Here is a 56,960-nt window from a genome sequence, read left to right on the forward strand (position 1 = left end):
GTGTGTGAGCGACGGAAGAAAAGGCGAGGGTCCCCTCCCCCCCCCCCCCCCCCCCCCCCCCCCCCCCCTCTTCCCCCCCCCCCCCCCCCCCCCCGCCCCCCCCCCCCCGCGCCCGGTCAGAAGAAGACCCCGCAGCGCAGCAGCACGTTCGCGTACGGGCGGGCCTCGCCGGTGCGGACCACCAGGCGGGCACCCGCCGACAGGTCCTTCAGGCGTTCGTGCGGGACCAGTTCCAGGGCGGGGCAGCGCTCGTCGAGCAGCGCCGCGGTCTTTGGGTTGGCCTCCCGCACCTCCGTCGCCGCCGTCGCGCCCTCGATCACCAGCTCGGCCAGCAGGCCGTCCAGGACCTCGGCGAAGGACGGCACCCCGGCGCGGAAGGCCAGGTCGACCACGCGCGGGCCGTCCGGGACCGGCATGCCCGCGTCGCAGACGAGGACGCCGTCGCCGTGGCCGAGTCCGGCGAGGGCGCCGGCGAGGTGGCGGTTGAGTATCCCGGCCTTCTTCACGACGCGCCCTCCCGTCCGGCTTCCCCGCTCACAGCGCCTCGACCTCCGCCGCCGTCGGGTACGACGCCTGCGCCCCCGCCTTCGTGACCGCCGCCGCGCCCACCCGCGCCGCGTACGCCGCCGCCTCGGCGAGCGAGGCACCCGTGCCGAGCCGCCAGGCCAGCGCCGCCGTGAACGCGTCACCGGCGCCCGTGGTGTCCACCGCGTCCATCTTCACGGACGGGACGCGGGAGACGCCCTCGGCCGCCGAGGCGACCAGCGCGCCCTCGGCGCCCAGGGTCACGACCACCGAACGCGGCCCCTTGGCCAGCAGCAGGCCGGCCCAGTCCTCGGGACGCTCGCTCACACACGCGTCGCCGAGGACCACCCTCGCCTCGTGCTCGTTGACGATCAGCGGGTCGCAGGCCGCCAGCACCTCCTGGGGGAGCGGCCGCGGCGGTGACGGGTTCAGCACGAGGCGGCTGTCCGGCGCCAGGCTCCGGACCACCTCCCCGACCGTCTCCAGCGGGATCTCCAGCTGCACCGACACGACCCGGGAGGCGTGGAAGAGGCTGGCGGCGGCGCGGACGTCCCCCGGGGTCAGGCGGCCGTTCGCGCCCGGCGAGACGACGATGCTGTTGTCCCCGGACGGGTCGACGGTGATCAGCGCGACGCCGGTCGGGGCACCGCCCACCAGCACGCCGACCGTGTCGACACCGGCCGCCCGCTGCGAGTCCAGCAGCAGCCGGCCGTAGGAGTCGTCGCCGACCCGGGCCAGCAGGGCCGTACGGGCACCGAGCCGGGCGGCGGCCACCGCCTGGTTCGCGCCCTTGCCGCCCGGGTGGACGGCCAGGTCGGTGCCGAGCACCGTCTCGCCGGCGCCCGGCCGCCGCTCGACGCCGATCACGAGGTCGGCGTTGGCCGACCCCACGACCAGCAGGTCGTAGTCGTACATGAATCGCTCCCCGATCCGAGTGAATCCGAGTGAATCCGAGTCGGGCGGGCGGTCCTCGTGACCGCCCGCCCGCGCACGGCCGTGCGCCCGTGTCAGCCCTCGAAGCCGGCCACGTTCTCCTTGGTGACGACCTTCACCGGCACCTTCACCATCTTCTCCACCTTCTTGTCCTCGGCGGCCCGCAGCGCGTTGCGCACGGCGATCCTGCCCAGTTCCTTCGGCTGCTGCGCCACGGAGGCGTACAGCGTGCCCGCCTCGACCGCCTTCAGCCCGTCCGGAGTGCCGTCGAAGCCGACGACCTGGACCGACGTGCCGGCCTTGGAGCCGAGCGCCTTGACCGCGCCGAGCGCCATCTCGTCGTTCTCGGCGAAGACACCGTCGATGCCGGGGTGCGCCTGGAGCAGGTTCGTCATCACGTCCAGGCCCTTGGTGCGGTCGAAGTCCGCGGGCTGCTCGGCGACGACCTCGACGCCCGGGTAGGCCTTCAGACCGGCCGCGAAGCCCGCCCCGCGCTCCCGGCTGGCGGAGGTGCCGGCCTGGCCCTGGAGGATGACGATCGTGCCCTTGCCGCCCAGCTTCTCGGCCAGCGCCTTGGCGCCCAGCGCGCCGCCCTCGACGTTGTCGGAGGCCACCAGCGCGGACGTGTCCGCCTTGTTGACGCCGCGGTCCACGGCGACGACGGGGATGCCGGCCTTGTTCGCGCCGCGCACCGCGGGGCCGGCGGCGTCGGAGTCCACCGGGTTGACGATGACCGAGGAGAGGGAGCCGCTGGTGAAGTTCTGGAGCTGGTTGGCCTGCTGCGAGGCGTCGTTCTGCGCGTCGGTGACCGTCAGGTCCACGCCCAGCTTCTTCGCCTCCTCCTGCGCGCCCGCCCGGATCTGCACGAAGAACGGGTTGTTGAGCGTCGACAGCGACAGGCCGATCTTCTGCGTCTTGCCGGCCGACGAGCCGCTGTGCAGCAGCGAGGTGGCGCCGACGACCGCGACGGCCACGACCGCGGCGATCACATAGGTGAGGGCCTGCTTGCTCCTGCCCCCGTCACCGGACGCCCCGGCCGCGGGAGTGGTCGCGCCCGCCTTGCGCCGCAGCGTGTCCAGCAGCACCGCGAGCGCGATGACGACACCGATGACGACCTGCTGCCAGAACGCGGAGACGGACAGCAGGTTGAGGCCGTTGCGCAGCACCGCGAGGATCAGCGCGCCGATCAGCGTGCCCGACGCCTTGCCGGTGCCGCCGGCCAGCGAGGCACCGCCGATGACGACGGCGGCGATGGCGTCCAGCTCGTAGCCCTGCGCGGCCTGCGGCTGCGCGGAGGACAGCCGGGAGGCGAGCACGATGCCCGCGGCCGCGGCGAACAGCCCGGAGAAGGCGTAGACGGCGAGCTTCTGCCGCTTCACGCGCAGGCCGGACAGCCGTGCGGCCTCCTCGTTGCCGCCGATGGCGTACATGGAACGGCCGATGTAGGTCCGGCCGAGGACGAACGCCGTGACCAGCCCCATCACGATCATCACGAGCACCGGCACGGGCAGCCAGCCGCCCAGCGTGTCGCCCAGGTGGGAGACCGAGTCCGGGAAGGCGATCGGCGAGCCCTGCGAGATGACCAGCGACAGACCGCGGCCCACCGACAGCATGGCGAGCGTCGCGATGAACGGCGGCAGCTTCCCGTACGAGATGAGGAAACCGTTCACCAGGCCGCAGGCGATGCCCGTCGCGATGGACAGCACCACCGCGAGCACGACCGGCATCCCGGCCTCGGTGGCGCTCCACGCCAGCACGGTGGCCGACAGCGCGGCGACCGAGCCGACCGACAGGTCGATGCCCGCCGAGACGATGACGAAGGTGACGCCGAAGGCGAGGATCGCGGTCACGGCGGCCTGGACGCCGACGTTGAGGAGGTTGTCGGCGGTCAGGAAGTCGCCCGACAACGCCGACATGGCGACGACGAGGACGATCAGCGCGGTCAGCGCGCCGTTGTCGAGCAGCAGGCGGCGCAGACCGCCCGTGGCGCCCTGCGCGCCCGGCTTGCTCTTGAGCGTGTCAGTGGCCACCGGAGGCCTCCGTTCCGTTGCTGTGCGGGGAATCGCTGTGCGGGGAATCGCTGTGCGGGGAGTCGCCGTGGGGGGTGCTGACGGCGAGCGCCATCACGGCGTCCTGCGTGGCCCGTTCGGCGGGGAGCTCGCCCGCGACCCGGCCCTGCGCCATGACCACGACCCGGTCGCTCATGCCGAGCACCTCCGGCAGGTCGCTGGAGATCATGAGCACGGCGGCACCGGCGGCCGTCAGTTCGTTGATGAGCTGGTAGATCTCGACCTTGGCGCCGACGTCGATGCCGCGGGTCGGCTCGTCGAGGATCAGCACCCTGGTGTCCGCCAGCAGCCACTTGCCGATGACGACCTTCTGCTGGTTGCCGCCGGACAGGGTCCGCACGTGCTGGCCGAGACCGGCCATCCGCACGCCGAGCTGCCCGGCGATCCGCCCGGCCGCCTCGCGCTGGCCCTTGAGGTCGACGAGCCCGGCGCGGGAGGCGGACCTCAGCGTCACCAGGCCGAGGTTCTCCTCGACGGAGGCGTCGAGGACGAGACCCTGCCCCTTGCGGTCCTCGGGGACGAGCCCGATCCCGGCCGCCATCGCGGCGTTCACGTCGTGGCGGCGCAGCGGCGCGCCCGCGACGTGCACGGTCCCGGCGTCGTAGGGATCGGCGCCGAACACGGCGCGCACGACCTCGGTCCGCCCGGCCCCGACGAGGCCCGCGATGCCGACGACCTCGCCGGCCCGCACCTCGAAGCCGACGTCGTGGAAGACGCCGTCCCGGGTCAGTCCCTCGACCTTGAGCAAGGCCTCGCCGGCGGCGCCGCGTTCGCGCGGGTACTGCTGCTCGATCGACCGCCCGACCATGAGGCGCACGAGCTCGTCCTCGGGCGTGGAGGCGGGCACCTGGCCGACGCTCCGCCCGTCCCGGATGACGGTGACCCGGTCGCCGAGGGCGGCGATCTCCTCCAGGTGGTGGGTGATGAACACGATCCCGACGCCGTCCTCGCGCAGCCGCCGCACGATGGCGAACAGCTTCTCGACCTCCTCGGAGGTGAGCACGGCGGTCGGCTCGTCCATGATGAGCACGCGCGCGTCCAGGCTGAGCGCCTTGGCGATCTCCACCATCTGGAGCCGGGCGATGCCCAGTTCGCGCACCCGCGCCCGCGGCGACACGTTCACGCCGACCCGCTCCAGCAGGACGGCGGCATCGGCGTCCATCCTCTTCCGGTCGATCATCCCGAACCGGCGCGGCTGGCGCCCCAGGAAGATGTTCTCGGCGACCGTCAGGTCGGGGACGAGGTTGAACTCCTGGTAGATGGTGGCGATGCCGAGCCGCTCGGCGTCCTGCGCGCCGTTGACGCGCACCTCCTCGCCGCCGGCCAGGATGCGCCCGGCGTCGGGCGTGTAGGCGCCGGAGAGCATCTTGATGAGGGTGCTCTTCCCGGCGCCGTTCTCGCCGAGGAGCACATGCACCTCGCCCCGGCGCAGGTCGAAGTCGACGCTGTCGAGCGCGACGACACCGGGGAAGGTCTTGCGGATGCCCTCGATGCGCAGCAACTCGCCGGGATCACGGCTGCTCACGGCGTACTCCTTCGTACGGGGACGGGGACGGGTCGTGCGGGGAGACGGCCTCGCCGCAGGAACGGCGGACGACGAGCCGCGCCGGCAGGGTGACGGACTCGCCGGCCCCTCCCTCGATGCGGTCGACCAGCGCGCGCACGGCGGCCCGCCCGAGGTCGCCCGTGGGCTGGGCGATCGCGGTGATCGGCGGATCGGTGTGCACGAACCAGCGGATGTCGTCGAACGCGGCGAGCGCGATGTCGTCGGGGACGCGCATGCCCCGCGCGCGTACGGCGTCCAGGGCGCCGAGCGCCATCAGGTTGTCGGCCGCGAAGACGACCTCGGGCGGTTCGGGCAGGTCGAGGAAGCCCTCGGTGACCCGGCGGCCGCTGCCGGCCTGGAAGTCGCCCTGGCCGATGTAGGCGTCGGGCAGGGGGAGCCCGTACGCGCCGAGCGCCTCGCGGAAGGCGTCCACCCGCTCGCGGCCGGTCGTGGTGGCGGCGGGCCCGGCGATGATGGCGAGCCGCCGGTGCCCGAGCCCGTGCAGGTGCGCGACCAGGTCCCGTACCGCCGCCCGCCCGTCCGACCGGACGACGGGCACGTCCACGCCGGGGATCCAGCGGTCGACGAACACCATGGGCGTCCCGGCGCGCGCGGCGTCCAGCATGCGCGGGGAGCCGCCGTCGGTGGGGGAGACGAGGAGCCCGTCGATACGGCGGTCCAGCAGCGTCGTGACGTGGTGGTCCTGGAGGTCGGGCCGCTCGTCGGCGTTGCCGATGATGACGCTGTAGCCGAGCGCGCGGGCCTCCTCCTCGACGGAGCGGGCCAGTTCGGTGAAGTACGGGTTCAGCACGTCGCTGATGACCAGGCCGAGGGTGCGGGTCTGCGCGGTGCGCAGGGACCGGGCGACGGCGTTCGGACGGTAGCCCAGTGCCTCGACGGCGGCCAGCACGCGGGTGCGGGCGTCCGGGCTGACGGACGGGTGGCCGTTGAGGACGCGCGAGACCGTCGCGACGGACACGCCCGCCTCGGCGGCGACGTCCTTGATGCTCGCCATCGCCGTTCCACCTCCTTGTGGAATCGATTACACGGAGGATTGGAATCGATTACACGGGTGGATGGCAAGGGGCGGAGGGGCGGCTGAGACCCAATCGTGACCGAGGTCCGGCGGCGCGGCCGGGTGCGCGGAGGCCGGCCCGGACGCGCGGCGGCCCGGCCCGGGACCGCAGGATCCCGGGCCGGGCCGGACCGGAGGCGTGCGCCGCGGGGCGGTCAGCCCATCGCGGCGGCGAACATGCCGGCCTCGTAGGAGCCGCCCTTCTGACGCGTGATCACGGCCATCCGGTTGGCCGCGTTGATCAGGGCGACCAGGCAGACCAGCGCGGCGGTCTGGTCGTCGTCGTAGTGCTTGCGCACCAGGGCCCAGGTCCCGTCGGACACGCCCTCGTGGGCGTCGGCGAGCCGGGTGCCCTCCTCGGTGAACGCGAGTGCGGCCCGCTCGGCCTCGGTGAAGACCGTGGACTCGCGCCAGGCGGCGACCAGGTGGAGCCGGACCTGGCTCTCCCCGGCGGCCGCGGCCTCCTTGACGTGCATGTCGATGCAGTGACCGCAGCCGTTGATCTGGCTGGCCCGCAGTGACACCAGCTCCTGCATGGAGCGCGGCAGCGCCGATTGGTGGACCAGCATGCCCGCGCCGGCGAACCGCTTGGCGAACCGGGTGCCGAACTCGTTCTCGAAGAGGTTGAACCGGGTGTCCATGGTCTCGTCCTCACTGTGATGCGTACGGAACGCACACAGGACGCCGACGCCCCGCTCCGCGTGACAGCACCGCCGTGTGACCCATGTCACCGCGTGCGGGCGTCACGGGCCGGCGGTGACCGGCGTCCTGTGCGCAGGACACCGTCGGAGGCGAACGAACGGGAGCGGTTGGTCATGAGCGAGGACAACGGCCGGGACGGACAGGGCGGGGACGCGGCGGCCGAGCGGCTCGGCGGCGTGCGCGCGGACGCCGCCACCGAGGCTTTCGTCACCCACCGCAACCTCCTGTTCACCGTCGCCTACGAGATGCTCGGCTCGGCCGCCGACGCCGAGGACGTCCTCCAGGAGACCTGGCTGCGGTGGGCGGGGGTCGACCTCACCGAGGTGCGCGACCCGCGTGCGTACCTGGTCCGGATCACCACCCGGCAGGCGCTGACCCGGCTGCGCGCGCTCGGCCGCCGCAAGGAGTCCTACGTCGGCTCCTGGCTGCCCGAGCCGCTGCTCACCACGCCCGACGTGGCCGAGGACGTCGAGCTGGCCGACAGCGTCTCGATGGCGATGATGCTGGTCCTGGAGACGCTGACGCCGACCGAGCGGGCGGTGTTCGTGCTCCGCGAGGTCTTCGACCTGGACTACGACGAGATCGCCGATGCCGTCGGCAAGAGCCCGGCCGCCGTCCGCCAGACCGCGCACCGGGCCCGCGCGCACGTCGCGGCACGCCGGCCGCGCGGGGCCGTGTCGCCGACGGAGGGCCGGGACGCGCTCGACGCGTTCCGGCGGGCGGTCGAGACGGGCGACCTCCAGGGGCTGCTCGACATCCTCGCCCCGGACGTCGTCCTGCTGGGCGACGGCGGCGGCATCAAGCAGGCCGTCCTGCGGCCGGTCACGGGGGCCGACAAGGTGGCCCGTCTGATGATCGGCGGACTGATGAAGCAGGGCGCCGCCGTCTCCCTGGGACCGGCCCAGGTCAACGGCCACCCGGCCCTGATCCTCCGGCTCGACGGCGAACTCGACACCGTGATGGCGGTGCGCTTCGACGACGGCCGCATCACCGGGCTCTACGCCGTCCGCAACCCCGAGAAGCTGATGGGCATGCGGCGGGAGACCGCGCTGCACCGCTGAGCGCGTGCCGGTGCAGGACGGCACCGGCGGCACCGGCGGCACCGGTGCGCTCAGCCGGTGTCGCCGGAGCCGCCCCGCCGCCCCTTCGGAGCCCGCGCCGCCAGCGCCTCCAGCATCAGCTCCACCGCCTCCTCGAAGGAGCTCTCCGCCAGCGCGGGCAGCCCGTCCCGCGCCGCCGTCAGCGCCGGGTACGACCGGGGGTCGAGGTCCGCGTAGACGTTGCGCCATGCCGCTCGGTCGGCCTCGCGCTGCTGCCCGGGGAGCGCCTGGAAGGCCGCCTCCGTGGCCGCGTGACTGAGCACGGTGTCGATGAACGCCAGATACAGCCGGGCCGCCGGGACGGGCCCGAAGCCCGCGGACAGCAGCAGGCCGATCCCCGTGTCGACGGCCCGGATCTCGTGCGGGCGCCGGGTGATCCGGTACGACGCCATGGCCGCCGCGCGCGGGTGGGCGAGGTACCCGGCGCGGACCCGCAGGGCCATCTCCCGCAGCGAGGCCAGCCAGTCGTCGCCGGGCGCGAATCCGGCCATCGCGTCGCCGATGATCCGGTCGGCGATGGCGAGCACCAGGTCGTCGGTGTCGTGGAAGTACCGGTAGAGGGCGCTCGGGTCGCAGCCCAGGGCGGCGCCGAGCCGGCGCACGCTGAGCGCGTCGGGACCGTGCTGGCCGATCAGCCGCAGCGCGGTCTCGACGATCAGGTCCTCCGACAGCAGGACTCCGGAACGCGTGGGCCGGCGGCGGCGCTCCCGCGGGACACGGGACGTCACTGCGGGCTCCCTCCCGTCACGGCCGTGCGCGCACCACCACCGGCCGGCCACCGCTCCTCCGCCCGCAGTGAACGACCGCTCCGGCCTTATGTCAACGGGATTGACGCAACAGCGCGCCGGTTGTTCCATCACCTTGCCGCATGGCCCTTCCCGCCCTCCGCCCCCTCCCCTCCCACGGAGTCCACGCCCCATGTCACAGACCCGGCCCACCGCCTCCCCCTCCTCCGGCACCGGACCCGCCGACCTCGTCCTCACCGGGGGACCGGTCCACACCGTCGACCCCGCCCGCAGCCGCGCCACCTCCGTGGCCGTGCGCGACGGGCGGATCGCGGCCGTCGGCCACGACGAGGTGCGCGAGCTGATCGGGCCGCGCACCGAGGTCGTCGACCTGGCGGGCAGGCTGCTGCTGCCCGGCTTCCAGGACGCCCACGTCCACCCCCAGGGCGCCGGTCTCGAACTCGGCCGCTGCCACCTCGGCGACACCACCGACCCGGACGAGTACCTGCGCAGGATCAGGGCGTACGCGGACGAGCACCCGGACGCCGAGTGGATCACCGGCGGCGGCTGGTCCATGGAGGCGTTCCCCGGCGGCACTCCCACCGCCGCCGCGCTCGACGCGGTCGTCCCGGACCGGCCCGTGTTCCTGCCCAACCGCGACCACCACGGCGCCTGGGTCAACAGCCGGGCGCTGGAGCGCGCGGGCGTCGACGGCCGCACCCCCGACCCCGCCGACGGCAGGATCGAACGCGACGCCGCGGGAAACCCCACCGGGATGCTCCAGGAGGGCGCGGCCGACCTGGTGGGCAGGCTGGTCCCGGACCCCACGCCGGACGAACAGCTCGCCGCCCTCCTGCGCGCCCAGTCCGTCCTGCACTCCCACGGCGTCACCGCCTGGCAGGACGCCATCGTCGGCGCCTACACCAACATGACCGACCCGGCCCCCGCCTACCGGGCGGCCCTGGACCGGGGCCTGCTCACGGCCCGCGTCGTCGGCGCCCTGTGGTGGGACCGCGAGCGCGGCGCGGAGCAGATCCCCGAACTCGTGGCCCGCCGCGAGGAGCTGACCCGCGACCGCTTCCGGGCGACCACCGTGAAGGTCATGCAGGACGGCATCGCGGAGAACCACACGGCGGCCATGCTCGATCCGTACCTCACGGGCTGCGGCTGCGCCTCGGACAACAGCGGCATCAGCTTCGTCCCACCGGCGGAGCTCAGGAAGTACGTCACGGAACTCGACGCGGCCGGCTTCCAGGTCCACTTCCACGCCCTCGGAGACCGGGCGGTGCGCGAGGCGCTCGACGCCGTGCAGGCCGCCCGGGAGACCAACGGGTGGCGGGACACCCGGCACCACCTGGCCCACCTCCAGGTCGTCCACCCCGCCGACGTCCCCCGGTTCCGCGCCCTGGGCGCCACCGCCAACCTCCAGATGCTGTGGGCCGCCCACGAACCGCAGATGGACGAGCTGACCCTGCCCTTCCTCGGCGCCGAACGCGGCACCCGGCAGTACCCGTTCGGCGACCTGCTGCGGGCCGGCGCGACACTGGCCGCGGGCAGCGACTGGCCGGTCAGCAGCCCCGACCCGCTCGAGGCCGTCCACGTCGCCGTGAACCGCGTCGTCCCCGAGGCGCCCGAGGGCACCCCGGTCTTCCTCCCCGGGCAGCGCATCGACCTGGGCGCCGCCGTCGCCGCGTACACGGCGGGCAGCGCCCACGCCAACCACCTCGACGACATCACCGGCAGCATCACGGCCGGCAAGGCGGCCGACCTGGTCGTCCTCGACCGCGACCCGTTCGCCGGGCCGCCCGAGGAGATCGCCGCCACCCGCGTCCTGGAGACCTTCGTGGCGGGCCGGCGCGTGTACGCGGCCCCGGACGCGTAGGCGCTCCGCGGGAAAATCCCTACCGCGGCGGCCGCGCAGGACGCAGACTCGGGTCCATGGCGGACATGGGGTCGTTCCGGGACGCGGTCACCGCGTGGGCGGCCGGGGCCCCCGGCGGGCCCGCGCGCGAGCTGGCCGGGCGGCTGTCCGTGCGGACGGCCGTCCTGCTCGAAGGCCTGAGCGACGCGGCGGCGGTCGACGCGCTGGCCGAGCGCCGGGGACGGGACCTGGCGGCGGAGGGGGTCTGCGTCCTGCCGATGGGCGGCGCGATGAACGTCGGCCGCTTCGCCCGCCTCCTCGGCCCGGCCGGCCTGGACCTCCGCCTCACGGGCCTGTGCGACGAACGGGAGCGCGGCTACTACGAGCGCGCCCTGGACCGTGCGAACGCCGCCCCGCACGACCTCTTCGTCTGCGCGGCCGACCTGGAGGACGAGCTCATCCGCGCGCTCGGCGTGTCACGGGTGACGGAACTCGTCGAGGCGGAGGGCGACCTGCGCGCCCTCCGGACCTTCCTCCGCCAGCCCGCGCAGCGCAGCCGCACCGCCGAGCAGCAGGTGCGCCGCTTCCTCGGCACGAAGAAGGGCCGCAAGATCCACTACGGCCGCGTCCTCACCGAGGCCCTCGACCCCGGCCGCGTCCCCGCCCCGCTGGCCGGTCTGCTCGCCGGTCTCTGACCGCCCGCCCGCCGGTCTGCGACCACCTGCCCGACGGTCCGGCCGCGGGTCCCCTCCCGTTGTCAGTGGCGGCAGGCAGTATGACGATCATGAGCCGGATCATCTCGTACAGCACGGCCGACAAGGCCGACGTCCTCGCCTTCCTGGGAGCCGCCGACGGCCTGACGGCGGACCGGCGACGTCGTCTCGGCGCCATGCGGGAGAAGGCGCAGGAGCACCAACGCGGCCTGGAGGACCAGGGCATCGACCTGGGCCTGTCCGTACCCGACGCGCTCGACCACCTGGTGGCCGGCCACGCGAGCTCGGAAGCCGAGCACGCGGCGAGCGCCTACCACCGCGCTCTCCAGCACATCATCGACCACAACGCGTCCGACCCCGCCGAGCTGGGCGTGTACTCCAGGCCCTCCACCTTCTTCGGCCTGCTCGACGAGGAACTGCGCCGTCTGGGCGTGAGCGCCGACCTCCTGCTGCACGACCACCTCTTCTCCGGGCCGCCGGAGGAGATCCCCTTCTCCGTCCCCCACCCCGTGGACGGGCCGCACATCGGCATGTTCCCGCTGGCCAGGGCGAAACCGGCCGCCGACGCCTACCGCGCGGTCCTGGACCGCGTGGACGAGGGCTTCCGGTACGACGTCGAGGTGGTGATCGAGATGCTGGAGACCGAGCACGGGGAATGGGAGTACGCGACGGAGAACACCGGCTGGTACACCCAGGACACGATCTTCTTCTCCACGACGGGCTGATCGGCGGCGGCCGCACGCCGGCCGCTCACGCCGCCGTCCGCGGCAACGGCTTCCCCGAGGTGTTCAGGGAGCCGCCGGGGCGTCCGGGTCCGGCCACGTCGCCACGAGGTCCTGCCGGTCCGGGAACCGGGGGCCGCCGATCCTCTCCCGCGCCGCCTCCCCGTTGAGCCAGCACACCTCCTCGGGACCCCCGTCGCCGAAGTCGAACAGGCAGCACACACCGCCGGCCGCGGCGGTGAGGCCGGTGAACGTCTCCCTGATGCTCGCCGACCGCGCGAACAGGCGGCTCATCCCCGACGTCGGCGCCCAGAACTCCAGTGCCGTGTAACGGGGGTGAAGGAAGGACGCGAACCGGACCGTCAGGTAGACGTACCCGATCCGGACCCGTCCGTTCTCCTCGGCCGGCAGGCCGTACGACTCCCCGTAGGCGCGCACCGCGTCGTCCACGCCGAACATGAGGGACGTGTCCAGGTCGAGCGTGTCGCTCGTGGAGCAGTCGACCGGCTCGCCGCGGCCGCCGGAGGTGAACGGGAGGACGATCCGGTCGCCGCCGGGCAGCGTGACGTCCAGCGGCGGCACGTCACGGGACGGGGGCGCCAGCCCGGCCAGGGCGGCCAGCGCCCTCGCGACGTTCCGGGGGCGCAGGTAGATGTCGTAGCCGTAGGACAGTCCCATGCTTCCCCCTCCGCCGGGCCGGACCGAACCGCAGGTGCGCATGATCCTGCCGGACCGGCCGCCCCCCTGTCACACCCCACGGGTACCGTCGGACCATGCCCAACCAGCCCGCAGCCGCCGCCCCCGGCGAACGAAGGCTCGCCGTTCTCGAAGGCGTCCTGGAACGCATCACGTACGCCAACGAGGAGAACGGCTACACGGTCGCCCGCGTCGACACCGGCCGGGGCGCCGGCGACCTGCTGACCGTCGTCGGCGCGCTGCTCGGGGCGCAGGTGGGGGAGTCCCTGCGGATGGAGGGCCGCTGGGGGTCCCACCCCCAGTACGGCAAGCAGTTCCACGTCGAGAACTACACGACCGTCCTGCCCGCCACCGTGCAGGGCATCCGGCGCTACCTCGGCTCCGGCCTCGTCAAGGGCATCGGCCCGGTCTTCGCCGACCGCATCACCCAGCACTTCGGGCTCGACACCCTCACCGTCATCGAGGAGGAGCCCAAGCGGCTCATCGAGGTCCCCGGCCTCGGCCCCAAGCGGACGAAGAAGATCGCCGACGCCTGGGAGGAGCAGAAGGCGATCAAGGAGGTCATGCTCTTCCTCCAGACCGTCGAGGTGTCGACGTCCATCGCCGTGCGCATCTACAAGAAGTACGGCGACGCCTCCATCTCCGTCGTGAGGAACCAGCCCTACCGCCTCGCCGCCGACGTCTGGGGCATCGGCTTCCTCACCGCCGACAAGATCGCCCGGTCCGTCGGCATCCCGCACGACAGTCCGGACCGGGTGAAGGCCGGCCTCCAGTACGCGCTGTCGCAGGCCACCGACCAGGGGCACTGCTACCTCCCCGAGGAGAAGCTGATCGCCGACGCGGTCAAGCTGCTCCAGGTGGACACCGGCCTGGTCATCGAGTGCCTCGGCGAGCTGGCCGCCGAGCCTGAGGCGGACGGCGAGGACCCCGGCGTCGTCCGGGAGAAGGTCCCCGGCCCGGAGGGCGGCGACCCCGTCACCGCCGTCTACCTGGTCCCCTTCCACCGTGCCGAGCTGTCCCTCGCCTCCCAGCTGCGGCGCCTGCTGCGCACCGACGAGGACCGGATGCCCGCCTTCCGGGACGTCGCCTGGGACAAGGCGCTCGGCTGGCTGGGGGGCCGTACCGGCGCCGACCTCGCCCCCGAGCAGGAGGCCGCCGTCAAGCTGGCGCTGACCGAGAAGGTCGCCGTCCTCACCGGCGGTCCCGGCTGCGGCAAGTCCTTCACGGTCCGGTCGATCGTGGAGCTGGCCCGCGCCAAGAAGGCCAAGGTCGTCCTCGCCGCCCCGACCGGCCGCGCCGCCAAGCGCCTCGCCGAGCTGACCGGCGCCGAGGCGTCGACCGTGCACCGCCTGCTGGAGCTCAAGCCGGGCGGTGACGCCGCCTACGACCGGGACCGCCCCCTCGACGCCGACCTCGTCGTGGTCGACGAGGCGTCCATGCTGGACCTCCTCCTCGCCAACAAGCTGGTGAAGGCCGTGCCGCCGGGCGCCCACCTGCTCTTCGTCGGGGACGTCGACCAGCTGCCCAGCGTCGGCGCGGGGGAAGTGCTCCGCGACCTGCTGGCCGACGGCAGCCCCGTCCCGTCCGTCCGCCTCACCCGGGTCTTCCGCCAGGCCCAGCAGTCCGGTGTGGTGACGAACGCGCACCGGATCAACGCCGGGCAGCACCCCGTCACCGACGGCATGAAGGACTTCTTCCTCTTCGTCGAGGACGACACCGAGGAGGCCGGCCGGCTCACGGTCGACGTGGCCGCCCGCCGCATCCCGGCCAGGTTCGGGCTCGACCCCCGCCGGGACGTCCAGGTCCTCGCCCCCATGCACCGCGGCCCCGCGGGCGCCGGCACGCTGAACGGGCTGCTCCAACAGGCCGTCACCCCGGGCCGCCCCGACGTGCCCGAGAAGCGGTTCGGCGGCCGGGTGTTCCGCGTCGGCGACAAGGTCACCCAGATCCGTAACAATTACGACAAGGGCGAGAACGGCGTCTTCAACGGCACCGTGGGCGTGGTCACCTCGCTCGACCCGGTGGACCAGCGCCTCACCGTGCTGACGGACGAGGACGAGGAGGTCGCGTACGACTTCGACGAGCTGGACGAACTGGCCCACGCCTACGCGGTGACCATCCACCGCTCCCAGGGCAGCGAGTACCCGGCGGTGGTGATCCCCGTGACCACCGGCGCCTGGATGATGCTCCAGCGGAACCTGCTGTACACGGCGGTCACCCGGGCCAAGAAGCTGGTCGTCCTCGTCGGCTCGCGCAGGGCGATCGGGCAGGCGGTGCGCACGGTTTCCGCCGGGAGGCGCTGCACGGCGCTCGACTTCCGGCTCGCGGGCTCCTGACCGGGAAGGTCCACGCCCCGCCCGTCCGCCGCCGGGAAAAAAATGATCGATCAAATGAGTCGCAAAGGTCACAGAGCCCTTCCGGAAGGGAAGGAGAGGGGGCAGGATGGGCAAGTTGGCGGCACTCAGTGCCGCCGATAGGCCCGATGGTCGACCCCGAGTGCACTCTCCTGAGCCAAGTGGGGGATGGTAGAGACAGTCAGGGCACCTCGAAGATGAGGCACTACGTCGGTGAGGGAAGACGTGAGCGAGCACACCAACAACTCGGTAGTACTGCGGTACGGCGACGGCGAGTACACCTACCCGGTGATCGACAGCACCGTCGGTGACAAGGGCTTCGACATCGGGAAGCTCCGCGCCCAGACCGGTCTGGTGACGCTGGACAGCGGTTACGGCAACACCGCCGCCTACAAATCCGCCATTACGTACCTGGACGGCGAGGCGGGCATCCTCCGGTACCGCGGCTACCCGATCGAGCAGCTGGCGGAGCGTTCCTCCTTCGTGGAGGTCGCCTACCTGCTGATCAACGGTGAGCTGCCCACCGTCGACCAGCTGGCCGCGTTCAAGGGCGAGATCACGCAGCACACCCTGCTGCACGAGGACGTCAAGAACTTCTACAAGGGCTTCCCGCGCGACGCCCACCCGATGGCCATGCTGTCCTCGGTCGTCTCCGCGCTGTCCACGTTCTACCAGGACAGCCACAACCCCTTCGACGAGCGCCAGCGCAACCTCTCCACGATCCGGCTGCTCGCCAAGCTCCCGACGATCGCGGCCTACGCGTACAAGAAGTCGATCGGCCACCCGTTCGTCTACCCGCGCAACGACCTCGGCTACGTCGAGAACTTCCTGCGCATGACCTTCTCCGTCCCGGCGCAGGAGTACGAGCTCGACCCGACGGTCGTCGCCGCCCTGGACAAGCTGCTGATCCTGCACGCGGACCACGAGCAGAACTGCTCGACCTCCACGGTCCGCCTGGTCGGCTCCTCGCAGGCGAACATGTTCGCCTCGATCTCCGCCGGCATCAACGCCCTGTGGGGCCCGCTGCACGGCGGCGCCAACCAGTCGGTGCTGGAGATGCTGGAGGGCATCCGCGACTCCGGCGGCGACGTCGACTCCTTCATCCGCAAGGTGAAGAACAAGGAGGACGGCGTCCGTCTGATGGGCTTCGGCCACCGGGTCTACAAGAACTTCGACCCGCGCGCCAAGATCATCAAGGCCGCCGCGCACGACGTGCTCTCCGCCCTCGGCAAGTCCGACGAGCTGCTCGACATCGCCCTGAAGCTCGAGGAGCACGCGCTCTCCGACGACTACTTCGTCTCGCGCAGCCTCTACCCGAACGTCGACTTCTACACCGGCCTGATCTACCGGGCCATGGGCTTCCCGACCGAGATGTTCACGGTCCTGTTCGCCCTCGGCCGCCTGCCGGGCTGGATCGCCCAGTGGCACGAGATGATCAAGGAGCCGGGTTCCCGCATCGGCCGCCCGCGCCAGATCTACACGGGCGTCGTCGAGCGCGACTTCGTCCCGGTCGAGGAGCGCTGAGCGCCCTCTTCGAGGTCCGTGGGCCCCGTACTCGACTCCTCGTCGGGCGCGGGGCCTTCGTGTTCACCGGCCGCGCGCAGCAGAAGGCGCCCCGGCGCCGGTCCCCCCACGGGCCGGCGACCAGGGCGCCTTCCCATGTCCCGGTGCGGATTCCCCCCACGGGATCCGGCCGGGCGTCTGTGAGGACAGCGCCTGAATCGCTGTGTACGTGCTGCAAACGTGCTGCGGTCTGCCGGGACAGCGCACGCCCGGGAGGGCCGCTCAAAGCTTCCCGGTGTACGTGTCCCGGCAACGCATCTCTGGGAAGGTCCCCCAAGACATCCCCAGACGTCAGGTGGCGCCCCCCAAGACGCTGCCTGACATCGCCAACTTAGACCCTCGAACCCCTTCGATGGTTACGTTCGCGTCACTGTGATCTGCGTCTCTTGCATATGTCCGTTAACTACGCAAGAGCCCGTCACGTCGACGGGACCCAGCGTAAGGAAGATGCGTGAGCCTTGTGAAGAGCTTATGTGAGGTGGGAGCCGGACTCCAGAGGCACTTCGCCGCAGTTCGCCCGCGACCTCAGCGAAACGTGCGCAGCCTGAGACTGTTGGTGACGACGAACACCGACGAGAACGCCATCGCCGCGCCCGCGATCATCGGGTTCAGCAGCCCCGCGGCGGCCAGCGGCAGCGCGGCCACGTTGTAGCCGAAGGCCCACACGAGATTGCCCTTGATCGTCGCCAGGGTCCGCCGGGACAGCCGGATCGCGTCCGCCGCCGCCCGCAGGTCCCCGCGCACCAGCGTCAGGTCGCCCGCCTCGATCGCCGCGTCCGTCCCCGTGCCCATCGCCAGGCCCAGATCGGCGGTGGCGAGCGCGGCGGCGTCGTTGACGCCGTCCCCGACCATGGCGACCGTACGGCCCTCGGCCTGCAACCGCCGGACCACGTCGACCTTCTCCTCGGGCAGGACCTCCGCGATCACCTCGTCGACGCCGACGGCCCGGGCGACCGACTCGGCGACCCGCCGGTCGTCCCCGGTCAGCAGCACGGGCGCGAGGCCCAGCCGGCGCAGCTCGGCGACCGCCTCGGCACTGGTCCCCTTCACGGCGTCCGCGACGGCGACGACACCCCGTGCCTCTCCGTCCCAGCCGACCACGACGGCCGTACGGCCCTCCCGCTCGGCCTCCTCCTTGGCGCGGGCCACCTCGTCGGGCAGGTCGTCGTGGAGGCGCCCCACGGCCACCTCGTGGCCCTCCACGCGCCCGCGCACGCCGCGCCCGGGGACGTTCACGAAGTCCGTCACGTCCGGCAGCGCGCCGGCCCGCTCCTCGGCGCCGGCCGCGACCGCGCGGGCCACGGGGTGCTCGGAGGCGTGCTCGACCGCGCCCGCCAGCCGCAGCAGCTGCTTCTCGTCGGTGCCCTCGGCGGCGTACACCTCGTGCAGGGTCATGCGGCCGGTGGTGACGGTGCCGGTCTTGTCCAGGACGACCGTGTCGACGCGCCGGGTGGACTCCAGCACCTCCGGGCCCTTGATCAGGATGCCGAGCTGGGCGCCGCGGCCCGTGCCGACCAGCAGCGCGGTCGGCGTGGCGAGGCCGAGCGCGCACGGGCACGCGATGATCAGCACGGCGACGGCCGCGGTGAACGCGGCGACCGTGTCCCCGGTGGCGCCCAGCCATCCCCCGAAGGTGCCGGCCGCGATCAGCAGCACGACGGGCACGAAGACACCGGAGATCCGGTCGGCGAGCCGCTGCACCTCGGCCTTGCCGCTCTGCGCGTCCTCCACCAGCCTCGCCATCCGCGCGAGCTGCGTGTCGGCGCCGACCCGGGTGGCCTCGACCACCAGCCGGCCCCCGGCGTTGACGGTGGCGCCGGTGACGGTGTCGCCGACGGTCACGTCCACCGGCACCGACTCGCCGGTCAGCAGGGAGGCGTCCACGGCGCCGGAGCCCTCGGTCACGGTGCCGTCGGTGGCGATCTTCTCGCCGGGCCGGACGACGAACCGTTCGCCGACCGCCAGCCGGGACACGGGCACGCGCACCTCCCGGCCGTCGCGCAGCACGGCCACGTCCTTGGCGCCCAGCTCCATCAGGGCCCGCAGCGCGGCGCCGGCGCGGCGCTTGGAGCGGGCCTCCAGCCAGCGGCCGAGGAGCAGGAAGGCGGTGACTCCGGCGGCGGCCTCCAGGTAGATGGCGGAGGCGCCGTCGGCGCGGGAGACGGTGAGGTCGAAGCCGTGCCGCATGCCCGGCATGCCCGCGTCCCCGAAGAACAGCGCCCACAGCGACCAGCCGAACGCGGCCAGCGTGCCGAGCGAGACCAGCGTGTCCATGGTGGCCGCGCCGTGCCGGAGGTTGGTCCAGGCGGCGCGGTGGAAGGGCAGCCCGCCCCAGACGACGACGGGGGCGGCCAGGGTGAGCGAGAGCCACTGCCAGTTGTCGAACTGGAGCGCCGGGACCATCGCGAGCAGGACGACGGGGGCGGCGAGGACGGCCGAGACGACGAGGCGCCGGCGCAGGGCCGACAGTTCGGGGTCGTCGTCCTCCCCGCCTCGCCGCGGCTCGTCCTCGGCGGCGGGTTCCGGTGGCGGCGCGGGCTCCTCGGCGGTGTAGCCGGTCCTGACGACGGTGGCGACGAGGTCGGCGACGGGGGTGGTCGCCGGGTAGGTGATCCGGGCCTTCTCCGTCGCGTAGTTCACCGTGGCGCTCACGCCGTCCATGCGGTTGAGCTTCTTCTCGACGCGGGCCGCGCAGGAGGCGCAGGTCATCCCGCCGATGAGCAGCTCGACCTCGGCGAGGTCCGGTTCGGCGGCCGTGGGTGTGTCCGCGGTGGTGGTCATGTCCGGGCTCCAGGGGGCCGACCGGGCCGGGTGCGGGCGGCCCGTGAGCCGGTGCGGGCGGCCCGGTCGGCGGGGCTGTGGGTGCTGCTGGGGTCGAGGTGAGTGGTGGTGCTCAGGCCCTGCCGACGAGCTCGAAGCCCGCCTCGTCCACGGCGGCGCGCACCGCCTCGTCGTCGAGCGGGGCCTCGGAGACGACCGTGACCTCGCCGGTCGCGGCGACGGCCTGCACCGAGCCGACGCCGGGGATCTCGGAGATCTCGCCGGAGACGGCTCCCTCGCAGTGTCCGCAGCTCATGCCGCTCACCTTGTAGACGGTGGTGACGGAACCCTGGGTGTCGGTCTGGGCGGTCATGTCGTACTCCTCGTCGGGCCGTGCGGGGTCGGGTACCCGTGAGTGGGCGGGTACCCGCGAGTACCGTGGTCCGGCGGCGGACCACGTAATCCCCACTGTACCCCTAGGGGGTATGGAAACCGCTCAGGCTCCCGTCGGGCGGCGGGACCGCCGCGGACGCGGGCCACGGCGGGCACGGGAGCCGTGGCGGCACGCACGGGAGACGGAAGCGGGGACAGCGGATGCGCGCGGTCGTGTTCGAGAGGTTCGGGGAACCGGCCGGGGTGCGGGAGGTGGACGATCCGCAGCCCGCGCCGCACGGGGTGGTGGTCCGCGTCGGGGCCACCGGGCTGTGCCGCAGCGACTGGCACGGCTGGCAGGGCCACGACCCGGACATCACGCTGCCGCACGTGCCCGGCCACGAACTCGCCGGTGTCGTCGAGGCGGCCGGCGACCGGGTGACGGGATGGCGGCCCGGCGACCGGGTCACCGTGCCCTTCGTCTGCGCCTGCGGAAGCTGCGCCGCCTGCGCGGCGGGCGACCGGCAGGTGTGCGAACGCCAGACCCAGCCCGGCTTCACCCACTGGGGGTCCTTCGCCGAGTACGTGGCGCTCGACCACGCCGACGTCAACCTCGTCGCCGTCCCCGAGGACATGCCGTACGCGACGGCCGCCTCCCTCGGCTGCCGGTTCGCCACCGCGTTCCGGGCCGTGGTGCAGCAGGGCCGGGTCGCGGCGGGGGAGTGGGTCGCCGTGCACGGCTGCGGCGGGGCGGGCCTGTCGGCGGTGATGATCGCCGCCGCCTCGGGCGCGCGGGTCGTCGCCGTCGACGTGGCGCCCCGGGCGCTGGAGCTGGCGCGGACGTTCGGCGCGGCCGAGTGCGTGGACGCCGGCCGGACCGGGGACCCGGCGGCGGCCGTCCGCGACCTCACCGGCGGCGGCGCCCACCTCTCCCTCGACGCCCTCGGCTCGCCCGTCACCTGCGCCGCGTCCGTGAACGGCCTGCGCCGCCGCGGCCGGCACGTCCAGGTCGGACTGCTGCCCTCGCCGGACGGCACCACCCCGGTCCCGATGGCCCGCGCCGTCGCCCTCGAACTGGAACTGCTCGGCAGCCACGGCATGGCCGCGCACGCCTACCCGCCGATGCTGGAACTGGTCCGCACGGGCGTGCTCCGCCCCGACCTGCTGGTGACCTCCACCATCGGGCTGGACGCCGTACCGGCCGCCCTGGAGGCGATGGGGACGGCGCCCGGCGCGGGAGTGACGGTCATCGAGCCCTGACGCCCGCCGCCTCCGGCCGGCCGCGGTGGACGGCCCACTCGTGGTCGAGGACGGCCATGAGCACCTCGTCCACCCAGGCGCCGTCCCGCCACGCCGCCTCCCGGCGCACGCCCTCCACCACGAAACCGGCCTTCTCGTAGACGCGCCGGGCCCGCGGGTTGTCCCCGTAGACCTCCAGCTGGATCCGGTGCAGCCCGAGCCGTTCGAAGCCGTGCCCGACGATCAGCCGGGTCGCCTCGGTGCCGACGCCCCGGCCGCGCCCCCGCGGTCCGATCAGGGTGCGGAAGGTGCAGGAGCGGTTCGCCGGGTCCCACTCGTACAGCACGACCTCGCCGAGGAGTTCGCCGTCGGCGGGGTCGGTGACGGCGAGGTCGAGGCGGTCGGGCTGCGCACCGCGCGAGCCGTACCAGCCGCGGAGCCGCTCCGGGGTGAGCTCGCTGTCCGGTGGAAACGTGAAGCGCACGACCTCGGGGTCGTTGACGATCTCCCACATGCGCTCGGCGTCGGCCTCGGTGAACGGCCGCAGGACCGTCCTCTCGCCGGTGAGCACGGGTTTCACGGAGAAGTCCATGGACGGCACTGTGCCCCACGCGGCCGTGGGGCACGGAACGGTTTTCCGCCCTACCGCCCCCGGTTGCGGGGCCGGGACGCCACCCAGGCCCGGACCGTGTCGGCGTACCAGTAGGGCTTTCCGCCCTCCACGTGGTCGGGCGGGGGCAGCAGACCGTGCTTGCGGTACGAGCGCACGGTGTCCGGCTGGACCCGGATGTGGGCCGCGATGTCCTTGTAGGACCAGAGCCTTCGGTCGGTCACGGAACGCACCTCCCCGCGCGCACCGCGGCGGCGGCCGGGGACGGCCGCCGGGGGGAGCCGGGTGCTGCGCTGGCGATCACCAAGCCTGTTCCGGGTGAACGACGTCCGGTGACGGGTGGTCAGGCCCCGTTCCCGGGTGTGACCGAAGGACCGCACGCTCGTGACACCTGTGACACGGGGGTGGTGTTCGTGACACGAATGCCGCAAAGGCCTGCCCCGGGCCCCGGGCGAGCGGGGCCGGCCCCGGGGCGGCGGACCGCCGCATGCGCGCGGACGGCCCGCCACCCGGAGTACGTCGTCCGAATGTCCGGACAAAACATTGACACGCTCCGTGCGCGGGGCTAGAAACCGGGGAGGACCCACGGCCGGGTACGGAGGGAACGCGATGGCGCACGACCCGATCACCGGGGGCGGCAGCCCGTTCCCGCTGTCGCCGCCACCCCCACGAAACGCCTCCGGCGCGGGAAGGCCGCTTCGCCCTGGCAGGAGCGAAGGGCGCGCGACGACTCCCCGCCCGCCTCGGCCCCGCGCCGGAGGTTCCGCCGCACTGCCCCACGTGTCCACTCGGACACCCGAACCGCATACACAGTGTCGGGCGCGCGAGCGGCCGCCCGGCTGCTGGGATGGACCCATGGCCGTGAGTGCGACCCGACCGTCGCCGGCAACGGCCCGTGAGCTGGACGAACGGCACGCTACGACCCGTCGCCGCCAACTGTGAAGGAGTTCTCGGTCATGACGAACGTCGTCAACCACTGGATCGGCGGCAAGACCGCCGAAGGCGCCTCGGGCACGTACGGGCCGGTGACGAACCCGGCGACCGGTGAGGTCACCACCAAGGTGGCCTTCGCCTCGGTGGACGAGGTGGACGCCGCGGTCGCCGCCGCCAAGGAGGCGTACCTGACCTGGGGCCAGTCCTCGCTGGCGCAGCGCACCTCGATCCTCTTCAGGTTCCGGGCGCTGCTGGACGCCCACCGCGACGAGATCGCCGCGCTGATCACCGCCGAGCACGGCAAGGTGCACTCCGACGCCCTCGGCGAGGTCGCGCGCGGCCTGGAGATCGTCGACCTGGCGTGCGGCATCACCGTGCAGCTCAAGGGCGAGCTGTCGACGCAGGTCGCCACCCGCGTCGACGTGTCCTCGATCCGGCAGCCGCTCGGCGTCGTCGCGGGCATCACGCCGTTCAACTTCCCGGCGATGGTGCCGATGTGGATGTTCCCCGTCGCCATCGCGTGCGGCAACACCTTCGTGCTCAAGCCGAGCGAGAAGGACCCGTCGGCCGCCGTGAGGATCGCCGAGCTGCTCTCCGAGGCCGGTCTGCCGGACGGCGTCTTCAACGTCGTGCACGGGGACAAGGTGGCCGTGGACCGCCTGCTGGAGCACCCGGACGTCCAGGCGGTCTCCTTCGTCGGCTCCACCCCGATCGCCCGCTACATCCACACCACCGCCTCCGCCAACGGCAAGCGCGTCCAGGCCCTGGGCGGCGCCAAGAACCACATGCTGGTGCTGCCCGACGCCGACCTCGACGCGGCGGCCGACGCGGCCGTCTCCGCGGCCTACGGCTCGGCCGGCGAGCGCTGCATGGCGATCTCCGCGGTCGTCGCGGTCGGCGCGATCGGCGACGAACTGGTCGAGAAGATCCGCGAGCGCGCCGAGAAGATCAAGATCGGCCCCGGCGACGACCCGGCGTCCGAGATGGGCCCGCTGATCACCAGGGCGCACCGCGACAAGGTGGCCTCCTACGTCCGGGGCGCGGCGGCCGAGGGCTGCGAGGTCGTCCTCGACGGCACCGGCCACACCGTCGACGGCTACGAGGACGGCCACTGGATCAGCCTGTCCCTGCTGGACCGGGTGCCGACCACGGCCAAGGCCTACCGGGACGAGATCTTCGGCCCCGTCCTGTGCGTGCTGCGCGCCGAGACGTACGAGGAGGGCCTGGCCCTCATCAACGCCTCGCCGTTCGGCAACGGCACCGCGATCTTCACCCGGGACGGCGGCGCGGCCCGCCGCTTCCAGCTGGAGGTCGAGGCCGGCATGGTCGGCGTGAACGTCCCGATCCCGGTCCCCGTCGGCTACCACTCCTTCGGCGGCTGGAAGGACTCGCTCTTCGGCGACCACCACGTCTACGGCAACGACGGCACGCACTTCTACACCCGCGGCAAGGTCGTCACCACCCGCTGGCCGGACCCGGCCGACGCCCCGGCGGGCGTGGACCTGGGCTTCCCCCGCAACCACTGAGGCGAAGCCCCGGAGAGACACGGCGGTGCCCCGTCCCACCCGTGCGGGACGGGGCACCGCCGTGTCCGTGCGCGTACCGGCCCGGCCCGGGCCGGTACGCGCACGGGCTCCATGGACCCCACCCGTTGTCGTGATCCTGTGATCCGTCTGCGCGCGGGACTCCACCGGACTCCACCGGGCGCCACCGGTGGCGTCCGGATACCGGAAGGCCACCGTCTTTTTTGCCGCCCCGGCTACGGTTCCCGTACGCCTCAACTTCCCTCGAACGACGGCCTGTGATGCGTTTTCCCGTAGTCATGCCGGCTGTGATCGACGGATTCCGTAGGTAAACGACCATTGACGTGCTGGTTTTCGTCGGGGTTCTATCGTGCGCCGGGAGCGGACGAGAACCACGTACGACCAAGCCGCCGGAGGCGATAGCGCTCCCGCCCGAACCCCACAGCACGAGTCGATCGGAACCGCTCCATGACCGACACGCTCCGCCCCGCCCAGACCGCCGCAGCAGCGCCCCCGGACCAGCCGGACCACCCGGAGTCCCGGACGCTCAAACGGTCCATCGGGGTCGTCGGCGGCACTCTCCTGACGCTCTCGTGCGTGACCCCCGCCTCCACGCTGTTCGTGGTCGTGCCCGACCTGTTCGGCTCGCTCGGCACCGCCACCGCCCTGACGATCGCCATCGGCTCCCTCCTCTGCATCGCCGTGGCGTTCTGCTACTCGGAGCTGGGCACCATGATCCCCAGCGCGGGCGGCGAGTACGCCATGGTGTCGACCATGGCCGGGCGGCTGGCGGGCTGGCTGGTCTTCGTGCTGTCCCTGCTGGTCGTCATGATCGTCCCGCCGGTGATCGCGATGGGCACGGCCGACTACCTCGAACCGATCGTGCACCTCGACCCGTCGGTGGCCGGTGCCGGCGTCATGGTGCTCGCCACCCTGGCCGGCCTGCTCGACCTGCGCGCCAACGCCTGGATCACCGGCGTCTTCCTGGTCCTCGAGGTCATCGCCGCGGCCGTCGTCGCGGTGCTGGGCTTCGCCCACGGCGAGCGCGGCCCCGGCAGCCTCGCCTCGATGGAGGTGGCCGGCGCCGACGGCCGCACGGACGCGGTGACGGCGATGCTGGTCGTCTCCGGGCTCGCCATCGCCCTGTTCATCACGCAGGGCTTCTCCACCGCCGTCTACCTCTCCGAGGAACTGGAGAACCCGCGCCGCAACGTCGCCCGCACGGTGCTCGCCACCCTCGCCATCTCCACGGTGATCATCCTGGTCCCGGTCGTCGCCATCACCCTGGGCGCCTCCGGCCTCACCGAACTGACCGGCGGCGACATCGGCTCCATGGTCACCGCCTGGTCCAACTCGGCCGTCGGCACGTTCGTCAGCCTCTGCGTGGCCCTCGCCATCATCAACGCCGGCATCGTGATGGTCATCCAGAACTCGCGCGTGCTGTTCGCCTCCGCCCGCGACAAGGCGTGGCCCGCGCCGGTGAACGACCTCTTCGCCAAGCTCGGCCGGTTCGGCTCCCCCTGGGTCTCCACCCTCGCGGTCGGCGTGCCCGGTGCGGTGCTCTGCTTCGTCAACCTCGACACCCTGTACGGCGTCACCGGCGTCTCGGTGACCGGCATGTACCTGCTGGTCGCGATCGCCGCCCTGCTGTGCCGGCGCGGCGACCACCGGCACACGCAGGCGTGGCGCATGCCCCTGTGGCCCGCCGTGCCCGTCCTGCTGATCGTCGTCCTCGCCTACATCCTGACCCAGCAGGAGACGGGCTACCTGCTGTGGACCGGCGGCATCACCGCCGTCGCCACCCTGTACTGGGCCCTGTACCTGCGCCCGCGCCGCGACACCCGCTGGCTGGTGACCCTCCCGGAGGACGCCCGGGAGCCCGCCGAGGCGTGATCCCGGCCGGCCCGCCGCCCGTACCGCGTCCGCGGTAGGCGGCGGGACCGTGTACGCCCGCGGGAGGGGCGGCGGTTCAGTCCCTGGAGGGCCGCCGATGCCGGTGGCGGCCCGTACCGTTGGCGCATGGATCTTCGACTGCCCCGCATGCGGGGGCTGCTGCGGCGGCCGCGGCGGATGCTCTCCGCCGCGGCCGCCGTCGTCGTGCTCGCCGGCGCGGGGACGTGGACGGCGGTCGCCTCCGACGACCCGCCGCCGGTGCACCGCACCGACCGGACCGTGCCCGTGGGGGACGGGGTGCGTCTGGACACCTCCTACTTCACGGCCGGTTCCGGCGGCCGCCGCCCCGCCGTCCTGCTCGCGCACGGCTTCGGCGGCAGCAAGGCCGACCTGCGGCAGCAGGCGGAGAGCCTCGCCCGGGACGGGTACGCGGTCCTGACCTGGTCGGCGCGCGGCTTCGGCCGGTCCACGGGGAGGATCGGGCTCAACGACCCGGACGGCGAGGTCGCCGACGTCTCCCGGCTGATCGACTGGCTGGCGCGGCAGCCCCAGGTGCGGCTCGACGCGGCCGGGGACCCGCGCGTGGGCGTGGCCGGCGCCTCCTACGGCGGCGCGGTCGCGCTGCTCGCCGCCGGTCACGACGACCGCGTGGACGCCATCGCCCCCGCCCTCACCTACTGGGACCTCGCGGACGCGCTGTTCCCGAACGGCGTCTTCAAGAAGCTGTGGGCGGGCGTCTTCGTCAACACCGGCGGCGGCTGCGACCGCTTCGAGGACACGCTGTGCCGGATGTACCAGCGGGTCGCCGAGTCCGGGGTGCCGGATCCCGGGGCCGTCGAGCTGCTCCGGGAACGCAGCCCGCAGGCCGTGGGCGACCGCATCGGGGTCCCCACCCTGCTGACGCAGGGACAGACCGACTCCCTCTTCCCGCTCGGCCAGGCCGACGCCGCGGCCCGCGCGATCCGTGCGAACGGCGCACCGGTCGACGTCGACTGGATCGCGGGCGGGCACGACGGCGGCGACATGGAGACGGACCGCGTCCAAGCACGCGTGCACTCCTGGTTCGACCGCTACCTGAAGGACGACGAGGGCGCCGCCACCGGCCCCGCCTTCCGGGTCACCCGCACCGGCGGAGTGGACTCCACCGACGGACGGGCCCGGTTGCGGGGCGCGAGCGCGGACCGGTACCCGGGCCTGGGCGGCGGGCCCGCCTCCGTCCCCCTGAGCGGACGCGAGCAGCGCTTCGCCAACCCGGCCGGCGCCGCCCCGCCCGCCGTCTCCGCGCTCCCCGGCATCGGCGGCGCGGGCGGGCTCGCCCGGCTGTCCTCCCTCGGCGTGGGCGTCTCCCTGGACGTCCCCGGCCAGCACGCCGCCTTCCAGTCGGCCTCGCTGACCGAGGACCTGCGCATCACCGGCTCCCCGACGGCGACCGTCCACGTCCGCTCCACCTCCGACGACGCCGTCCTCTTCGGCAAGGTGTACGACGTCGGCCCCGGCGGCGCCGCCCCGGTGCTCCCCGCCCAGCTCGTCACGCCCGTCCGCGTCGGGGGAGCGAAGGCCGGCAAGGACGTCACGATCACCCTCCCGGCCATCGACCACGAGGTCGAGAAGGGCCACCGGCTGCGCCTGGTCCTCGCCTCCACCGACCTCGGCCACGCCTCCCCGGCCGCCCCGGCGACGTACACGGTCTCCCTCGCGGGCGGCCTGACGGTGCCGACCGCTCCCGGCGTCACCACGGCCGCCGCCCCGCTGCCCGCCTGGGTGTGGTGGTTGCCGCTCGCCGGTCTCGCCGTCGCCCTGGCCCTGCTGCTGACCGGCCGCCGCCGCACCGCCGCGCCCGCCCCGGACCCCGCGCTCGCCGAGGTGCCGCTCCGGATCACCGGCCTGACCAAGCGCTACGCCGGCGCGGCCGACCGGTACGCGGTGCGGGAGCTGTCCTTCAGCGTCGAGAAGGGCCAGGTCCTCGGCCTGCTCGGCCCCAACGGCGCCGGCAAGACGACCACCCTGCGCATGCTGATGGGCCTGATCACCCCGGACGAGGGCGAGATCCGGGTCTTCGGCCACGCCGTCCGGCCCGGCGCCCCCGTGCTCTCCCGGGTCGGCGCCTTCGTCGAGGGGGCCGGTTTCCTGCCGCACCTGTCCGGCCGGGAGAACCTGGAGCTGTACTGGCGGGCCACCGGCCGTCCGCCCGAGAACGCCCACCTGGACGAGGCCCTTCGGATCGCCGGCCTCGGCGACGCGCTGGCCCGCGCGGTGCGCACCTACTCGCAGGGCATGCGCCAGCGCCTCGCCCTCGCCCAGGCCATGCTGGGCCTGCCCGACCTGCTCATCCTGGACGAGCCGGCCAACGGCCTCGACCCGCCCCAGATCCGCGAGATGCGCGAGGTGATGATCCGGTACGCGGCGGCCGGGCGCACCGTCATCGTCTCCAGCCACCTGCTCGCCGAGGTCGAACAGTCCTGCACCCACCTGGTGGTCATGGACCGCGGGCGCCTGGTCCAGGCCGGCCCGGTCGCCGAGATCACCGGCTCCGGGGACACCCTCCTGGTGGGCACCGACACGCCCGTGGACGAACCGGCCGTGGAGAAGGTCGCCGCGCTGCCGGGCGTGGCCTCGGTCGTGCGCACCGACGACGGGCTCCTGATCCGGCTCGGCGCCGACGGCACGGCGCCCCGCCTGGTCGCCGAACTGGTCCGGCTGGAGGTGCCGGTGGCCTCGGTCGGCCCGCACCGACGCCTGGAGGACGCCTTCCTCACCCTGATCGGAGGTTCCGCATGAGCACCCTCACCGGGCGGACCCGGCGGTCCGCCGGACCGGCCGAGTCCGCCCACGACTACCGGCCGGGCCGCACCCTGCCCTTGCGGGTGGAGCTGGTGCGCCAGCTGAAGCGGCGCCGCACCCTGGTCATGGGCGCGATCCTCGCCGTCCTGCCGTTCGTCCTGGTCGTCGCCTTCGCGGTCGGCGGCGAGCCGGACGGCCCCGGCGACCGCGTCACCCTGATGGACACGGCCACCTCCTCCGGCGTCAACTTCGCCGCGGTCAACCTCTTCGTCTCGGCGGGCTTCCTGCTGGTCGTCCCCGTCGCCCTGTTCTGCGGGGACACCGTGGCCTCCGAGGCGAGCTGGTCCTCCCTGCGGTACCTGCTCGCCGCCCCGGTGCCGCGCGCCCGGCTGCTCGCCTCCAAGCTCGCCGTCGGACTGGGGCTCAGCCTGGCCGCGATGGTGCTGCTGCCGCTGGTCGCCCTCGCCGTGGGCACGGTCGCCTACGGCTGGGGTCCGCTGGAGATCCCGACGGGCGGCTCGCTCGCCCCGGGGACGGCCGCGCTGCGGCTCGTGGTGGTCGTGGCGTACGTCTTCGTTTCCCAACTGGTCACGGCCGGACTGGCGTTCTGGCTGTCCACCAGGACCGACGCCCCGCTCGGCGCGGTCGGCGGCGCGGTGGGCCTCACCATCGTCGGCAACGTCCTGGACGCCGTCACCGCCCTCGGCCACTGGCGCGACTTCCTGCCCGCGCACTGGCAGTTCGCCTGGGCGGACGCCGTCCAGCCGCACCCCGAGTGGTCCGGCATGCTCCAGGGCGCCGCGATCTCCGTGACGTACGCGCTCGTCCTGTTCGCACTGGCTTTCCGGGGCTTCGCCCGCAAGGACGTGGTGTCCTGAGCGGCCGTGAGCCGCCCGTTCCTTTCCGGGTCTTTCCGCACGCCGTGCGGGCCAACCGGGTGAACCTGCGCAACCGATTCCCTCGTGTCGGGTTTATGAAGCGTAGGCATGCGACGCCACGAGAAAGGAACGCGCAGTGCCCGAGAAGGCAATGGGCACCGACGCCGTCGCCTGCTCCATCCGCGGTACACGGGCCTTTCCCGCAGGAATTCGCGCAGTACTTCAAGCAGGAAGATCACGACATTGCGACAGACCCTGAGCAGGGGAGTGTTCGCGGCGGCCGCCGCCACGGGCATTCTGTCCCTGTCCGGCACCCCGGCACTCGCCGACAGCACCGCGGTGGGAGTCACCGACGATGCTTCCGGTCTGCTGTCCGGGAACAACGTTCAGGCGCCCATCGACGTGCCGGTGAACGTGTGCGGCAACACCATCGGTGTCCTCGCGGCGTTCAACAACGCGTACGGCAACGCGTGCGGCAACGTCTCGCACACGGGCAAGTCCGGCTCCGCCGCCGGTGCCGAGGCCGTGGGGCAGACCGAGAACGCCTCCGGGATCGCGTCCGGGAACAACGTCCAGGCACCGGTCCACGTGCCGGTGAACGCGTGCGGCAACACCGTCGACGTGCTCGCGGCGTTCAACGACACGTACGGCAACACGTGCGGCAACGTCTCGCACGCGGGCGGGTCGTCCACGTCCTCGTCCGACGACTCCGCCTACGGCGCGCGCGCCGTGGGGCACACCGAGGACTCCTACGGTCTGCTGTCCGGGAACAACGTCCAGGCGCCGGTCCACGTGCCGGTGAACGTGTGCGGCAACACCGTCGACGTGCTCGCGGCGTTCAACGGCACGTACGGCAACACGTGCGGCAACACCGCGTACGGGTCCGAGCCCGGCTACGGCACCGAGGAAGAGACGCCTCCGACCACCACCACTCCCACCACTCCCACCACTCCCACCACTCCCGCGACTCCTCCCACGCGCACGGTGGAAGAGCCGCCGTCGGTCGGCGTCGAGGAGCCCGGCACGACGCCCCAGCTGGCCGAGACCGGCAGCGCGGGCATGCTGACGGCCTCGCTCGCGGGTGCCGCGCTGCTCGGGGGCGGGGCGATGCTGTACCGCCGCGGACGCGTCGCCGCCCGCCGCTAGCCGCTTCCGGGTGCCGGACGCGCCCCGTCCGGCACCCGCTCCCCTCCCTGGCGACACGCCCCCGGACCGACCCGTCCCACCCCACCGGGTGGCCGGGCGGACCGGGGGCGTGTCGCTGTGCCGTCCCGTGGCCGTCCGCCCCCGTCGGCGGCGCACGGGCGGGCCGCCGATCCGCCTCGCGGCAGCGGCCCGCAGTCGGCCGGCGCTCCCCGTCAGTGGCCCACCGGCGACGGCGCCGCGCTCCGGCCGGGCACCCCCGGGACGGGGACCGTCCCCCGGACCGGGGTCGACCCGAGCCGGCGGCGCACCCCCCGGACGAGGGTCCGCGCCGTGAACGTGGCGCCGTGGACGAACCGCATGGCCGGGCCGAAACCGGAGGCCGTCACCAGGCCGGCGAGGAACAGGCCCGGGTGGGACGACTCGAACTCCCGGCCGGTGGCCGGGGAGCCGTCGGGCAGCACCGCCAGCGTGCCGCACAGCTCGGGGGCGAGCATCCCCATCCGGTCGCAGCGCGGCTTGAACCCGGTGGCGGCGATGACGTGCTCGGTCTCCAGGGTGTGCACGGCGCCCCCGCGGCTCACCGTGTCCAGCCGCACGCCGTCCGGCACCGCGCAGGCCGCGGTGACCTCGTGGCCCGGCATCAGCTCCACCGCGCGCTCCACCCGGTCCCGCACCCACCACGCGCCCGCCGGGCCCAGTGCCGTGGCCGCGATCCGGGTCCGGGTCGACTCCGGCAGCCGCCGGAAGACACCGGGGCGCTCGGAGTAGAACCAGTTCCGCCAGCCGGGACCGAGGCCGCTGTGCGGCGAACGGACCGTCTGCGTCCAGGGGCGCTCCCAGGGCGGCGGCACGTCGTTCCACCGCACGCGCTCCGCCCGCGCCAGCACGCGCACCCGGGTGCCCTGTTCGGCGAGCAGCGCCGCGGTCTCCAGCGCCGCCTGGCCGCCGCCGATCACCGTCACGTCCTTGCCGCGGAACGGGGCGAGGTCGCTGTGGTGGCTGCTGTGCGTCACCAGCGCCGGGTGCAGACCGCGCAGCGCGGGCGGCACCTCGATGAACGGCATCACCCCCACCGCCATCGCCACCGTCCGCGCGTGCAGCACCTCTCCGTCCTCGGTGACCGCCGTGAAGCCGCCGGGGCCCGCCGCCACCCGCGCCACCATGCGCTCGTCCACCTCCGGCACGGCGTGACGCGCGAACCACAGGCCGTACGACGCGAACTCCTCCACCGGGATCGGCTGCGCGTGACGTGCCGTCAGGCCCTTCTCCGCGCAGTACGCGTCCAGGCGCCAGCGTCCCTGCGGGTCGGAGAGGTTGGACGCCCAGGGCTCCGACTTCAGGAACATGCCGCCGGGCATGTGGTCCCGCCAGGACGCCATGGGCCGGCCGAACACGCGCAGGTTCAGCCCGGCGGCCGCGGCGTGCGACGCGATCGACAGGCCGTACGGACCCGCGCCCACCACCAGGAGGTCGTACATCATCACTTGCTCGCTTTCTCGTTGTCGGTCAGGGAGGACGAGGCCGCCCTGGGGATCAGGGGTGATGCCGGTGACGTCCGTGCCGGCGTCCTCCCGCCCAGCCGCTCCCGCATCCGCTCCCGCAGCCGGCCGGAGACGTGACGGCCCCACAGGGACCACATCGCCCGTCCGGGGCCGGGGTCGTCCGGGGCGTACCAGGCGAGTTCGCGGCCCTCCGGAGCCGGACGCAGCGCGGCCAGCGGGGCGTAGTTCTCCACCACGAAGGCCCGCCCGGCCAGCGGGGCCCCGACCGGCAGCGGACGGCACGTCAGGTCGAGGTGCAGGGCGCGCACCACGTCCAGTCCCGCGCTGTCCGCGAAGAGCCGGAACTGGGCGCCGGGACGCGGGTTGAAGTCGAGCAGGTGGTAGCGGCCCGTCGTGCCGCAGCGGCGGAAGTCGAGGTCGAGGACGCCCCGGTAGCCCAGCTCGCGGACGAGCCGTTCGGCCTGCTCTCGCACCTCGGGGTTGGGTGTCCAGCGGCCCACCGCGGTCAGTCCCGCCCCCCGCGGCCAGGCCAGTTGCTTGCGGCCCGCACCGCCCGCGCGCACGGTGCCCGAGCCGTCGGCGTAGCCGTGGAAGAACCAGTCCCGGTCGGTCCCCGGCGGCAGGTAGGCCTGGAGCAGCAGCGGGCTGCCCGCCCGCGCGGTGCGCAGGTACAGCTCCCGCGCCTGCGTCGCGGACCGCACCAGCAGCGTGCTGCGCAGCCCGCTGTCCGCCGGCAGCAGCCAGGGGCGGCTCCACTTCGCCACCACCGGGGCTCCGAGCCGTCGCACGGCGTCGGCGGCCTCCGCAGGGCTGTCCGGGACCAGCGTCACCGGGTGCGGAACGTCCGCGGCGGCGCACACGGCGGCCAGTTCGCCCTTGTCGGCGACGCGTTCGGCCAGCGCTCCCGGCATCGCGGGCAGCAGGTAGGAGGGGGAGAGGGCGTTGCGCATGCGGGCCACGGCGATCGCGCTCGCGTCGTCCATCGGAACCAGGACGGCGGGGGACGCGAGGTCCCCGGCCACCCGGCGCAGCACGGCGAGGATGTCGTCCGCGGACGCCCCCGGAGGCGGCGGGGAGTGCATCCGCCGTACGTACCGCGACTTCGGGACGGGACTTCCGGCCGAGTCGGCGACGACGTGCACCTCCACTCCCGCCCTGCCGAGCGAACGCACGGCGCCCAGCGTTCCGTGGTGGAACGGATTCGGGTCGATCCGCAGCAGTACCGCGGGGACACGGGTGTCGAGCAGCGACACGAAATCTCTCTTTCTTTTGCATCTGTTCACCCGCACGGGCGAGTGCGGCACTCGAAAGCCCCGAGGCGGTGGCGCCCCGGAATGTCCTGTGCCTGAATTCATATGACTGCCCGTCAACACCGGGAACGGCGGAGACGGACAGCGGCAGAGGTCGGTCGAGAGCGAAGAAAGGAGCAGGCATGGCTCCACAGCACAAGCGGATCCGGTTCGGCAGGCTGGCCGTGGGCGCGGTGACGGTGGCCGCGTCGGCCGCCCTGGCGTCCGGACCCGCGGCGGGGGTGGCAGTGGTGCGGAGCACCGCCCCACCCGCTCCGTCGCCGGCCCCGACCGTGCCCGCCGGCCCGCGTCCGGCCGTTCCCGAGCCGTCGGCGACACCACCGGCGGCCACCCCGGCGCCGGGCCCGGAGGTTCCGGCCTTCGGCGCCTTCCTCGCCTCCGACGCCCGCGGTGTGGCCCGCATGGCGCAGCTCAGCCACTGGCTCGGCGGCGCGGAGCTCCGCGTCGGCCACACCTACCTGCCCGGCAACCGCTGGAGGGAGATCGAGGGGGACGTCGGGTTCCTCGAGCCGTGGGCGCGCTGGCGCAACGCGAAGGACGACCGGATGCTCGTCCTGAACGTGCCCCTCCAGGAGCGCAACGAGGAGGACGTCTCCGACGACGAGGTCCGCCGCCTCCTGCGGCGCGGCGCGGCCGGGGAGTTCGACCACCACTTCCGCGCCCTGGCCGAGCGGCTGGTCCGGCTGGGGGTGCCGGACACGGTCCTGGTGCTCGGCTGGGAGATGAACGGCACGACGTACACCCACCGCTGCGGGCCGGACCCCGAGTCCTGGAAGAAGTACTGGAACCGGATCGTCACCACCATGCGCGCGGTGCCGGGCCAGAAGTTCCGGTTCGACTTCACCCCGAGCCGCGGCCGGGACGCCGTCGCGTGGACCGAGTGCTACCCGGGCGACGACACGGTCGACGTCATCGGCATGGACTCCTACGACCAGCCGTCCGGGATGTCCTTCGACCAGCAGGTGAAGGAGCCCTACGGGCTTCAGGCGCACGTGGACTTCGCGAAGGCGCACGGCAAGCCCGTCTCCTACCCCGAGTGGGGGCTCTTCCGCAACGGCGACAATCCCGAGTACATGCGGCGCATGCTCGGATGGATCGCCGAGCACGGGCCGCTGTACAACACGCTGACCGACTACTGCCCGCACGGTGTGTGGCAGTGCGGGGCCAACCCGGACGCGTCCCGCGTCTACCGGTCCGTCGTCTCCCGCCTCGCCGACGGGACGACGCCCACCGCTCCTCCCGCTCCCACACCCACCACGCCCGTCCCCACGCCGCCCGCGCCCACCGTGCCGCAGCCCCCGCAGGGATGCTCGCCGCTGGACCTGGGCAGTTGGGCGGAGTACTGGCTCGGGGGCAAGCTCTGCCTCCGCTTCGAGTGGTGGTCGCCCGGCGACTAGCGCCGCCACCGTCCCGGCCGGTGGCGGCCGGCCCGTCCCGGGGTCCGCCGCCACCGCCGGGCACCGCACCGCCGTCACCGCTGTCCGTGCACGTCGGCGGCCGTGGCCGGTCCGGGCACCGAGGGGACGGGGGCGGGGTCGTCGTCCCGGCGGGGGCGCCTCGGCCGGGCCAGCAGGGCCAGGCCGCCCAGCAGCCCGCCCGCGCTCGCGCCCACCGCCGTGGTCACCGCCGTCGACGCGGACGTCGGGCCGCTCGGCTTCACCGCACGGGAGAACTGCACGAGCCGGACCTGGGTGCTGTCCTTGGTGTGCTCCGCGTGCTGCGTCAGAGCGCGGGAGACCGCGTTGGCCATGTCGACGGCGAGACCGGGCCGCGAGGAGGTGGCCGAGACGGCGACCATCGGCGCGTCGGGCGAGGTCGCCGCGCGCACCTTCTCCTGCAGCGTGCGCGCCGGTACGCCCGCCCACACCTGGGCGTCCCCGAGCACCGCGAGCTGGGTGGCCACACGGCCGTACGCCTGCGCGAAACCGCGGGCGGCCTCCGGGGTGGACTTCGCCGTCGGTACGGCGACGACGTAGCTGGTGGCCGTGTAGGTGTCCGGCGTGAGGAGGCCGTAGGCACCGCCGAGCAGGCCGCCGGCGAGGGTGCCCGCCGCGAGCACGGACCAGGACGGCAGCTTCTTGGCACGAGCCGCGGACGGAAGACGCCGGTGGGCCGGGGTGTCGGTCATGACGGGCTTGCTCCGAGGGGTGAGAGGGACGACGACGAACGGGAGACCGCTGCCGCGTACACGTCGACGAGACGGGTTGTGCTGCGGGTGATGGAGTAGCGGTGCGCGGCCTCCGGGACCGTGCGGGGCCCGGTGCCCGCCGCGCGCACCTCGGCGATCGCGCGGGCGTACGCGTCGGGGCCGCCGCGCACGCGCCGGGCGCCGACGGCGGCCGACGGCGGCAGGTCCTCGATCGCCGGGCAGGAGGCGTAGAGCACGGGCAGGCCCGACGCCAGCGCCTCCACCGCCGCCAGGCCGAAGGCCTCCTCCGAAGAAGGGGACGCGAACAGGTCCATCGCGCAGGTGAGCGAGGGCAGGTCGGGGCCCGCGGAGCCGTCGGGCAGGTAGGGGCGTTCGCCGGTGAACAGCACACGCCCGGACACGCCGGCCTCGTGGGCCGTGCGGCGCAGGACGTGCTCGTCGGGACCGCCGCCCACCAGCAGCAGCCAGTGGTCCTCCGGCAGCCGGGTGAGCGCGTGGACGAGGACGTCGAACCGCTTGCCCCGCGTGAGCCGGCCGACACCGCCGACGACGAACGCCTCCTCGGGCAGGCCCAGACGCCGACGGGTGTGCGCCCGCCGCTCGGGGTCGAAACGGAAGCGGTCCAGTTCGATGCCGTTCGGGACGACCTCGATGCGGGGAGCCGGCACGCCCCAGTGCTTCAGCCGGCCGGCCACCGCCGAGGAGACGGCGACCGTCGTCGAGCCGAGCCGCTCGCTGGCGAGGTACAGCGCGCGCACCCCGGCGGTGAGCCTGCGGCCCTCCATCTGCGAGTCGCCCAGGGAGTGCTCGGTGGCGACGACGGCGCGGACCCCGGCCACGCGCGCGGCGAGCCGGCCGTAGACGCAGGCCCGGTACAGGTGGGTGTGGACCAGGTCGTAGCCGCCGGCGCGGATCAGCCGGACCAGCCGGGGAAGCGCGGTCAGGTCCCGGTTGCCTGCCATGCCCAGATGCACGACGCGGACACCGTCGGCGGTCAGGCCTTCGGCGACCGGGCCGGGGTTGGTGAGCGTGACGACGTCGCACTCGAGGGGCAGGTGGCGCAGCAGCAGGCGCAGCTGCTGCTCGGCCCCGCCGACGCCGAGGCCGGTGATGATGTGCAGGGCCCTCATCTCACAGGCCTTCCACGGGACGCCGGCGCAGCCGGTGCAGCCGGTGCTTGAGGTACAGCCGCCAGGCCGTGTCGTTCTGGCCGACGTGGACGCGGGGCAGGGCGTGCGGGCCGGTCAGCGGTCCGGGGTCGATGGCGCAGGCGTACGCGTATCCGGCGTCGCGCACGGCCTCGACGGCGCGGGCGTCGACGGTGCCGTACGGGTAGCAGAAGCCCTCGGGCCGGACGCCGGTCACCTCCGCCAGCCGCTCGCGGCTCTCGACGACCTCGGTCTTGAGCTCCAGCTCGTCCGCCCGGGTGAGGTCGACGTGGGTCAGTCCGTGCGAGCCGATCTCCACGCCCTCCGCGGCCGCCTGCCGGATGCCGTCGGCGGTCAGCAGCGGCTTGCGCGGGCCCAGCGGGTCCCAGGCGTTGTCGCCGCCGAGCCGTCCGGGCAGCACGAAGAGGGTGGCGCCGCAGTTCCACCGGCGCAGCACCGGCAGGGCGGCGGTGACGAAGTCGGCGTACCCGTCGTCGAAGGTGAGCCCGACCAGGCCCCGTCCCCCGCCCCGGGCGCGGGCGGCGAGCAGGTCGGCGACGGACACGCCCCGCAGCCCCCGGCGGCGCAGCCAGGCCAGCTGCCCGCCGAGCCGCTCGGGAGTGACCGTGATGCGGTACGGGTCGTCCGAGCAGTCGCCCACCGAGTGGTACATCGCCACCCAGGGCAGCGGGCCCGGGCGCGGGGCGGCGGATCCGGCGGACCGGACGGAATCAACGGAAGCGGCCATGGGTGAGCCTTCGTGTGACGGTGCGCACGGAACGCACGGCGGATGTGGAACCCCAGGCCCCCGAGGCCCAGGCGAGCGGGACGAAGACGGCGGTCACGGTCAGGCAGCCGGCCGCGAGGCCCCCCGCCGGTGACGCGAACCGGCTCGCGGCGAACGCCCCGGCGGCGGTGGCGGCGCCCGCCGCGAGCACGGGTCCGCCCAGCTGGGCCAGGACCTGCCGGACGCGGACCGTGACACCGGGCGGGCCGCCGGACCGGTCCGCGCGCAGTCCGGCGAGCAGCAGGGCGGCCGTGACGGTGATGCCGACGGCGTTGGCGGCGGCGATCCCCGCCACGCCCCAGGCACGCACCGCCACGGCGCCGATCAGGGACGTCACGCCGATGCCCGCGGCCATCACGCCGACGGGGTACCAGCGGGGCCGGCCCGCCGAGAAGTAGGAGCGGATCAGGGCGCCCACCAGGGTCTGGCCCAGCAGTCCGAGGGCGTACACGCGCATCACGTCCGCCGTCGCCACCGTGTCGCCCCCGGTGAAGGCGCCCCGCTGGAAGAGCAGTCCGATCATCTGCGGGGCGCAGGCCATCACCGCGCTCATGCCCATCAGCACCACGCAGGAGGCCAGTACGAGGTCCCGCTGCACCCGGCTGCGGGCCCGCTCGGTGTCGCCGTCCGCGAGGGCCCGCGCCACCACGGGGAAGGTGACCGTGACCACCATCAGCGACAGCGTCATCGGGATCTGGGCCACCTTCTGCGCGTAGTTCAGGTGCGAGATGGCCCCGGCCGGCAGGGAGGAGGCGAGGAAGCGTTCGACGAGTACCTGCGACTGGCGGCACAGGGCGAACAGGAGCACGGCGGCGACCAGGGCGAAACGCATCGGCCGCTCCCCGGCCTCCGCCCCGGCCTCGGCCGCGCGGGACGCCGGTGTGCGCGCCGTCAGCTGCCGCCACAGCGACGGCAGTTGCACCGCCACCATCAGGCAGCCGCCCGCCGCGACGCCGGCCGCGGCGGAACGCACGCCCCACCGGCCGCCGAACAGGAACATCGCGGCGATGATGCCGGTGTTGTAGGCGACGTAGATCGCCGCGGGCGCGAAGAAGCGCCGGTGTGCCCGCAGCGCGGCGCTGCAGTACCCGGCGAGCCCGAAGGCCAGCAGGCTGATCGCCGTGAGCCGGGTGCAGTCGACGGCGAGGCGGGGGTCGGGCAGGCCGGGCGCCAGGGCCTGGACCAGGAGGGGGGCCGCGGCGGCGACCAGCGCGGCCACCGCGGCCAGGGCCAGGCACAGCCGGGGCAGGGTGGCGGCGACCAGGTCCCGCACCGGGTCCCCCGCGGCGCCCCGGGCGCGGCGGGCCAGCGCCAGGCTGAACGCCGGGACCAGCACCAGTGCCAGCCCGTCCTCGATCAGCAGCGTGGCGGCCAGTTCCGGCACGGTCCACGCGACGAGGAAGGCGTCCGTGTCGCTCCCGGCGCCGAACAGCCGGGCCAGCGACTGGTCGCGCACCAGACCGAGCAGCGAGCCGGCGATGGACAGCGAGGCCGTGACGAGCGTCGCCCGGGCGAGGAACTTCCGGGAGGCCTGGGCCTGCTCGGACCCGGCCGGTGCCGGGGTGGCCGCACGCGCCGCGGGCACGGACGCCGCTTCGTCGGCGTCGGACCCGGGGATCTTCGAAGGCACCACCGTCATCGGGCCACCGCCTCCTCGACGCGGTCCCGTGCCCCACCGTGCGGCAGGGCGTCCCGCCGCTCGCCGTCGGCCAGCGCCCACCACGCCGCGAGCCCCAGGGCCAGGGCGGTCACCAGGGTCGAGGGGCCGCCGATGTCCCCGTACAGGAAGTCGGTCAGCATCCAGACCAGCAGCCCGCAGGCCACCAGCGCGCAGTCGAGCCCCGGCCCCCGGCGGCGCACGCGCAGCAGCCTGCGCACCCCGCACACCAGCAGCGCCAGCCAGCTCCCGGCGAGGGCGAGCAGCCCGATCAGCCCCTGCTCGCTCAGCACCAGCAGGTACATGTTGTGCGGCGACAGCAGCGCCTGCCGGTGGTACTCCGCTCCGGCGCCCTCGACGTCGCTGCCCGACGACAGGGCCAGCGTGGCGTGTCCGTCGCGGTACTCGGGGAAGTTCTTCAGGCCCACGCCGGTCAGCGGGTGGTCGCGCCACATGCCGGCCGCCGACGTCCACAGGGCGTACCGGTCGACGACGGACTGGTCGGGGGCGTCGGTGACCTGCGCGATGCTGTCCATCCGTTCCTGCAGCTGTGCGGTGCCGACGCCGAACCCGCCCACCAGGACCACCCCCGCGGCGGCCAGGGCGGCGGCCACCCCCAGGGTCCGGCGCAGACCGGTCAGCGCCAGTTGCAGGGCGCACGTGAGGACGGTCGCGATCCAGGCGCCCCGGCTGAAGGACAGCGCGAGCGGGGCGAGCAGCGCCAGCGCGCATCCCGTGGCGGTGGCCCGCTGCCACACCGGTGCCCGGCCCAGCGCGATCCCGGCGGCGCACACCAGGCCGAGGGAGACCACGGACGCCATGCCCATCACGTCCTGGGCGCCGAAGGTGCCGACCGCCCGGATGTCCTCGCCCTGGTAGGAGGCGCCGGTCCGGGTGACGTACTGGTGGACGCCGACGGCGCCCTCGCACAGGGCGAGGCCCACGAACGACCAGGCCAGCAACCGGAAGTCGGAGCGGCCCCGGAGCAGCGACAGCACCGCCGCCGGGACCAGCACGAAGACCTGCAGGTAGCGGCCCATGCCGGCCAGCCCCGCCTCGGGCGAGGACGCCCCCAGCGCGGCGAGCGCGATCCCCGCCACCGGCAGGCCCAGCACCAGGGCCGCGGCGGGCGACAGCGGGCGCCGTCCCTCCCGCAGCAGACGGATCACGCAGTACCCCACCACCAGCCCCGAGGCCACGTCGGCGGGTCCCGCGCCGTGCCCGGCCGGAGGCAGCGCCAGCAGGGCGAGCACCGCCACCAGGGGCAGGACCGGTGCGAGCGCGGCGGCCCGGCGCGGCAGAGGTGCGAGAGCGTGGCTCACGTCGGTCAGCTCCCCGTCGGGCGGACCAGCGTGGCCGCGGTGCGCAGCAGGATGCAGACGTCCCGCCACAGCGACCAGTCGTCGATGTAGGCGTTGTCGAACCGGCAGCGGTCCTCGATCGAGGTGTCGCCGCGCAGCCCGTGGATCTGGGCGAGACCGGTGATGCCGGTCCGCATGCGGTGGCGGGCCGCGTAGCCGGGGTAGGCCCCGCTGAACTGCGCGACGAAGTAGGCGCGTTCGGGACGCGGCCCGACCAGGCTCATGTCGCCGCGCAGCACGTTCCACAGCTGGAGCAGCTCGTCGAGCGAGGTGCGCCGCAGCAGCCGGCAGAAGCGGCTCATCTCGATCTCGCCGGCCACGCTCCACCGGGTCGCCGACTCGTGCTCGTTCACCGGACGGTGGGTGCGGAACTTCAGCAGCGTGAACGGCTTGCCGTCCCTGCCGATCCGCTCCTGCCGGAACACCACGCCCGGCCCGTCGCTCAGGCGCAGGACCGTCGCGCACACCAGCAGCAGCGGGCTGACCAGCAGCAGCAGCGCGCCCGACACGAGGATGTCGAGCATCCGCTTGCCCGCGCCGTCGCGGCGCACCGGGGACGGGTCCAGGCGCCGGCAGGCGAACCCGGCCAGCCGTTCCCCCGTGGTGTACGACGGGGAGTCGGCGTCGAGCTCCCAGATCGCGCAGCCCGCCCCGGCCAGTGCGCGCAGCAGCGGCGCCTGTTCGGCGCGGACCGAGGGATGGACGGTCAGCACCGCGCGCACCCCGTTCTGGATGACCGCCCGCTCGACCTCCTCGCCGGTCCGCAGCACCGGGATCCCCTCGGCGCCCTCCGGCCGCTCGGCGACGACACCCACCGGCCGCACCCCGCACCGCGGGTGGCGCAGCAGGGCCGCGGCCACGCGTTGCGCGGTCGCCGGCGGGCCCACGACGAGCGCGGTGTGCGGATGGCGCAGCAGCGCGGCGCGCCGCCGCCCGTGCACGGCCGCGCGCAGCGCGCAGCACGCCCCCGCCTGAAGGACGACGCCCGTCAGCACGGTGCCGGCGGACAACGCGTGCTCCGGCCGGTACGCCGCCCACAGCGCCGCGGTCCCCAGCCAGGCCACGGCGGTGCGGCCGCACACGGCGGGCAGCTCCTCCAGCAGGGCCGGCACCGGCGGCCGGCTGCCGCGGGCGCGCAGCAGCAGGGACGCGACGATCAGCAGGGTGATCAGCAACGGCTGGCGCTGGGCGCCGGCGAGCGCCAGCGTGCCCAGCACGGCGGCGCCTCCGTCCGCGAGCAGCAGCGGCAGCGGTGAGGCCGAAGGCGCCGGGGACCGGGGGGCGGAGATCCGCACACCGGTCGCGGTGCCGGGCGGCGGCATGACGGAGACGGGTGAGGGGCCGTGGTCCCGCGGCGTGACACCGGGGGAGGACACGGTACGTTCGGCGGTCACGAGTGGAGGGACTCCCTGTGCTCGGTGGACTCGGCGTCCTGGGTGGTCCGGTCCGCCTCGGAGCCCCGGCCCGGGCCGAGCGGTCGGCCCCGCCCGGCGCCGCGGGCCGTGGCGCGCTCGTTCGCTCCGAACGGGTGCTCACCGTGTGAGGCGGGCCATGGGCCGAGGAGGTCGCGGTAGACGTCCGCGACCGCCTCGGTGGTGTGTCGTACGTCGTGGAGGGACAGCACGTGCCGGCGGCCCCGGGCGCCGAGGGACTCGCGCAGCGGCGCGTCGAGCAGCAGTCCGGTGACGGCCGCGGCCAGCGCCCCCGGGTTCTCCGGCGGGACCACGCACCGGGCGGTGAGGGAGGGCGGCAGGCTCTCGCGGGCACCGTCGACATCCGTGACCAGCACCGGCACACCGCAGGCCATCGCCTCCAGCGGGGCCAGCGCCATGCCCTCCCAGCGGGACGGCAGGACGACGAGGTCGGCGGCCTGGTACCAGACGGAGGTGTCGGTGACGGCACCGGCGAACAGCACGGACCGGGGGGCTTCCCGGCGCAGCCGGTCGCGGTCCGGTCCGTCGCCGACCAGGACGAGGCGGGCGTCGGGCACCCCGCGCACGACGGCCTCCCACGCGCGCAGCAGGACGTCCTGCCCCTTCTGCGGGCACAGCCGGCCCACGCAGACCGCGAGCGGTGTCCCCGGGCGCAGGCCGGCGAGCGGTGCGAGACAGGACCGCACGGCGCCGGCCGCGGCCGGGCGGTAGCGCGCGGGATCGATGCCGTTGGGGACGACCGTCCACCTGCCGGTGATCCCGGCCCGGACGCCGGTCGCGCGTTCCGCCTCGCTCACGCACAGCGTCCGCGTGGCCCAGCGCGCCCCCCACCGCTCCCACCGGAGCGCGAGGGCCGCGGTGCTCCCGCCGACCGCCTCGAACGACCAGGCGTGCGGCTGGAAGACCGTCGGGATCCGCCCGCGCACCGCGAGCCGGCCGGCGAGCCCGGCCTTCGCGCTGTGCGCGTGCACCAGGTCGGGGCGTACGTCGTCGATCACCCGCGCGAGGTCTCGTACCTCCCGCAGGAGCGAGGGGCCCGGTGACCGCGTCGCCCGCCAGCGCCGGACGCGCGCGCCCGCCGCCCGCAGCCGGTCGGCGAGCACGCTGTCGGGGCAGGCCGCCGCGACGTCCAGGCCGTCGGCCAGCTGGGCCCGGACGAGGTCCGTCACGACGCGCGCGACCCCGCCGTCCACCGGCTGGGTGAGGTGCAGGACCCGCGGCGGACGGCCGCGGGGCGACGGGGCCACGGACACGGTTTCCTCACTCACGAAGGTGCTCGGGACGGGTGGCGGTGTGCTCACCGCCGGGCGTCGACGGCGGCGAAGAGCACGCCGGCCCACGCGGCGTCGCGCTCGGAGGCGAGCCGGACGGTCGCCTGGTCGCCGGCGCGCGGCATGCCGCCCGGGACGTCGAAGACGTCCGAGTCGTAACCGAGGGTGTTGCCGTACGCCGGCACCCGGGCCGGGGAGGCCCCGGCGGGCCCGCTGATGGTGGAGTTCAGGACGTCGCCGCGCGGGTCGGCGGGCCCGCCGAGCGGCGTGGCGACGGATCCGGTGGCCAGGGTGAGCGAGTCGCCGGTGGTGCCGCGGTCGCCGTTGTACGCGACCATGCCCACCCGGCCTCCGGCCCCGGCGGCGAAGTCCAGGCCGCTCAGCCGGAGTTCGGCCGCGCGGGACCGCAGCGGGGCGAAGCCGTCCCAGAGCGAGAGGTACCGCAGCGGTTCCGCCGGGTCCTCGTACGCCACCACCAGCGTCCAGCCGCCCCACGCGCCGGCCGCGGAACCGCCGGCGGCCACGTTGACCTGCGCCACGGTGTACAGGCCCGGCGCGCTGTCCCGCACCAGGCCCGTCACGTCCGCCGAGGCCTGGAAGGCGTCCGCGCTGTCGGTCACGCGGTGTCCGACGACCGTGTCCGCGAGGACCTCCTTGTACTCCCCGCCGGGCTCGGCGATCAGCACGCGTCCGTTGTCCGCCGACGGCTTCTGCTCGCCCACGCGCAGGTTGCCGCCCCAGTACAGGCGCGCGTACGTCACGCGGGCGCCCGCGGGCAGGCGGACCTCGGCGCGGGAGGAGTTGTAGGTGTTGGGGTCGCGGTCGACGTCGACGTAGTACATGTCGAAGTCCCCGTTCACCCCTGATCCGCCCGTCTGCGCGCTGGGGCACGCGGGTGCCTGGGCGCGGCAGGTGACGGAGGTGTTGGCGGCGCGCACGATGCCGCCGTGCTGGAGCGCGGTGTACCGCTGGGCGAACGCGACGCTGTCCGCCTCGGGCGCGGGCGGCGCGGCCGAGGCGTAACCGCCGGAGGCCCACATCGAGGCGAGGGCGAGCACGCCCACCGTCGCATGGCGAAGCAGCTGGCCCGGGGAATGGCGCATGACCGTCGGTGCCCTTTCGGAACGGGGGAGGAGCAGACGGCGGCACGAGGTGCGGTACGTCCGCCTGGAGGGGTGCGTCAGCGTTTCGCAACTCTAGTCATCAAGCGGACGAATTCACCGAAATTCGGGGCATAGTGCGACCTGTGTTGGAAACGTGAAGGAGTTGCCGACCGGATGAAGCGGACCAGGAGCCGGTCCGCGTCCGCCGCGGACGGCCGCCCGCGGACCGCCGGACGGGGACGGCGGCGCGGCGGCCCGGCACAGTGCCCCATCAGGGACGCCTCGGCAGCAGGGTGAACGGCGGGACCCCGGCGGCGTACCACCGGTTGCGGGCCGTCAAGGGCGCACCGACGGTGGGCTTCAAGCTCCGATCTCCGTCGAAAGGACCCCCATGCGTGCCCTGTCCGCACGGCCCATCGCACTCGGCGCCCTGTGCGCCGCCCTCCTGGCCGGCATCACCGGCCCCGTCGCCACGGCGGCCGGTCACGCACCCGGGCACAACCGCGCGGTGTCGCACGACACGCCGCTCCCCGCCGCGGAGACGCTCCTCGGAGAGGTCAACAGCCTCAACGCCCGTGGCGCCGGGCTCGCCCCCGTGGCCGACCTGCTGACGGCCGCGGTCGAGTCGGACAAGCGCGCCCTCCCCCCGGCCGAGGCCAAGGAGCTCGGCGAGGCGGCCAAGGACGCACTGGAGGACGCGGCCGCGAAGGCCGCGGCGACCAAGGCCGCCACGCAGGCCCCGGCGGCGAGCCTGCTGGTGCCCGCCACCGGCGCCGACCTCGTCGGCGACGCGCTGGACGCCGTGCGGAAGGCCGTCGACGACCTCCTGGACTCGATCTTCGCCCAGGACACCGCGGGCACCGCGGACGCCACCGGCCTGACGGCGCCCTCGCTCGACCAGCTGCTGGCCGAGGTGAGCAAGCTCGTCGACGCGCTCACCGTCAGCGACCCGACGGCGTCGACCCTGCCCGCCCCGGCGACGCCGTCCAGCACGTCGCCGTCGACGGTGGTGCTGCCCTCGCTGCCGCCCGTCACGCTCCCCGCGCTCACGCCTCCGGCACCGGTGCTGCTGCCGGCCTCCTGAGTCCTCGGAACGCCCCCGTCCCGGTAACCGGTCTTCCGGAGTTCTCATATGAGGACTTGCCGATCTCCGGCATCCCCGGTTCCGCTCCGCCCCGGACTCGTTGGACACGGCGACAGCAACCCCACTCCGGCGACCCGCGTTGCCGAAGAAAGGAACACGATGAAGTCCCTGAAGGCCGCCGCCGTCGTCGTCGGGTCCCTGATCGCCTCCGGCGCCGCCGCCCCCGCGTTCGCCGCCGAGCCGATGCCCCACAGCATCACCGACAGCCCGGCCAAGCCGTTCGGGAGCGTGCGCCTCCTCGACACGCCGGTGGACGACCCGGCGGCCCTGCTCGACGCCGAGAACGCGGACTCGCCGCTCCGCAAGATGCAGAACGCCGGCAACGTGCTGGCGAACCCCGGGTCGCTGCACCGCGGTCTGCCGATGCAGGGCTGAGACCACGCCCCGGGAAAGGGCGGCCCCCGATTTCACCGGGGGTCGCCCTTTTCCGTACGGCTTCACCGTTCCAGCCCCGCGGCGGTGACCGCGCGGAACGTCCGACGGTTACGGCTGCAGACAACCGAACGGACGAGGAGTGGACCATGGCCATCAGCACCGGCGGCGTACCTGCGAACACCGAGGACGGAGCGCCCGGACCGGCGGGCAGAACACGGAGGGACCTGGCGCGCGGTGTGCGCGGGGCCGTGCTCGCCGCGGCCCTGACCTCGATGGTCGCCGCGGCATCGCCGCCACGCTCCCGGACCGGGCCCGTCGGCCTCCCGGACGGCACCGGCTTCGCCCAGACCTACTGCGGCCGCCACATCCGCGGCGTGTGGAGGCCCGTGCGGGGCTCGGCCGGAGACGGCCGGTGGCACGTCACCGTGGACGGCCGCCCCCTCCCTCTGATGCGGCGCGCCGACGGCACCTGGCTGAGCATGGTCGACCACTACTGCTCGTACCCGACACCCCTCGAGGCGGCCCGCGCCGCGATCGACGAACTCGGCCCCGGCGAACGGCTGCGCGCCGCGACCGGGCCGGACGAGGGACACCCGCACGGGGGAGGCCGCCATGGTGTACGTGCGTAAGGACGCCGGCACCCTCACGCGGGCGGAGAAGAGCCGGTTCGTCAAGGCCCTGCTCGCACTCAAGCGGCGGGGCGAGTACGACGAGTTCGTGCGCATGCACCTCGCGTACTTCTCCCCCGACGGCGAGAGCGGACTGCGCGCCGCGCACATGGCGCCGTCCTTCCTGCCCTGGCACCGCCGCCTCCTGCTCGATCTGGAGGGCGCTCTGCGACGGGTGGACTCCTCGGTGACCATCCCCTACTGGGACTGGACACGCGATCGCACGGCCACCTCCGCACCGTGGACGGCCGACCTCCTCGGCGGCAACGGACGCCCCTCCGACCGGCAGGTGACCACAGGCCCGTTCGCCCACCGGGCGGGGAACTGGCCCCTCAGGGAGGGTGTGACCGACACGGAGTTCCTCACCCGGGACCTCGGCCGCAGCCGCGGCCCGATCGACCTGCCCACGAAGAACGAGCTGGAGTGGGCGCTGAAGGACGCCGTGTACGACGTGTCCCCCTGGGACTCGACGGTTACGCGGGGCTTCCGCAACAAGCTGGAGGGCTGGGGCACCGGCCGGGGCAGCGCCTCCTGGCGCAACCACAACAGGGTGCACCGCTGGGTCGGCGGCACCATGCTCGGCGCCGCCTCCGTCAACGACCCCGTCTTCTGGCTGCACCACGCCTTCGTCGACCTGCAGTGGTACCGCTGGCAGCGCCGGCACGGCGGGGCCCGCTACCTCCCGGCGACACCGCCGGGCTCCGGCGAGGCGCAGCACGGCCGGGTCGTCGCCCGCCACCAGAAGCTGCCGCCCTGGGACGTGACACCGGACGAGCTCGAGGACGTCGCCCGGATCTACCGGTACGCGTGATGGCGGCGATGCAGGAGGGATCCCACGGGCTCGAGCAACCGCTGCGACACGCCGGGTGCTCTGCCCGACTCCTGCGTAACAGCACCACAGAGCGGGCTTTCACGAGAAATTTACGACGATGGGCGCTTCATTCGCCAAAAGTCTGGAACGTCCTCTAAAGTAAGCACTAACAGTGACCGGTCAAACACGGACCGTGTTGCTCATCAGAGAAACGGAGAGGTAATGCGCAAGATCCAGAAGGCTGCTGTCGTCGTCGCGATGCTCGGCACGGTCGGCGCCATCGGCGCCGGCACCGCGGTGGCCGGCGAGGGCGCGAGCTTCGATGTCAAGGGTGGCGGCTGCAACGTCTCCTCTGACAACAACCAGCTCATCGGCAACGTCAACGTCATCAACGACGTCGTTGGCGGCCTCCTGACCTTCGGTAACGAGGGTGACCACGGCAACCAGAGCAACGACCCGGGCTCGCGCGTCGACTGCTCGGTCAAGGGCTTCACGGGCTGACGCCTGTAGACGACTGCGGACAGGTCCCGGGACGCGAGTCCCGGGACCTCTCCCTGACATTTTTTCACTATCCCGAGCGTTGATCTCGTGACATATCTTCAAGGGCACACGGGCAGTGGCCGCATGGTTCGAGAAGCACAGCGCCTGGGGGGACTACCGCAAAGGACGAGGCGGATGCAGAAGTTCAAGAAGATCGCAGTGGTGGCGGGAGTCCTGGGGGGCTCCGTACTGATGGGGCTCGGTACCGCCCAGGCCCACGGAGTCAACGTCCCCGTCTGCGACGAGAAGGCCAGCGACGGCCACTGCGGGCAGAAGCGCGAGTACCAGTACACGACCGACGACGGTCAGGCGCACATCGTGATCACGCGCGAAGACTGCGCGGTCAAGGGCAACGGCGTCGTGGACTGCTCCATCAAGCACCCCTGATCCGACTGAGGCACTTGCGCCCACTCGACGCAGCCGTCCTTCCGCTGATCTGCACCTGGCTCCCGCCGCAGCGTCAGGGGCGTCGGCTGCCCCGCATGCCAGATGGCCGGACCCGTTCACCCGGGGTCGGCCATCTGGCGTTCTGTCGTGGGCTCGCGGAGGAGGAACTGCTCCTGCCCGTTCCGGCTATCCGGACGAACGCGAGGGCCGGGGCAGGCGCCTTCGGCGGTGGTGGGGGCGCAGCATCAGGGGGGCGATCCGGCATCGCCGGCCGCCCCCAGGGGTCGACGCCAGGTCACTCCACGGGGGTGCAGTACGGCAGTCCGTCGATGGGCCGGTCGGTGCAGAACCGGCCGATCAGATCCGCCGACTCCTCCCTGCGCTCGACGGTGACCAGGTGGTCGGCTTCCTTGATGGTGGTGAAGCGCGCTCCGGGCATGATCGCGGCGAGCTCGCGGCCCATCTGCGGGGTGCACAGGGTGTCGTGCTCTCCGGTGAACACCAGGGACGGCACGTCGGGGACCGGCAGGGGCCGGTAGCAGCCGTGCGTCACCAACCTCGTGTTGTGCTCGACGGCCTTCTTGACCTCGTCCGGCGTCTGGCTGATGAACTGCCGCTGGAGAAGACGCGCGACGGCCGCGTGCTTGCGCACCTGCCCGGCGCCGGGATTCGACATGAACAGCTGTACCAGCCCTTCGGCGGCCTTCTCGATCTCTCCGCGTTCGAGTGCGTCCGACAGGCGCGGGACGGCCTCGGTGTAGAGGTCGGGAAGGCGCTTGGCCGCACCGCAGAAGACGATGCGACGGACGAACCCGGGGTGGAGCTGGGCGAAGCGGAGCCCGACGACCTCCCCGAAGCAGCCGCCGAAGAGGTTGACCTCCGGCATGTCGATCTCCACCAGCATGTGCTTGACCGCGGCGGCGAGGAAGTCGATGCCGTACTCGGCGGGCAGGAAGTCGGAAGTGCCGTAACCGGGAAGGTCCACGGTGACCAACGTGCACAGCGGCGCCAGCCACTTCTCGTGGCCCTGCCACGAGTACCTGTTCTGCGAGGACCCCCCGAGCAGCACCAACGGGACCGTCTGCGGCGCGCTTTGGCGGACGATGCGGCAGTGGTACGCGAAACCGTCGAGAACGAGGCTCCGTTCCTCCACCTGCCCCGGTGCAGCAGCAACGGGACCGGACCACCCTGTCGTGGGTTCCTGGGCGTTGGTGACGGCAGTGCGCATGGACGGCTCCGGTGAGGACGGAAGAGTGGCGAACCGTCCCATCATTACCAGCGCCTCATCAATGCCGAGGTAATCACTCAATTGTGGGCGATCCCGACCGGGTGTTGCACGCCAGGTCACCCTACGGTGACGGATCGTGCCGGACACTCTGCCGACGGGACCGCCGGGGCGCGGACACCCGGCGTACTTGCTGGGCGCCCCCGGCAGGACTCGAACCTGCGGCCAAGCGCTTAGAAGGCGCCTGCTCTATCCACTGAGCTACGGGGGCCTGGTGTGGTGACCTCGGTCGTGGGGGCCGGGTGGGCCGATCCGCGACGTTGCCGGGGACAAGGATAGGGCTCCCGGTTCCGTGTCCCTGACGCTTCGCCTCCGTGGCTCGATGTGGAGGTTCGGTGAAGCGGTCCCGATAATCGCAGGCAGGTGCGAATCGTGCATCGCTTTTGACGTCTCACGCATCGGGTGTTGTGCACTCGTTATGCCTGGACTGCCCTCGCGCCCCAGTAGTCCCTTCCGTCCGCAATGTCCGGTCGGCGCGCAGACATGCTCATATGCTTCAGAATTCCCCTAAAATTGGGCATTCTTCCCATGTGGTGACCTTGGACGTACGGCCTCAGCTGCTCGACGCACTTTCCGCCCTGCGCGACCGTGTCGCGGCCGCACGGTTCCCGCTGCCCCTCGCGGGGGCTCCCCGCGCGCGTGCCAACCGCGACGAACTGCTCGCCCAGCTCGACGACTACCTGGTGCCCCGGCTGAGAGATCCCGAAGCGCCGTTGCTGGCCGTCGTGGGAGGCTCCACCGGCGCCGGGAAGTCCACACTGGTGAACTCGCTCGTGGGCCGGCGGGTCAGCGAGGCGGGCGTCCTGCGGCCCACCACCCGGACCCCGGTGCTGGTGTGCCACCCGGAGGACCACCACTGGTTCAGCGGGATGCGCGTGCTGCCCGACCTCACGCGCGTATGGGCGCCCCACCGCTCCCCGGACGACGACCTGCTCCTGCCCGGCGAGAACCCCGCGCGCGTGCTGCGCGTCGAGACCGCGGACACCCTGCCGCCCGGTCTCGCCCTCCTCGACGCGCCCGACGTCGACTCCCTCGTCGCCGACAACCGCGTCCTGGCCGCGGAGCTGATCTGCGCCGCCGACATCTGGGTGATGGTCACCACCGCCGCCCGGTACGCCGACGCCGTCCCCTGGCAACTGCTGCGCACCGCCAAGGAGTACGACGCCACGCTGGTCACCGTGCTCGACCGGGTGCCCCACCAGGTGGTGGCCGAGGTGTCACGGCAGTACGCGGCGCTGCTCACCAAGGCCGGGCTCGGCGACGTCCCCCGTTTCACCGTCCCCGAACTGCCCGAGTCGGCCTGGGGCGGCGGGCTGCTGCCGGCCACCGCCGTGGCGCCGCTGCGGGCCTGGCTCGTCCACCGGGCCCAGGACCTCGCGGCCCGGCACGACGCCATGGCCCGTACGGCCTACGGCGTCCTGGACTCCCTCAAGGCCCGGATGCCCGAGCTGGCCAGTGCCACCGCCGCGCAGTACGCCGCGGCGCTGCGCCTCACCGCCGCCGTCGACGGGGCGTACGACGCCGAGCACGCGCGCGTGCGGGGGCGGTTGCAGGCGGGGGCCGTACTCGCCGGCGACGCCCTGAAGCGGTGGCGGTCCTTCCCGCTCGACTGCACTCCCGGCGAACTCCTCGACTCGCTGGTGGAGAGCCTCGGCGCGCTGCTGCTGTGCGCCGTCACCGCCGCCGACGAACACGTCGACGAGGCCTGGCGGCGCGAGCCCGCGGCGGACGCCCCGGAACTCGCGGTCCGCGCGTCCTCGTCCGAGGGCGCCGAGCACCGCATCGGGGTGGCCGTACGGCGGTGGCGGCGGGAGCTGGAGGAGTACGCCGAGGAGGAGGTGCGGCGGCTCGACCGGAGCCTGGCACCGGACCCGGAGACGGTCGCCGCCCTCGGCGCCACCGCGCTGCTCGGCGGCAGGCGGGCGCGCAGCGCCGGGGAGGGGCTCGCCGAACGCCTCGGCGCCCATGGCGCGCTGCGGCTGCGCGACCGGGGCGGACGACTGCTCGCCGCCCACATGGACCGCGTCATGCACACGGAGCGCGAGCGCCGGCTCGCTCCGCTGGACGCGCTGGAGGTCCACCCCGAGCCGCAGGCCGAGCTCATCGCCGCGCTGTCCGTACTGCAGAAGGAGAGGTGACCGGTGACCGCCGTCACTGACCAGGACCCCACCGAGCACACCGACCACACGGAGGAGGCGGATTCCCCAAGCGGCCTCGGCGGGAAACGCGAAGCCGAGGAGCGCGCACACGGGGCGGGCCCCGGCGAGAGGCGCGCCGGGGAGGACCGCGCCGCCGCGGACGCGGGCCGGGGCGGACGCGCCCGCGACGACGAGCGCGAGCGCGAGGCAGGGGGCGGGAGCGAGCGCGCGGGGCTTGCCGAGGGCGAGCGCGCGGGGAGGGGCGAGGACGGGCGCGCGCGGAGCGGGGGGAGGGAGCGTGAGGCGCGCGGTGACGGTGAGCGCGCACGCGAGTCCCGCTCCCACGCGCGCGTGGCGGACGACGGCACCCCTCGGCGTACGGACCGCAAGCAGCGAACGGACGGCGCCCGGGGCGGCCCGGCGGCCGAATCCGGGACCCGGGACGAGGAGGCCTGGGGCGACGGGCTCATCGCGCGTCGGGTGGACGAGAACGGCGGCCCGGAACGGTTCACCGCCGTGCCGAGCAGGCCGGCGAGCTCCCCGCCCCTGATGCCGCTGGCCTACGACGGGCACCTCAGGTCGCGGCTGGACGCGCTGCGCGAACTGGTGGGGCTCTCCCGTGCCCGGCTCGACGGCGGGACGCTGGCCGAGGCGGGACGGGTCCTCGACGAGGCCGCCGCGCGGCGCAGGCTCTCCGGGCAGCACACCGTCGTCGCCATCGCCGGCGCGACCGGCAGCGGCAAGTCGCAGCTGTTCAACGCGCTCGCCGGGGTGACGATCTCCGAGACGGGCGTCCGCCGGCCGACCACCGCCGCACCCATCGCGTGCAGTTGGAGCGACGGCGCGGCCAGCCTGCTGGACCGGCTCGGCATCCCCGGCCGGCTGCGCCGCCGTCCGCTCCAGCCCCCGGACGCCGACTCGCCGCTGCGCGGACTGGTCCTGATCGACCTGCCCGACCACGACTCGGCGGTCGTGCGGCACCGGGAACAGGTGGACCGCATCCTGGGGCTCGTCGACGCCGTCATCTGGGTCGTCGACCCCGAGAAGTACGCCGACGCCATGCTCCACGAACGCTATCTGCGGCCGATGGCGGGCCACGCGGAGGTCACCTTCGTCGTCCTCAACCAGGTCGACCGCCTGCCCGGGGAGGCCGCCGAACAGGTCGTCGACGACCTGCGGCGCCTGCTCGACGAGGACGGCATCGCCCTGGGGGAGCACGGCGAACCCGGCGCGGCCGTGCTCGCACTGTCCGCGCTCACCGGGGAGGGCATGGGCGAACTGCGCGAGACGCTCGGTCAGTTCGTCGTCGAACGGCAGGCGCCGGCGCGCCGCATCGCGGCCGACGTGGACGCCGCCGCCCGGCGCCTGCGGCCCGTGTACGTCGCGGGGCGGCGCACCGGGCTCAGCGAGGAGGCCCGGGAGGAGTTCGCGGACCGGCTCGCCGACGCGGTGGGCGCCACCGCGGCGGGTGACGCGGCCGAACGCTCCTGGCTGCGCAACGCCAATCGCGCCTGCGGCACGCCCTGGCTGCGGCTGTGGCACTGGTACCTTGACCGGCGCGTGTCCTCCACGGGGCGGCTGCCGCTGCGCGCCCAGGCGGACGAGGAGGCCACGGCCCGCCAGCGCGTCGAGCAGGCGGTGCGCACGGTGTCCCACCAGGCGTCGGCCGGGCTGCCGGCGCCGTGGGCGCAGGCGGTGCGCGAGGCGGCCGTCCGCGGTGCGCAGGGGCTGCCCGAGGCGCTCGACGAGCTGGCGGCGCGGCAGGGTCTGCCGACGGGGCGCCCGCCGCGGCCCGGGTGGTGGCCGGTGGCCGTGCTGGCCCAGGCGTCCATGACCCTCCTCCAGGTGGTGGGCGGCCTGTGGCTGCTCGGCCAGATCATCGGCCTCATGTCGCCGAACCTGGGCGTTCCGGTGCTGCTGATGGTGTCCGGCATCATCGGCGGCCCGGTCATCGAGTGGAGCTGCCGCATGGCGGCGCGCGGACCGGCGCGGCGTTACGGGTACGAGGCGGAGCGCAGGCTGCGCGAGGCGGCCGCGGGGTGCGGCCGGGCCCGGGTGCTCGATCCGCTGGCGGCGGAGCTGCTGCGGTACCGGGAGGTACGGGAGCAGTACGGACGTGTCGCGGGACCGGGCGTGGGGACCGGGGCCGGGACGGGAATCGGCACGGGGGCGGGGGTGGGGACCCGGGCGAGGTAGCGGGCGGAGGCCGGCGGGGCCCTCACCCGTTCGGGCGGCGGGGTTCTCCACAGGCGGGGGAGGGTCCACAGCGCTCTGCGGGCCCGGCCCGGGCGGAGGCAGTCTGGCCTCGCGGCGATCGCGGCGGAAGCGGTCGCCGGCAGGCAGACGCAGCAGCCGTACGGGCCGGGCCCGTACGCGTGGAGGGAGGGACTCGCGATGAACGAGACCATGATCTGTGCCGTGGGCAACGTGGCGACGCAGCCGGTGTACCGGGAGCTGGCGAGCGGGCCGTCGGCGCGGTTCCGGCTGGCGGTCACCGCACGCTACTGGGACCGCGAGAAGAACGCGTGGACGGACGGGCACACCAACTTCTTCACGGTGTGGGCCAACCGGCAGCTCGCCACCAACGCGTCGGCGTCGCTGGCGGTGGGTGAGCCCGTCGTCGTGCACGGCCGGTTGAAGGTGCGCACGGACGTGCGCGAGGGGCAGAACCGGACCTCCGCGGACATCGACGCGGTGGCGATCGGGCACGACCTCTCGCGCGGGACGGCGGCGTTCCGGCGCACCAACAGGGCCGAGCCGGCCGCCTCTCCGCCGCGGCCGGAGCCCAACTGGGAGACGCCACCGGTGGAGTCGCCGCCCGCGAACGGTGAACAGCGGCCGGAACCCGTCGCGGTGGCGTGACGCGGGCGTCCTGGCATCGGTGACCGAAGTGCGGCTTATCGACGAGAGCGTACGGATCAGCCCGGGTGGATTTGTCGATAAGCCCTGCTCGCAAGGGGGTTCGGCCATAACGATTCCGAGTCGGATCTTCGCTCGGACCGGCATCGCCGAGGGGCGCGGTGCGTCAGGTCCTTAGGATGCCGAACATGTCCTGAGGGACTGCTGATTCTGCTGGTGGGACCGTGCCCCCACGTCAACGGGTCCTGCTCGAAGGGGAATTTGGTGCTTTCTTCGCTCTCTTTCCTGTGGCCCGGCCGTGGAGCGGCGGCGCGGCTCGCCACCACGGTGCTGGTCTCCACGCTCGCCGCGGCCGGAGTGGCGGCGGGTGCCGCCCCGGCCGCCGCCCGGGGGGAGGCACGGGGCGAGGGCGGAGCCACGGCCACCATAGGCGGCCTGAAGACCTACGGCACCGCGGTCATACACGGGGCCAAGGGTGACCAGGAGGTGTCGGCCGGCCTGTTCGAGATGTCCGTCGACGGCGGCGGCATGCTGCAGACCTACTGCGTCGACGTCCAGAACCCGACGCAGAAGGACGCCAAGTACCACGAGACGCCCTGGAGCGGGACCTCGCTGGGCACCAACAAGGACGCCGGCCGCATCCGCTGGATCCTGCAGAACTCCTACCCCCAGGTCAACGACCTCGCGGCGCTCGCGAAGAAGGCCGGGGTGCGCGGCGGGCTCACCGAGCAGGACGCGGCGGCCGGCACGCAGGTGGCCATCTGGCGCTACTCGGACGACACGGACGTCGAGGCCCTCGACCCGCAGGCCGAGCGGCTCGCGGACTACCTGGAGAAGCACGCCCGCGACCTGCCCGAGCCCGCGGCGTCGCTCACGCTGGACCCGCCCGCGGTCTCCGGACGCCCGGGCGGACGGCTCGGCCCGGTGACGGTGCACACCAACGCCGACAGTGCGACGGTCGTCCCGCCGGCGGACGCCACCACGCGCGGAGTGCGGTTCGTCGACAAGGACGGCAGGCCCGTCACCTCCGCGACCGACGGCACCCAGATCTTCTTCGACGTGCCGAAGGACGCCGCGGCGGACACCGTCGGACTGACCGTCCAGGCCTCGACCACCGTGCCGGTCGGCCGCGCCTTCGCCTCCGAGAGCCGCAGCCAGACGCAGATCCTGGCCGGCTCCAGCGAGTCGACGGTGTCGGCGACGGCGAGCGCGACCTGGGCCGGCCAGGGCGCGGTTCCCGCACTGTCCGGGGCGAAGAACTGCGCCGAGGGCGGCCTGGACATCACCGCGGTCAACAAGGGTGACAAGGCGTTCACCTTCGAGGTGCTGGACAGCGAGTACGTCATCGCGGCGGGCGAGACCCGGACGGTCACGATCCCGTTGCCGGAGGACCGCGCCTACGACTTCGCCGTCCGCGGTTCCGACGGCTTCGAGCGGCGCTTCACCGGCGTCCTCGACTGCCGCACGCAGAGCGGCGCGGCCGGCCGGGCCACCCGCACCCTCGGCGAGCCGGCCCCCGTCGCGGTGGTCGACCCCGCCCCCGACACCGACCTCGCCGAGACCGGCAGCTCCGACGCGACACCCCTGATCGGCGGCACGGCCATCGGCCTGGTCGTGATCGGCGGGGCGGTCCTGCTGCTCGTCCGCAGGAAGGACGAGCGCGGCGGGGTCTGACCGGCGCCGGCGCGCTCGCGCGGCACCGTCAGTAGCGGTGGCCGGGCCAGTGCGGGTCCGTCCAGCGGTCCTCGCCGGTGACCCCGAGCAGCCGTATCCGGTGCCGCAGGTCCGCCGGAGCGCCCGACTCGCGGAGCCGCGCCGCGCCGTGGCCGAGGAGCCAGGCGACCAGTTCGGCGCGCATCTCCTCCTCGTCGTGCTCGTACCAGTGGACGTGCCACGGCAGGCCGTCCCCGAGGAGTTCGTACTCCCACTCCGCCGCCGCCTCGGCGAGACGCCGGTCGCCGAGGGGGTCGGTCCGCTCCTCCCATGCGGCGAGCCAGGGGCCGAGCGTTCCGGACGCCTCGGCGCACAGCGCGAAGACCTCGTGCGCCGGTACGGCCGCGTCCGGGTCGGTGAGGCTCTGCGCCCACCAGGCGTGCAGGAACTCGCGTACCGGGCCGGCGTGGTCGTCGGGCCAACGCTGCCACCGGCCGCGGGCCAGGGAGTAGCCGGCCTCTTCCAGTCCGGACAGGGGCTCCGCCCGGCCGGCGACCAGGGCCCTGGCGAACTGCGGCAGGATGCGGCGCAGCACGGCCGCGTGATCGCTCCAGTCGGTCGCCTGCCAGGTCCGGCGCAGGAGGTCCGGCTCCAGCTCCA

47 protein-coding genes, 1 tRNA gene and 1 pseudogene (1 of these 49 only partly in view) are annotated in these 56,960 nt (G+C 73.8%); 24 read left to right on the top strand and 25 right to left on the bottom strand.

The genetic code is table 11. From position 1 onward, the window contains the following. Positions 1-116 precede the first annotated feature (116 nt). The 6 genes from rbsD to ACZ4V6_RS01480 form a co-directional block, all read right to left on the bottom strand. On the bottom strand, positions 117-506 hold the full coding sequence (rbsD, locus tag ACZ4V6_RS01455; RefSeq protein WP_467821717.1) for a D-ribose pyranase: 390 nt from the start codon (positions 504-506) through the stop codon (positions 117-119). Positions 507-534: 28 nt separating this feature from the next. Then, the gene (locus ACZ4V6_RS01460; RefSeq protein WP_467821718.1) at positions 535-1,440 is read right to left on the bottom strand and encodes a ribokinase; all 906 of its coding nucleotides are present in this window, start codon (positions 1,438-1,440) and stop codon (positions 535-537) included. A gap of 92 nt (positions 1,441-1,532) precedes the next feature. Then, positions 1,533-3,488, bottom strand: a complete 1,956-nt coding sequence (locus tag ACZ4V6_RS01465) for an ABC transporter permease/substrate-binding protein (protein ID WP_467821719.1) — start codon at positions 3,486-3,488, stop codon at positions 1,533-1,535. Next, complete coding sequence (locus tag ACZ4V6_RS01470; protein WP_467821720.1) at positions 3,478-5,052, bottom strand: sugar ABC transporter ATP-binding protein; 1,575 nt, start codon at positions 5,050-5,052, stop codon at positions 3,478-3,480. Before ACZ4V6_RS01470 ends, ACZ4V6_RS01465 begins: the two co-directional genes overlap by 11 nt. Then, positions 5,039-6,088, bottom strand: a complete 1,050-nt coding sequence (locus tag ACZ4V6_RS01475; protein ID WP_467821721.1) for a LacI family DNA-binding transcriptional regulator — start codon at positions 6,086-6,088, stop codon at positions 5,039-5,041. The genes ACZ4V6_RS01470 and ACZ4V6_RS01475 overlap by 14 nt, the downstream gene beginning before the upstream one ends. Positions 6,089-6,303: 215 nt before the next feature. Continuing rightward, the gene (locus ACZ4V6_RS01480; RefSeq protein WP_467821722.1) at positions 6,304-6,789 is read right to left on the bottom strand and encodes a carboxymuconolactone decarboxylase family protein; all 486 of its coding nucleotides are present in this window, start codon (positions 6,787-6,789) and stop codon (positions 6,304-6,306) included. Between the two features lie 174 nt (positions 6,790-6,963). Here ACZ4V6_RS01480 and ACZ4V6_RS01485 point away from each other — a divergent pair, with 174 nt between their 5' ends. Further along, positions 6,964-7,911 carry an RNA polymerase sigma-70 factor gene (locus tag ACZ4V6_RS01485; protein WP_467821723.1) on the top strand — a complete coding sequence of 316 codons (948 nt, stop codon included), beginning with the start codon at positions 6,964-6,966 and terminating at the stop codon, positions 7,909-7,911. Positions 7,912-7,961: 50 nt separating this feature from the next. On the opposite strand, the gene ACZ4V6_RS01490 is transcribed toward ACZ4V6_RS01485, so the two are convergent. Continuing rightward, positions 7,962-8,678 (bottom strand): TetR/AcrR family transcriptional regulator, encoded by a 717-nt coding sequence (locus ACZ4V6_RS01490; RefSeq protein ID WP_467821724.1) that lies wholly within the window; start codon positions 8,676-8,678, stop codon positions 7,962-7,964. A 190-nt stretch (positions 8,679-8,868) separates the two neighbouring features. On the opposite strand from ACZ4V6_RS01490, the gene ACZ4V6_RS01495 reads away from it, so the two are divergent. The 3 genes from ACZ4V6_RS01495 (at position 8,869) to ACZ4V6_RS01505 (ending at position 11,974) form a co-directional block, all read left to right on the top strand. Further along, a complete protein-coding gene (locus tag ACZ4V6_RS01495; protein WP_467821725.1) occupies positions 8,869-10,557 on the top strand; it encodes an amidohydrolase in 1,689 nt (562 codons plus the stop codon). Positions 10,558-10,613: 56 nt separating this feature from the next. Beyond that, positions 10,614-11,231: a TOPRIM nucleotidyl transferase/hydrolase domain-containing protein gene (locus ACZ4V6_RS01500; protein ID WP_467821726.1), complete on the top strand. Its 618-nt coding sequence runs from the start codon at positions 10,614-10,616 to the stop codon at positions 11,229-11,231. A gap of 89 nt (positions 11,232-11,320) precedes the next feature. Continuing rightward, complete coding sequence (locus ACZ4V6_RS01505) at positions 11,321-11,974, top strand: DUF7691 family protein (protein WP_467821727.1); 654 nt, start codon at positions 11,321-11,323, stop codon at positions 11,972-11,974. A gap of 63 nt (positions 11,975-12,037) precedes the next feature. Here ACZ4V6_RS01505 and ACZ4V6_RS01510 read toward each other — a convergent pair whose 3' ends face one another. Continuing rightward, positions 12,038-12,649: a hypothetical protein gene (locus ACZ4V6_RS01510; protein WP_467821728.1), complete on the bottom strand. Its 612-nt coding sequence runs from the start codon at positions 12,647-12,649 to the stop codon at positions 12,038-12,040. 95 nt (positions 12,650-12,744) lie between these two features. Here ACZ4V6_RS01510 and recD2 point away from each other — a divergent pair, with 95 nt between their 5' ends. Next, entirely contained in the window at positions 12,745-15,003 is a 2,259-nt protein-coding gene (gene recD2 / locus ACZ4V6_RS01515; protein ID WP_467821729.1) for an SF1B family DNA helicase RecD2, read from the top strand. A gap of 243 nt (positions 15,004-15,246) precedes the next feature. Further along, complete coding sequence (locus tag ACZ4V6_RS01520; protein ID WP_467821730.1) at positions 15,247-16,545, top strand: citrate synthase; 1,299 nt, start codon at positions 15,247-15,249, stop codon at positions 16,543-16,545. Positions 16,546-17,109: 564 nt separating this feature from the next. Here the strand turns inward: ACZ4V6_RS01520 and ACZ4V6_RS01525 are convergent. Together ACZ4V6_RS01525 and ACZ4V6_RS01530 are read right to left on the bottom strand one after the other, a co-directional pair. Then, entirely contained in the window at positions 17,110-19,365 is a 2,256-nt protein-coding gene (locus ACZ4V6_RS01525; protein ID WP_467821731.1) for a heavy metal translocating P-type ATPase, read from the bottom strand. Positions 19,366-19,477: 112 nt separating this feature from the next. Further along, positions 19,478-19,717, bottom strand: coding sequence for a heavy-metal-associated domain-containing protein (locus ACZ4V6_RS01530; protein ID WP_467821732.1), 240 nt, complete (start codon positions 19,715-19,717; stop codon positions 19,478-19,480). Between the two features lie 221 nt (positions 19,718-19,938). On the opposite strand from ACZ4V6_RS01530, the gene ACZ4V6_RS01535 reads away from it, so the two are divergent. Then, positions 19,939-20,976 carry a zinc-dependent alcohol dehydrogenase family protein gene (locus tag ACZ4V6_RS01535; protein ID WP_467821733.1) on the top strand — a complete coding sequence of 346 codons (1,038 nt, stop codon included), beginning with the start codon at positions 19,939-19,941 and terminating at the stop codon, positions 20,974-20,976. On the opposite strand, the gene ACZ4V6_RS01540 is transcribed toward ACZ4V6_RS01535, so the two are convergent. After that, positions 20,963-21,547 carry a GNAT family N-acetyltransferase gene (locus ACZ4V6_RS01540; RefSeq protein WP_467821734.1) on the bottom strand — a complete coding sequence of 195 codons (585 nt, stop codon included), beginning with the start codon at positions 21,545-21,547 and terminating at the stop codon, positions 20,963-20,965. The genes ACZ4V6_RS01535 and ACZ4V6_RS01540 overlap by 14 nt on opposite strands. 50 nt (positions 21,548-21,597) lie before the next feature. Further along, on the bottom strand, positions 21,598-21,789 hold the full coding sequence (locus ACZ4V6_RS01545) for a helix-turn-helix transcriptional regulator (protein WP_077801771.1): 192 nt from the start codon (positions 21,787-21,789) through the stop codon (positions 21,598-21,600). 451 nt (positions 21,790-22,240) lie between these two features. Between ACZ4V6_RS01545 and ACZ4V6_RS01550 the strand changes: the two are divergent. From ACZ4V6_RS01550 to ACZ4V6_RS01575, 6 genes and pseudogenes are all read left to right on the top strand, one after another. Beyond that, positions 22,241-22,331 (top strand): annotated as a pseudogene (locus ACZ4V6_RS01550) (5-deoxy-glucuronate isomerase); the annotation flags it as partial. A gap of 190 nt (positions 22,332-22,521) precedes the next feature. Continuing rightward, a complete protein-coding gene (mmsA, locus tag ACZ4V6_RS01555) occupies positions 22,522-24,024 on the top strand; it encodes a CoA-acylating methylmalonate-semialdehyde dehydrogenase (protein ID WP_467821735.1) in 1,503 nt (500 codons plus the stop codon). Positions 24,025-24,489: 465 nt separating this feature from the next. Then, positions 24,490-25,914, top strand: coding sequence for an APC family permease (locus tag ACZ4V6_RS01560; protein WP_467821736.1), 1,425 nt, complete (start codon positions 24,490-24,492; stop codon positions 25,912-25,914). 126 nt (positions 25,915-26,040) lie between these two features. Next, positions 26,041-28,692 carry a CocE/NonD family hydrolase gene (locus ACZ4V6_RS01565; protein ID WP_467821737.1) on the top strand — a complete coding sequence of 884 codons (2,652 nt, stop codon included), beginning with the start codon at positions 26,041-26,043 and terminating at the stop codon, positions 28,690-28,692. Continuing rightward, on the top strand, positions 28,689-29,573 hold the full coding sequence (locus ACZ4V6_RS01570) for an ABC transporter permease (protein ID WP_467821738.1): 885 nt from the start codon (positions 28,689-28,691) through the stop codon (positions 29,571-29,573). Before ACZ4V6_RS01565 ends, ACZ4V6_RS01570 begins: the two co-directional genes overlap by 4 nt. A 243-nt stretch (positions 29,574-29,816) precedes the next feature. Further along, positions 29,817-30,719, top strand: coding sequence for a chaplin (locus tag ACZ4V6_RS01575; protein WP_467821739.1), 903 nt, complete (start codon positions 29,817-29,819; stop codon positions 30,717-30,719). Positions 30,720-30,931: 212 nt separating this feature from the next. Here ACZ4V6_RS01575 and ACZ4V6_RS01580 read toward each other — a convergent pair whose 3' ends face one another. Further along, the gene (locus ACZ4V6_RS01580) at positions 30,932-32,197 is read right to left on the bottom strand and encodes an NAD(P)-binding domain-containing protein (RefSeq protein WP_467822213.1); all 1,266 of its coding nucleotides are present in this window, start codon (positions 32,195-32,197) and stop codon (positions 30,932-30,934) included. Positions 32,198-32,199: 2 nt separating this feature from the next. Then, positions 32,200-33,474, bottom strand: a complete 1,275-nt coding sequence (locus tag ACZ4V6_RS01585; RefSeq protein WP_467821740.1) for a carboxylate--amine ligase — start codon at positions 33,472-33,474, stop codon at positions 32,200-32,202. Positions 33,475-33,653: 179 nt separating this feature from the next. On the opposite strand from ACZ4V6_RS01585, the gene ACZ4V6_RS01590 reads away from it, so the two are divergent. Further along, positions 33,654-34,928: a glycoside hydrolase family 26 protein gene (locus ACZ4V6_RS01590; RefSeq protein WP_467821741.1), complete on the top strand. Its 1,275-nt coding sequence runs from the start codon at positions 33,654-33,656 to the stop codon at positions 34,926-34,928. A gap of 74 nt (positions 34,929-35,002) precedes the next feature. On the opposite strand, the gene ACZ4V6_RS01595 is transcribed toward ACZ4V6_RS01590, so the two are convergent. Genes ACZ4V6_RS01595 through ACZ4V6_RS01630 form a run of 8 tightly spaced genes read right to left on the bottom strand, consistent with a single transcriptional unit; the run spans position 35,003 to position 44,440 of the window. Beyond that, on the bottom strand, positions 35,003-35,659 hold the full coding sequence (locus ACZ4V6_RS01595; RefSeq protein WP_467821742.1) for a YveK family protein: 657 nt from the start codon (positions 35,657-35,659) through the stop codon (positions 35,003-35,005). After that, complete coding sequence (locus ACZ4V6_RS01600; RefSeq protein ID WP_467821743.1) at positions 35,656-36,810, bottom strand: glycosyltransferase; 1,155 nt, start codon at positions 36,808-36,810, stop codon at positions 35,656-35,658. Before ACZ4V6_RS01600 ends, ACZ4V6_RS01595 begins: the two co-directional genes overlap by 4 nt. Before the next feature lies 1 nt (position 36,811). After that, the gene (locus tag ACZ4V6_RS01605) at positions 36,812-37,576 is read right to left on the bottom strand and encodes a polysaccharide deacetylase family protein (protein WP_467821744.1); all 765 of its coding nucleotides are present in this window, start codon (positions 37,574-37,576) and stop codon (positions 36,812-36,814) included. Continuing rightward, positions 37,560-39,254, bottom strand: a complete 1,695-nt coding sequence (murJ, locus tag ACZ4V6_RS01610; RefSeq protein ID WP_467821745.1) for a murein biosynthesis integral membrane protein MurJ — start codon at positions 39,252-39,254, stop codon at positions 37,560-37,562. Before murJ ends, ACZ4V6_RS01605 begins: the two co-directional genes overlap by 17 nt. Continuing rightward, the gene (locus ACZ4V6_RS01615) at positions 39,251-40,594 is read right to left on the bottom strand and encodes an O-antigen ligase family protein (protein WP_467821746.1); all 1,344 of its coding nucleotides are present in this window, start codon (positions 40,592-40,594) and stop codon (positions 39,251-39,253) included. The genes murJ and ACZ4V6_RS01615 overlap by 4 nt, the downstream gene beginning before the upstream one ends. A gap of 5 nt (positions 40,595-40,599) precedes the next feature. Next, on the bottom strand, positions 40,600-42,027 hold the full coding sequence (locus ACZ4V6_RS01620) for a sugar transferase (protein ID WP_467821747.1): 1,428 nt from the start codon (positions 42,025-42,027) through the stop codon (positions 40,600-40,602). Then, a complete protein-coding gene (locus tag ACZ4V6_RS01625) occupies positions 42,024-43,313 on the bottom strand; it encodes a glycosyltransferase (RefSeq protein ID WP_467821748.1) in 1,290 nt (429 codons plus the stop codon). The genes ACZ4V6_RS01620 and ACZ4V6_RS01625 overlap by 4 nt, the downstream gene beginning before the upstream one ends. Positions 43,314-43,363: 50 nt before the next feature. After that, positions 43,364-44,440: a DUF3344 domain-containing protein gene (locus ACZ4V6_RS01630; RefSeq protein ID WP_467821749.1), complete on the bottom strand. Its 1,077-nt coding sequence runs from the start codon at positions 44,438-44,440 to the stop codon at positions 43,364-43,366. A gap of 391 nt (positions 44,441-44,831) precedes the next feature. Between ACZ4V6_RS01630 and ACZ4V6_RS01635 the strand changes: the two genes are divergently transcribed. The 6 genes from ACZ4V6_RS01635 to ACZ4V6_RS01660 all read left to right on the top strand — a co-directional run bounded on the left by ACZ4V6_RS01635 (position 44,832) and on the right by ACZ4V6_RS01660 (position 48,365). Beyond that, on the top strand, positions 44,832-45,524 hold the full coding sequence (locus ACZ4V6_RS01635; RefSeq protein ID WP_467821750.1) for a hypothetical protein: 693 nt from the start codon (positions 44,832-44,834) through the stop codon (positions 45,522-45,524). A 159-nt stretch (positions 45,525-45,683) separates the two neighbouring features. Beyond that, positions 45,684-45,959 (top strand): hypothetical protein, encoded by a 276-nt coding sequence (locus ACZ4V6_RS01640; protein ID WP_467821751.1) that lies wholly within the window; start codon positions 45,684-45,686, stop codon positions 45,957-45,959. Between the two features lie 146 nt (positions 45,960-46,105). Then, positions 46,106-46,588: a tyrosinase family oxidase copper chaperone gene (locus ACZ4V6_RS01645; protein ID WP_467821752.1), complete on the top strand. Its 483-nt coding sequence runs from the start codon at positions 46,106-46,108 to the stop codon at positions 46,586-46,588. Then, positions 46,572-47,438 carry a tyrosinase family protein gene (locus ACZ4V6_RS01650; RefSeq protein ID WP_467821753.1) on the top strand — a complete coding sequence of 289 codons (867 nt, stop codon included), beginning with the start codon at positions 46,572-46,574 and terminating at the stop codon, positions 47,436-47,438. Before ACZ4V6_RS01645 ends, ACZ4V6_RS01650 begins: the two co-directional genes overlap by 17 nt. 222 nt (positions 47,439-47,660) lie before the next feature. Beyond that, complete coding sequence (locus tag ACZ4V6_RS01655; RefSeq protein WP_467821754.1) at positions 47,661-47,939, top strand: hypothetical protein; 279 nt, start codon at positions 47,661-47,663, stop codon at positions 47,937-47,939. A 174-nt stretch (positions 47,940-48,113) separates the two neighbouring features. Next, the gene (locus ACZ4V6_RS01660; RefSeq protein ID WP_467821755.1) at positions 48,114-48,365 is read left to right on the top strand and encodes a hypothetical protein; all 252 of its coding nucleotides are present in this window, start codon (positions 48,114-48,116) and stop codon (positions 48,363-48,365) included. Positions 48,366-48,660: 295 nt separating this feature from the next. On the opposite strand, the gene ACZ4V6_RS01665 is transcribed toward ACZ4V6_RS01660, so the two are convergent. After that, positions 48,661-49,593 (bottom strand): alpha/beta fold hydrolase, encoded by a 933-nt coding sequence (locus ACZ4V6_RS01665; RefSeq protein WP_467821756.1) that lies wholly within the window; start codon positions 49,591-49,593, stop codon positions 48,661-48,663. A gap of 195 nt (positions 49,594-49,788) precedes the next feature. Beyond that, positions 49,789-49,861, bottom strand: a tRNA-Arg gene (locus tag ACZ4V6_RS01670). A gap of 319 nt (positions 49,862-50,180) precedes the next feature. On the opposite strand from ACZ4V6_RS01670, the gene ACZ4V6_RS01675 reads away from it, so the two are divergent. From ACZ4V6_RS01675 to ACZ4V6_RS01690, 4 genes are all read left to right on the top strand, one after another. Beyond that, on the top strand, positions 50,181-51,788 hold the full coding sequence (locus ACZ4V6_RS01675; RefSeq protein ID WP_467821757.1) for a dynamin family protein: 1,608 nt from the start codon (positions 50,181-50,183) through the stop codon (positions 51,786-51,788). Positions 51,789-51,791: 3 nt separating this feature from the next. Next, complete coding sequence (locus ACZ4V6_RS01680) at positions 51,792-53,984, top strand: YfjP family GTPase (protein ID WP_467821758.1); 2,193 nt, start codon at positions 51,792-51,794, stop codon at positions 53,982-53,984. A gap of 198 nt (positions 53,985-54,182) precedes the next feature. After that, positions 54,183-54,650 (top strand): single-stranded DNA-binding protein, encoded by a 468-nt coding sequence (locus tag ACZ4V6_RS01685; protein ID WP_467821759.1) that lies wholly within the window; start codon positions 54,183-54,185, stop codon positions 54,648-54,650. A 261-nt stretch (positions 54,651-54,911) separates the two neighbouring features. After that, positions 54,912-56,321, top strand: a complete 1,410-nt coding sequence (locus ACZ4V6_RS01690) for a Cys-Gln thioester bond-forming surface protein (RefSeq protein ID WP_467821760.1) — start codon at positions 54,912-54,914, stop codon at positions 56,319-56,321. Between the two features lie 28 nt (positions 56,322-56,349). Here the strand turns inward: ACZ4V6_RS01690 and ACZ4V6_RS01695 are convergent, their stop codons facing one another. Beyond that, positions 56,350-56,960, bottom strand: the 3' portion of a protein-coding gene (locus ACZ4V6_RS01695; protein ID WP_467822215.1) for a hypothetical protein. The gene runs 160 nt beyond the window's last position; the window shows 611 of its 771 coding nt (coding positions 161-771); the start codon falls outside the window, past its right edge; its stop codon occupies positions 56,350-56,352.

The organism is Streptomyces sp. NPDC029152, assembly GCF_055564355.1.

Excerpts from the sequence above, each read along its gene's own strand:
- ACZ4V6_RS01460 (WP_467821718.1), bottom strand. The coding sequence starts at position 1,440 with ATGTACGACTACGACCTGCTGGTCGTGGGGTCGGCCAACGCCGACCTC.
- ACZ4V6_RS01475 (WP_467821721.1), bottom strand. The coding sequence starts at position 6,088 with ATGGCGAGCATCAAGGACGTCGCCGCCGAGGCGGGCGTGTCCGTCGCG.
- ACZ4V6_RS01480 (WP_467821722.1), bottom strand. The coding sequence starts at position 6,789 with ATGGACACCCGGTTCAACCTCTTCGAGAACGAGTTCGGCACCCGGTTC.
- ACZ4V6_RS01485 (WP_467821723.1), top strand. The coding sequence starts at position 6,964 with ATGAGCGAGGACAACGGCCGGGACGGACAGGGCGGGGACGCGGCGGCC.
- ACZ4V6_RS01495 (WP_467821725.1), top strand. The coding sequence starts at position 8,869 with ATGTCACAGACCCGGCCCACCGCCTCCCCCTCCTCCGGCACCGGACCC.
- ACZ4V6_RS01500 (WP_467821726.1), top strand. The coding sequence starts at position 10,614 with ATGGCGGACATGGGGTCGTTCCGGGACGCGGTCACCGCGTGGGCGGCC.
- ACZ4V6_RS01505 (WP_467821727.1), top strand. The coding sequence starts at position 11,321 with ATGAGCCGGATCATCTCGTACAGCACGGCCGACAAGGCCGACGTCCTC.
- ACZ4V6_RS01510 (WP_467821728.1), bottom strand. The coding sequence starts at position 12,649 with ATGGGACTGTCCTACGGCTACGACATCTACCTGCGCCCCCGGAACGTC.
- recD2 (WP_467821729.1), top strand. The coding sequence starts at position 12,745 with ATGCCCAACCAGCCCGCAGCCGCCGCCCCCGGCGAACGAAGGCTCGCC.
- ACZ4V6_RS01525 (WP_467821731.1), bottom strand. The coding sequence starts at position 19,365 with ATGACCACCACCGCGGACACACCCACGGCCGCCGAACCGGACCTCGCC.
- ACZ4V6_RS01530 (WP_467821732.1), bottom strand. The coding sequence starts at position 19,717 with ATGACCGCCCAGACCGACACCCAGGGTTCCGTCACCACCGTCTACAAG.
- ACZ4V6_RS01535 (WP_467821733.1), top strand. The coding sequence starts at position 19,939 with ATGCGCGCGGTCGTGTTCGAGAGGTTCGGGGAACCGGCCGGGGTGCGG.
- ACZ4V6_RS01540 (WP_467821734.1), bottom strand. The coding sequence starts at position 21,547 with ATGGACTTCTCCGTGAAACCCGTGCTCACCGGCGAGAGGACGGTCCTG.
- mmsA (WP_467821735.1), top strand. The coding sequence starts at position 22,522 with ATGACGAACGTCGTCAACCACTGGATCGGCGGCAAGACCGCCGAAGGC.
- ACZ4V6_RS01560 (WP_467821736.1), top strand. The coding sequence starts at position 24,490 with ATGACCGACACGCTCCGCCCCGCCCAGACCGCCGCAGCAGCGCCCCCG.
- ACZ4V6_RS01565 (WP_467821737.1), top strand. The coding sequence starts at position 26,041 with ATGGATCTTCGACTGCCCCGCATGCGGGGGCTGCTGCGGCGGCCGCGG.
- ACZ4V6_RS01570 (WP_467821738.1), top strand. The coding sequence starts at position 28,689 with ATGAGCACCCTCACCGGGCGGACCCGGCGGTCCGCCGGACCGGCCGAG.
- ACZ4V6_RS01580 (WP_467822213.1), bottom strand. The coding sequence starts at position 32,197 with ATGTACGACCTCCTGGTGGTGGGCGCGGGTCCGTACGGCCTGTCGATC.
- ACZ4V6_RS01590 (WP_467821741.1), top strand. The coding sequence starts at position 33,654 with ATGGCTCCACAGCACAAGCGGATCCGGTTCGGCAGGCTGGCCGTGGGC.
- ACZ4V6_RS01595 (WP_467821742.1), bottom strand. The coding sequence starts at position 35,659 with ATGACCGACACCCCGGCCCACCGGCGTCTTCCGTCCGCGGCTCGTGCC.
- ACZ4V6_RS01600 (WP_467821743.1), bottom strand. The coding sequence starts at position 36,810 with ATGAGGGCCCTGCACATCATCACCGGCCTCGGCGTCGGCGGGGCCGAG.
- ACZ4V6_RS01605 (WP_467821744.1), bottom strand. The coding sequence starts at position 37,576 with ATGGCCGCTTCCGTTGATTCCGTCCGGTCCGCCGGATCCGCCGCCCCG.
- murJ (WP_467821745.1), bottom strand. The coding sequence starts at position 39,254 with ATGACGGTGGTGCCTTCGAAGATCCCCGGGTCCGACGCCGACGAAGCG.
- ACZ4V6_RS01630 (WP_467821749.1), bottom strand. The coding sequence starts at position 44,440 with ATGCGCCATTCCCCGGGCCAGCTGCTTCGCCATGCGACGGTGGGCGTG.
- ACZ4V6_RS01635 (WP_467821750.1), top strand. The coding sequence starts at position 44,832 with ATGCGTGCCCTGTCCGCACGGCCCATCGCACTCGGCGCCCTGTGCGCC.
- ACZ4V6_RS01640 (WP_467821751.1), top strand. The coding sequence starts at position 45,684 with ATGAAGTCCCTGAAGGCCGCCGCCGTCGTCGTCGGGTCCCTGATCGCC.
- ACZ4V6_RS01645 (WP_467821752.1), top strand. The coding sequence starts at position 46,106 with ATGGCCATCAGCACCGGCGGCGTACCTGCGAACACCGAGGACGGAGCG.
- ACZ4V6_RS01650 (WP_467821753.1), top strand. The coding sequence starts at position 46,572 with ATGGTGTACGTGCGTAAGGACGCCGGCACCCTCACGCGGGCGGAGAAG.
- ACZ4V6_RS01655 (WP_467821754.1), top strand. The coding sequence starts at position 47,661 with ATGCGCAAGATCCAGAAGGCTGCTGTCGTCGTCGCGATGCTCGGCACG.
- ACZ4V6_RS01660 (WP_467821755.1), top strand. The coding sequence starts at position 48,114 with ATGCAGAAGTTCAAGAAGATCGCAGTGGTGGCGGGAGTCCTGGGGGGC.
- ACZ4V6_RS01665 (WP_467821756.1), bottom strand. The coding sequence starts at position 49,593 with ATGCGCACTGCCGTCACCAACGCCCAGGAACCCACGACAGGGTGGTCC.
- ACZ4V6_RS01685 (WP_467821759.1), top strand. The coding sequence starts at position 54,183 with ATGAACGAGACCATGATCTGTGCCGTGGGCAACGTGGCGACGCAGCCG.